General features: G+C 66.4%; 56 protein-coding genes (1 of these 56 running past the window's edge). 23 read left to right on the forward strand and 33 right to left on the reverse strand.

From position 1 onward, the window contains the following. Positions 1-213: 213 nt before the first annotated feature. The 4 genes from KW835_RS22240 to KW835_RS22255 form a co-directional block, all read right to left on the reverse strand. On the reverse strand, positions 214-1,341 hold the full coding sequence (locus tag KW835_RS22240) for a branched-chain amino acid ABC transporter substrate-binding protein (RefSeq protein WP_218386501.1): 1,128 nt from the start codon (positions 1,339-1,341) through the stop codon (positions 214-216). Positions 1,342-1,472: 131 nt separating this feature from the next. Continuing rightward, the gene (locus tag KW835_RS26970) at positions 1,473-2,219 is read right to left on the reverse strand and encodes a hypothetical protein (RefSeq protein ID WP_255593825.1); all 747 of its coding nucleotides are present in this window, start codon (positions 2,217-2,219) and stop codon (positions 1,473-1,475) included. After that, a complete protein-coding gene (locus KW835_RS22250; RefSeq protein WP_218386503.1) occupies positions 2,219-2,653 on the reverse strand; it encodes a DNA polymerase III subunit chi in 435 nt (144 codons plus the stop codon). The genes KW835_RS26970 and KW835_RS22250 overlap by 1 nt, the downstream gene beginning before the upstream one ends. A gap of 23 nt (positions 2,654-2,676) precedes the next feature. Further along, positions 2,677-4,254: a leucyl aminopeptidase gene (locus tag KW835_RS22255; RefSeq protein ID WP_218386505.1), complete on the reverse strand. Its 1,578-nt coding sequence runs from the start codon at positions 4,252-4,254 to the stop codon at positions 2,677-2,679. 45 nt (positions 4,255-4,299) lie between these two features. Here KW835_RS22255 and lptF point away from each other — a divergent pair, with 45 nt between their 5' ends. From lptF to KW835_RS22285, 6 genes are all read left to right on the forward strand, one after another. Then, positions 4,300-5,406, forward strand: a complete 1,107-nt coding sequence (gene lptF / locus KW835_RS22260) for an LPS export ABC transporter permease LptF (RefSeq protein ID WP_218386507.1) — start codon at positions 4,300-4,302, stop codon at positions 5,404-5,406. Then, positions 5,403-6,509, forward strand: coding sequence for an LPS export ABC transporter permease LptG (lptG, locus tag KW835_RS22265; RefSeq protein ID WP_218386508.1), 1,107 nt, complete (start codon positions 5,403-5,405; stop codon positions 6,507-6,509). The genes lptF and lptG overlap by 4 nt, the downstream gene beginning before the upstream one ends. Before the next feature lie 29 nt (positions 6,510-6,538). Continuing rightward, positions 6,539-6,916, forward strand: coding sequence for a sirohydrochlorin chelatase (locus KW835_RS22270; RefSeq protein WP_218386509.1), 378 nt, complete (start codon positions 6,539-6,541; stop codon positions 6,914-6,916). Between the two features lie 71 nt (positions 6,917-6,987). Beyond that, positions 6,988-7,929 (forward strand): CysB family HTH-type transcriptional regulator, encoded by a 942-nt coding sequence (locus KW835_RS22275; protein ID WP_056062356.1) that lies wholly within the window; start codon positions 6,988-6,990, stop codon positions 7,927-7,929. 153 nt (positions 7,930-8,082) lie between these two features. After that, the gene (locus tag KW835_RS22280) at positions 8,083-9,234 is read left to right on the forward strand and encodes a pyridoxal phosphate-dependent aminotransferase (protein WP_218386511.1); all 1,152 of its coding nucleotides are present in this window, start codon (positions 8,083-8,085) and stop codon (positions 9,232-9,234) included. 10 nt (positions 9,235-9,244) lie between these two features. Next, positions 9,245-9,679, forward strand: coding sequence for a hypothetical protein (locus KW835_RS22285; RefSeq protein WP_218386512.1), 435 nt, complete (start codon positions 9,245-9,247; stop codon positions 9,677-9,679). Positions 9,680-9,774: 95 nt separating this feature from the next. Here KW835_RS22285 and KW835_RS22290 read toward each other — a convergent pair whose 3' ends face one another. The 12 genes from KW835_RS22290 to KW835_RS22340 all read right to left on the reverse strand — a co-directional run bounded on the left by KW835_RS22290 (position 9,775) and on the right by KW835_RS22340 (position 23,862). Beyond that, positions 9,775-10,680 carry a DMT family transporter gene (locus tag KW835_RS22290; RefSeq protein WP_218386514.1) on the reverse strand — a complete coding sequence of 302 codons (906 nt, stop codon included), beginning with the start codon at positions 10,678-10,680 and terminating at the stop codon, positions 9,775-9,777. A gap of 483 nt (positions 10,681-11,163) precedes the next feature. Next, on the reverse strand, positions 11,164-12,699 hold the full coding sequence (locus KW835_RS22295; RefSeq protein ID WP_218386515.1) for a RimK family protein: 1,536 nt from the start codon (positions 12,697-12,699) through the stop codon (positions 11,164-11,166). A gap of 1 nt (position 12,700) precedes the next feature. Next, complete coding sequence (locus KW835_RS22300) at positions 12,701-13,819, reverse strand: peptidase C39 family protein (RefSeq protein ID WP_339385465.1); 1,119 nt, start codon at positions 13,817-13,819, stop codon at positions 12,701-12,703. Further along, positions 13,816-13,938, reverse strand: coding sequence for a hypothetical protein (locus KW835_RS26975; protein ID WP_255593830.1), 123 nt, complete (start codon positions 13,936-13,938; stop codon positions 13,816-13,818). Before KW835_RS26975 ends, KW835_RS22300 begins: the two co-directional genes overlap by 4 nt. 87 nt (positions 13,939-14,025) lie before the next feature. Beyond that, positions 14,026-14,340, reverse strand: a complete 315-nt coding sequence (locus tag KW835_RS22305) for a hypothetical protein (RefSeq protein ID WP_218386517.1) — start codon at positions 14,338-14,340, stop codon at positions 14,026-14,028. Positions 14,341-14,540: 200 nt separating this feature from the next. Next, a complete protein-coding gene (kdpE, locus tag KW835_RS22310) occupies positions 14,541-15,245 on the reverse strand; it encodes a two-component system response regulator KdpE (RefSeq protein ID WP_094291090.1) in 705 nt (234 codons plus the stop codon). Positions 15,246-15,252: 7 nt separating this feature from the next. Continuing rightward, complete coding sequence (locus KW835_RS22315) at positions 15,253-18,024, reverse strand: DUF4118 domain-containing protein (protein WP_218386518.1); 2,772 nt, start codon at positions 18,022-18,024, stop codon at positions 15,253-15,255. A gap of 36 nt (positions 18,025-18,060) precedes the next feature. Further along, positions 18,061-18,633, reverse strand: coding sequence for a potassium-transporting ATPase subunit KdpC (gene kdpC, locus KW835_RS22320; RefSeq protein WP_218386520.1), 573 nt, complete (start codon positions 18,631-18,633; stop codon positions 18,061-18,063). Positions 18,634-18,643: 10 nt separating this feature from the next. Then, positions 18,644-20,743 carry a potassium-transporting ATPase subunit KdpB gene (gene kdpB, locus KW835_RS22325; protein ID WP_218386521.1) on the reverse strand — a complete coding sequence of 700 codons (2,100 nt, stop codon included), beginning with the start codon at positions 20,741-20,743 and terminating at the stop codon, positions 18,644-18,646. 9 nt (positions 20,744-20,752) lie between these two features. After that, positions 20,753-22,558, reverse strand: a complete 1,806-nt coding sequence (gene kdpA, locus KW835_RS22330) for a potassium-transporting ATPase subunit KdpA (protein ID WP_218386523.1) — start codon at positions 22,556-22,558, stop codon at positions 20,753-20,755. A gap of 1 nt (position 22,559) precedes the next feature. Next, positions 22,560-22,658 (reverse strand): potassium-transporting ATPase subunit F, encoded by a 99-nt coding sequence (locus tag KW835_RS22335; RefSeq protein ID WP_056414695.1) that lies wholly within the window; start codon positions 22,656-22,658, stop codon positions 22,560-22,562. A gap of 229 nt (positions 22,659-22,887) precedes the next feature. Then, positions 22,888-23,862 (reverse strand): magnesium and cobalt transport protein CorA, encoded by a 975-nt coding sequence (locus KW835_RS22340; protein ID WP_218386525.1) that lies wholly within the window; start codon positions 23,860-23,862, stop codon positions 22,888-22,890. A gap of 173 nt (positions 23,863-24,035) precedes the next feature. On the opposite strand from KW835_RS22340, the gene KW835_RS22345 reads away from it, so the two are divergent. Continuing rightward, positions 24,036-24,767, forward strand: coding sequence for a TorF family putative porin (locus KW835_RS22345; protein WP_218386530.1), 732 nt, complete (start codon positions 24,036-24,038; stop codon positions 24,765-24,767). Between the two features lie 30 nt (positions 24,768-24,797). Here KW835_RS22345 and KW835_RS22350 read toward each other — a convergent pair whose 3' ends face one another. After that, a complete protein-coding gene (locus KW835_RS22350) occupies positions 24,798-25,751 on the reverse strand; it encodes a YafY family protein (protein WP_218386533.1) in 954 nt (317 codons plus the stop codon). A gap of 97 nt (positions 25,752-25,848) precedes the next feature. On the opposite strand from KW835_RS22350, the gene KW835_RS22355 reads away from it, so the two are divergent. Then, entirely contained in the window at positions 25,849-26,457 is a 609-nt protein-coding gene (locus KW835_RS22355) for a glutathione S-transferase family protein (protein ID WP_218386535.1), read from the forward strand. 171 nt (positions 26,458-26,628) lie between these two features. On the opposite strand, the gene rng is transcribed toward KW835_RS22355, so the two are convergent. The 7 genes from rng to KW835_RS22390 form a co-directional block, all read right to left on the reverse strand. Next, on the reverse strand, positions 26,629-28,116 hold the full coding sequence (gene rng / locus KW835_RS22360) for a ribonuclease G (protein WP_218386537.1): 1,488 nt from the start codon (positions 28,114-28,116) through the stop codon (positions 26,629-26,631). A gap of 144 nt (positions 28,117-28,260) precedes the next feature. Further along, complete coding sequence (locus KW835_RS22365; RefSeq protein ID WP_218386539.1) at positions 28,261-28,875, reverse strand: nucleoside triphosphate pyrophosphatase; 615 nt, start codon at positions 28,873-28,875, stop codon at positions 28,261-28,263. A 104-nt stretch (positions 28,876-28,979) separates the two neighbouring features. Then, a complete protein-coding gene (gene rlmH / locus KW835_RS22370) occupies positions 28,980-29,447 on the reverse strand; it encodes a 23S rRNA (pseudouridine(1915)-N(3))-methyltransferase RlmH (RefSeq protein ID WP_218386541.1) in 468 nt (155 codons plus the stop codon). 55 nt (positions 29,448-29,502) lie between these two features. Continuing rightward, a complete protein-coding gene (gene rsfS, locus KW835_RS22375; protein WP_218386543.1) occupies positions 29,503-30,429 on the reverse strand; it encodes a ribosome silencing factor in 927 nt (308 codons plus the stop codon). 216 nt (positions 30,430-30,645) lie between these two features. After that, entirely contained in the window at positions 30,646-31,626 is a 981-nt protein-coding gene (gene hemF / locus KW835_RS22380) for an oxygen-dependent coproporphyrinogen oxidase (RefSeq protein WP_218386545.1), read from the reverse strand. Continuing rightward, positions 31,626-32,906 carry a phosphoribosylamine--glycine ligase gene (purD, locus tag KW835_RS22385; RefSeq protein ID WP_218386547.1) on the reverse strand — a complete coding sequence of 427 codons (1,281 nt, stop codon included), beginning with the start codon at positions 32,904-32,906 and terminating at the stop codon, positions 31,626-31,628. The genes hemF and purD overlap by 1 nt, the downstream gene beginning before the upstream one ends. 227 nt (positions 32,907-33,133) lie before the next feature. After that, entirely contained in the window at positions 33,134-33,853 is a 720-nt protein-coding gene (locus KW835_RS22390; protein ID WP_218386548.1) for a YebC/PmpR family DNA-binding transcriptional regulator, read from the reverse strand. A 259-nt stretch (positions 33,854-34,112) separates the two neighbouring features. Here KW835_RS22390 and KW835_RS22395 point away from each other — a divergent pair, with 259 nt between their 5' ends. From KW835_RS22395 to KW835_RS22430, 8 genes are all read left to right on the forward strand, one after another. Then, on the forward strand, positions 34,113-35,648 hold the full coding sequence (locus KW835_RS22395) for a helicase HerA-like C-terminal domain-containing protein (RefSeq protein ID WP_218386550.1): 1,536 nt from the start codon (positions 34,113-34,115) through the stop codon (positions 35,646-35,648). A 412-nt stretch (positions 35,649-36,060) separates the two neighbouring features. After that, a complete protein-coding gene (locus tag KW835_RS22400) occupies positions 36,061-36,894 on the forward strand; it encodes a hypothetical protein (RefSeq protein WP_218386552.1) in 834 nt (277 codons plus the stop codon). A 114-nt stretch (positions 36,895-37,008) separates the two neighbouring features. Next, on the forward strand, positions 37,009-37,857 hold the full coding sequence (locus KW835_RS22405; protein ID WP_218386554.1) for an enoyl-CoA hydratase-related protein: 849 nt from the start codon (positions 37,009-37,011) through the stop codon (positions 37,855-37,857). Between the two features lie 227 nt (positions 37,858-38,084). After that, the gene (locus tag KW835_RS22410) at positions 38,085-39,077 is read left to right on the forward strand and encodes a threo-3-hydroxy-L-aspartate ammonia-lyase (protein WP_218386556.1); all 993 of its coding nucleotides are present in this window, start codon (positions 38,085-38,087) and stop codon (positions 39,075-39,077) included. Positions 39,078-39,229: 152 nt separating this feature from the next. Continuing rightward, positions 39,230-39,874: a uracil phosphoribosyltransferase gene (gene upp / locus KW835_RS22415; protein ID WP_218386558.1), complete on the forward strand. Its 645-nt coding sequence runs from the start codon at positions 39,230-39,232 to the stop codon at positions 39,872-39,874. Positions 39,875-40,121: 247 nt separating this feature from the next. Beyond that, positions 40,122-41,132 (forward strand): BMP family protein, encoded by a 1,011-nt coding sequence (locus tag KW835_RS22420; protein WP_218386560.1) that lies wholly within the window; start codon positions 40,122-40,124, stop codon positions 41,130-41,132. Between the two features lie 212 nt (positions 41,133-41,344). After that, positions 41,345-42,331 (forward strand): 5'-methylthioadenosine/S-adenosylhomocysteine nucleosidase, encoded by a 987-nt coding sequence (locus tag KW835_RS22425; RefSeq protein ID WP_218386561.1) that lies wholly within the window; start codon positions 41,345-41,347, stop codon positions 42,329-42,331. Between the two features lie 118 nt (positions 42,332-42,449). Beyond that, positions 42,450-44,036 carry an ABC transporter ATP-binding protein gene (locus KW835_RS22430; protein ID WP_218386563.1) on the forward strand — a complete coding sequence of 529 codons (1,587 nt, stop codon included), beginning with the start codon at positions 42,450-42,452 and terminating at the stop codon, positions 44,034-44,036. Positions 44,037-44,079: 43 nt separating this feature from the next. On the opposite strand, the gene KW835_RS22435 is transcribed toward KW835_RS22430, so the two are convergent. After that, positions 44,080-44,601, reverse strand: coding sequence for a hypothetical protein (locus KW835_RS22435; protein ID WP_218386565.1), 522 nt, complete (start codon positions 44,599-44,601; stop codon positions 44,080-44,082). 93 nt (positions 44,602-44,694) lie between these two features. Here KW835_RS22435 and KW835_RS22440 point away from each other — a divergent pair, with 93 nt between their 5' ends. From KW835_RS22440 to KW835_RS22460, 5 genes are all read left to right on the forward strand, one after another. Then, on the forward strand, positions 44,695-45,756 hold the full coding sequence (locus KW835_RS22440) for an ABC transporter permease (protein ID WP_218386567.1): 1,062 nt from the start codon (positions 44,695-44,697) through the stop codon (positions 45,754-45,756). Positions 45,757-45,858: 102 nt separating this feature from the next. After that, positions 45,859-46,782, forward strand: coding sequence for an ABC transporter permease (locus tag KW835_RS22445; protein WP_218386569.1), 924 nt, complete (start codon positions 45,859-45,861; stop codon positions 46,780-46,782). Continuing rightward, on the forward strand, positions 46,783-47,421 hold the full coding sequence (locus KW835_RS22450) for a LysE family translocator (protein WP_218386576.1): 639 nt from the start codon (positions 46,783-46,785) through the stop codon (positions 47,419-47,421). Between the two features lie 3 nt (positions 47,422-47,424). Continuing rightward, on the forward strand, positions 47,425-48,084 hold the full coding sequence (locus tag KW835_RS22455) for a DUF4230 domain-containing protein (protein ID WP_339385467.1): 660 nt from the start codon (positions 47,425-47,427) through the stop codon (positions 48,082-48,084). After that, a complete protein-coding gene (locus tag KW835_RS22460) occupies positions 48,081-48,578 on the forward strand; it encodes a hypothetical protein (protein WP_339385468.1) in 498 nt (165 codons plus the stop codon). The genes KW835_RS22455 and KW835_RS22460 overlap by 4 nt, the downstream gene beginning before the upstream one ends. Before the next feature lie 33 nt (positions 48,579-48,611). Here the strand turns inward: KW835_RS22460 and KW835_RS22465 are convergent, their stop codons facing one another. The 4 genes from KW835_RS22465 to KW835_RS22480 form a co-directional block, all read right to left on the reverse strand. Beyond that, positions 48,612-49,778, reverse strand: coding sequence for an ABC transporter substrate-binding protein (locus tag KW835_RS22465; RefSeq protein WP_218386577.1), 1,167 nt, complete (start codon positions 49,776-49,778; stop codon positions 48,612-48,614). 165 nt (positions 49,779-49,943) lie between these two features. Next, positions 49,944-50,669 carry an NAD-dependent deacylase gene (locus KW835_RS22470; protein ID WP_218386578.1) on the reverse strand — a complete coding sequence of 242 codons (726 nt, stop codon included), beginning with the start codon at positions 50,667-50,669 and terminating at the stop codon, positions 49,944-49,946. A 96-nt stretch (positions 50,670-50,765) separates the two neighbouring features. Further along, positions 50,766-51,512 carry a 23S rRNA (guanosine(2251)-2'-O)-methyltransferase RlmB gene (gene rlmB, locus KW835_RS22475; protein WP_218386580.1) on the reverse strand — a complete coding sequence of 249 codons (747 nt, stop codon included), beginning with the start codon at positions 51,510-51,512 and terminating at the stop codon, positions 50,766-50,768. Positions 51,513-51,602: 90 nt separating this feature from the next. After that, positions 51,603-52,319, reverse strand: a complete 717-nt coding sequence (locus KW835_RS22480; protein WP_218386581.1) for an ABC transporter ATP-binding protein — start codon at positions 52,317-52,319, stop codon at positions 51,603-51,605. 15 nt (positions 52,320-52,334) lie between these two features. Here KW835_RS22480 and KW835_RS22485 point away from each other — a divergent pair, with 15 nt between their 5' ends. Beyond that, on the forward strand, positions 52,335-53,030 hold the full coding sequence (locus tag KW835_RS22485) for an arylesterase (RefSeq protein WP_218386583.1): 696 nt from the start codon (positions 52,335-52,337) through the stop codon (positions 53,028-53,030). Between the two features lie 16 nt (positions 53,031-53,046). Here KW835_RS22485 and KW835_RS22490 read toward each other — a convergent pair whose 3' ends face one another. From KW835_RS22490 to KW835_RS22505, 4 genes are all read right to left on the reverse strand, one after another. Further along, the gene (locus KW835_RS22490; protein ID WP_218386584.1) at positions 53,047-53,232 is read right to left on the reverse strand and encodes a hypothetical protein; all 186 of its coding nucleotides are present in this window, start codon (positions 53,230-53,232) and stop codon (positions 53,047-53,049) included. Between the two features lie 50 nt (positions 53,233-53,282). Beyond that, positions 53,283-54,143 (reverse strand): DUF2189 domain-containing protein, encoded by an 861-nt coding sequence (locus tag KW835_RS22495; RefSeq protein WP_218386586.1) that lies wholly within the window; start codon positions 54,141-54,143, stop codon positions 53,283-53,285. A gap of 114 nt (positions 54,144-54,257) precedes the next feature. Next, complete coding sequence (locus KW835_RS22500) at positions 54,258-55,502, reverse strand: PLP-dependent transferase (RefSeq protein WP_218386664.1); 1,245 nt, start codon at positions 55,500-55,502, stop codon at positions 54,258-54,260. A gap of 100 nt (positions 55,503-55,602) precedes the next feature. Beyond that, positions 55,603-56,094, reverse strand: coding sequence for a BON domain-containing protein (locus tag KW835_RS22505; RefSeq protein WP_218386587.1), 492 nt, complete (start codon positions 56,092-56,094; stop codon positions 55,603-55,605). 145 nt (positions 56,095-56,239) lie between these two features. Here KW835_RS22505 and KW835_RS22510 point away from each other — a divergent pair, with 145 nt between their 5' ends. Then, positions 56,240-56,771: the beginning of a SulP family inorganic anion transporter gene (locus KW835_RS22510; RefSeq protein WP_218386589.1), read on the forward strand. 1,154 nt of this gene lie beyond the right edge of the window; 532 of the gene's 1,686 nt are visible here — the first part of the coding sequence; it begins with the start codon at positions 56,240-56,242; its stop codon lies beyond the right edge, outside the window.

Genomic DNA, 56,771 nt, shown 5'->3' on the forward strand with positions numbered 1-56,771 from the left:
CACTTGTTCAACAACGGCCAGTTTGAAGGCCATCGTGTAGTCACGCTGCGTTCTCTTGATGCCTGTATCCATGGCGTTTCTTCCTTTCGAGCATGGAAAGGTGTCAACGCTGGGCAGGACGGGTCAACGTCAAAAAAAAGGCCTCCGCGCAGGAAGCCTTTCTTTCCTGGCTCGGCACTATGTGCCGCGCCAAAAGGAAGTCGCTCTGGAGAATTACAGAGGCGTCTTCTTGCCATCCTTGTAGTTGTACAAAGTGATGGCGGGGTTCTTCATTTCGCCGTTGGGTTCGAAGGCGATCGTGGAAGTCACGCCCTTGAAGTTGGACTTGAGCAGCTCGGGGGTGTAGACCTTGGGGTCCACCGAGTTGGCGCGCTTCATGGCATCCACAATCAGGTACGTAGCGTCATAGGTGTAGGGGCTGTACACCTGGAACTGGTTGGGGTACTTGGCATCGTACTTGGCCTTCCAGGCCGTACCGCCAGGCATCTTGGCCAGCGAAGAGCCGCCTTCAGCGCAGATCACGTTGGCCAGGGTCTTGGCACCGGCAGCCAGCTTGGCGATTTCAGACGTGCAGACGCCGTCACCGCCGAAGTACTTCACATTGCCCATGCCCAGCTGTTCCAGCTGGCGCAGCATGGGGCCGGCTTGTGGGTCCATGCCGCCGAAGAAGATGGCGTCGGGGTTCTTGGCCTTGATGGCGGTCAGGATCGCCATGAAGTCGGTGGCCTTGTCGGTCGTGAACTGCTCGTCAACCACCTTCATGCCCTTGGCGGCTGCAGTCTTCTTGAACACGTCTGCCACGCCCTGGCCGTAAGCGGTACGGTCATCGATGATGGCGACGGTCTTGAGCTTCAGGGTGTCCACGGCATAGAACGCCAGGCCAGCGCCCAGGGCGTTGTCGTTGGCGATGATACGGAACGTGGTCTTGTAGCCGGGCTTGGTCAGGTTGGGGTTGGTGGCGGCGCCGGTCACGTGCGGGATACCGCAGTCGTTGTAAACCTTGGAAGCGGGGATGGTGGTACCGGAGTTGAGGTGGCCCACAACGCCTGCAACCTTGGAGTCGCACAGCTTTTGTGCGGCGGCCGTGCCCTGCTTTGGATCAGCAGCGTCGTCTTCGGCTTGCAGCTCGAACTTGATCTTCTTGCCACCGATGGTGATGCCTTGAGTGTTCAGCTCTTCAATGGCCATGCGGGCGCCATTTTCGTTGTCCTTGCCGTAGTGGGCTTGGGCGCCGGAAACCGGAGCCACGTGGCCGATCTTGACCACCTGCTCTTGTGCAGAGGCCACACCAGCTGCAGCTGCGATAGCAGCAACCACGGTCAGTTTCAACTTCAATTGCATATCAATCTCCAGTAAAGATAAACGCTGAGAATGGTTCTTGTGTCTCAACGCAGGGGAACATATCGCAATTTACGGGCCAGATCATTAGGGAACACGATTAAATGCGAGGGAAACCACAGGGGAATACCCTGTTAACCCTTTCGCATCGGCGGCGTCCCGCTCGCCAGTTCGTCGGCCACGGCTTCGTAGACCGCGTGCCGCACCACCGACTCGATCTCTTCGCGCAAACGCGGTAGCACCGATCTTGTCTGTTCCTGCACCACCGTGGCGATCGCTTCGCGCAATCGTTGATCCAGCACAACGTCCACGCGCTGCATGACGCGGTGCACCATGTATTCCTCGAATCCATCGGGGACCGACGCAGTGCGTGTTGCAGTCGGCGCAGGCGCGGGGGACACCGGTGCACTGTGCAATGCCGCAGCAGGTGCGGGTCCGGCGATGGTTGCAGCAGCAGCAGTTGGGGCGACGACGGCCGGCGCGGCGCGCAGGCTTGGATCGACACGAGCTGCCGACGGCGGAGCACTCGAAGCCGGGCTTGCGCTTGCGGCCGGCGCGAGCCCCGCACCCGCCGCCACGCTGGCTCCCGCCCTGATCTCCGCTTGACCTCCCGACGGGATGGCCGTTGTTGCAGCGGGGCGGTGCGCCATCACCGCCGGTGGCTGCGCGCTCGGCAGTGGCGGGCGCGCGGCAGACACCTGAACCGCCGACGTTGCGGTACCCGCCACCGGCCGCACGATGGGCGGCAGTTGCGACGGCGACATCACCGTGGTGCGACCTGGTGCAGCCGACGCTCCTGAAGAAGGCGCAGGGTCAGTTGTTTGCACCACTTCGGTGAGCGTAGGGACGAAGCGCGGCGGGGTGCGGGGAGGTTGCGCCATCAGCCTGCCTTCAACACCAGGTCGTGGCGGGTGATGGCATAGCCGCGCGACGCATAGTGCTTCCAGCGCGCACGCGCCTTCGCCCGATCGGACTCATCCTGCGCGCTCACCACTTCAACGAGCTTGTCGAACCGGCCAAAGCCTTCCGGCACGTCGGCATGCAGGTTCAACAGGACCTCATGTTGTGGCGCGGAACGGGAATCGGCAGCAAGCAGCACCGGAGACGCGTGAACAAGCTCTTCGTCCGCGTCATCCCGGCAATGCGCCACGAAGTCTTGCGCAGCCAGGGTCCACAGCATGCGGTCGAGCGTGACCAGCGTTTCTGCGGGCGCAGAGATCACCAGTCTGGCGCCGCTGCGCTGCACCTTGCGTGCAAAGCGGCATGCATAAGCCAGTCTGTCCGGCGCGTTGAAATGAAAGGCTATTTCGGTCATCAAATTGCAGTCGGCCAAATGCCTCAGGCTGCGCCGGACTTTGGAGCGCGCACGGCCGGTGCGGCCTTGCCAGTCCTGGCACGCAATGGAGAGAGCGAAGGCGAGCCAACGGCAGTCGCCGGTCGGTCGGCCTTGGGCAGCTTGGGGGCCTTAGGCGCTTTCGCCTGCGACTGTTTGAGCAGGTACTGCACCAACAACCCGACGGGGCGACCGGTCGAGCCTTTGGCGGCGCCACCCTTCCAGGCCGTGCCGGCAATGTCCAGGTGCGCCCAGGGCAGCTCGCCCACGTACTTCTGCAAGAACTTGGCCGCGGTGATCGAGCCGCCGGCGCGACCAGCCACGTTGCCCATGTCCGCAAAATTGCTCTTGAGGCCGTCCGCGTAGTCATCGTCCAGGGGCATGCGCCAGCAAGGGTCCTGAGCGGATTCGCCGGCTTCCTGCAGCGCCGCGGCCAGTGCATCGTTGTTGGCGAACAGGCCGCTGCGCACGCCGCCCAATGCAATAACGCAGGCCCCTGTCAGGGTGGCGATATCCACCACGGCGGCGGGCTTGAAGCGGGCGGCATATGTCAGCGCGTCGCACAGCACCAGGCGCCCTTCGGCGTCGGTATTGAGAATCTCGATGGTCTGGCCGCTCATGCTGGTGACGACGTCGCCGGGCTTGACCGCGCGGCCGTCGGGCATGTTCTCGCAGGCGGGCACCAGACCCACGACATTGATCTCGGGCTGCATCTCGCCCAGCGCGCGAAACACGCCCAGCACGCTGGCGGCACCGCACATGTCGAACTTCATCTCATCCATCTCAGGGGCCGGCTTGATGGAGATTCCGCCCGTATCGAACGTGATGCCCTTGCCCACCAGCACCACCGGAGCCTTGTCCTTGGCCGCGCCGTTGTAGCGCAATTCGATGAAGCGCAGTGGCTCTTCGGACCCGCGGGCCACCGCGAGGAAGGCACCCATCCCCATGCGGGCCACTTCGGCCGGCCCATGCACCTTGCACTGGATTCGCGGCAGCTTGGCCAAGCCCTTGGCGGCGTCTGCCAGCAAGGTGGGCGTGGCGTGGTTGGCGGGGCGATTGCCCCATTCGCGCGCGAACTCGATGCCGGCCACCAGTGCCACTGCGGTATCGAAAGCTTCGCGCACATCGGGTGCGCTGTGCACGCCCACCACGCAGCGGCTCAGGCTGCGCGCTTCCGCCTTGGACTTGGTGGTGGTGTAGACATAGCTGGCCTCCGCCACCGCCTGCACCGCGGCGCTCACAGCATCGGCCTGCGCCTTGCCTGCAAAACACACCACGACGCGCTTGGTCTGCGGCGCCTTGATCGCGCCCGCTACGGCCAGCAGCGCCTGGCGCACTGCGCGGGCCGCTCCGTCGCCAGCGCCCACCAGCGCGACCCGGCGCGCCGCGGCGCCACCAGGTTGGTACAGCTGCAAGCTCTTGCCCGCCTTGGTGGCCAGATCTCCATTCTTGAGCGCCTGCGCAGCCAGGGTGGACAGGGGGTCCTTCCCGGGCTTGAACCCCTCGGGTATCAGCGCGATCAGCAGATCGCATTTTTCCGACGCGGCCGCAGTGAGTTCAAGGGTCTTGAGATCAAAGTTCATAATCGATGTTTTCCTTTTTCAGCGTGCTGTACAGGCTCTGAGCCAATGTTATTCGATTCATCCATCCGCAAGGAGCTGGCGCGCAGCTTCGGTGCGACGCTCGTCGTGCTGGTGACCGTGGTCATGACCATGATGCTCATTCGCACCCTGGGGCAGGCATCGCGGGGCAGCGTCAGTCCGTCCGATGTGATGCTGGTCATGGGCTTCACCGTTCTGGGACAGTTGCCCACCATCCTGAGTCTGAGCCTGTTCATTGCCGTCGTCGGCACGCTCTCGCGCATGTACCGTGACAGCGAGATGGTCATCTGGTTTGCCAGCGGCCGCGGCCTCATCAGCCTGCTCAGGCCGCTGGTGCGGTTCGCCTGGCCCGTCATGGTGGTGATCGCCGTGCTGTCCCTCCTGGTCTGGCCCTGGGCCAACTCGCAGATCCAGGAATTGAAGACCCGCTACGAGCAGCGCAGCGACATCGACCGCATCGCCCCGGGTGAATTCCAGGAATCTTCCAACGGCAGCCGCGTCTTCTTCATCGACAAGGAAAGCGCGGACACCCAAACCGGCAACAACATCTTCATCGCCGCCACCGACAACCAGCGGGAGTCGGTCACCTCGGCGCGCAGCGCCCGGCTGGAGACACAGAACGGTGAGCGCATGGCGCTGCTGACCGACGGCCAGCGGCTGGAGACGACGCGCGACAAGCCGGGCATGAAGGTGAGCGAATTCTCCGAATACGGGACGCGCATCGGCTCGGCCCCACCGGGGTCCGCCGAAGAGCTGTCTGTCAAGACCCGCGCCACGCATGAACTGGTGATGAAGCCGCTGCCCGCCTACCAAGCCGAACTGGGCTGGCGCATCGGCCTGGCGCTGGCCGCCCTGAACTTCGTGGTGCTGGGCCTGGCCGTGGCCAGCGTCAACCCGCGCGCGGCGCGCAGCACCAGCCTGGTGTTCGCGCTGTTCGCCTTCATCGTTTACTACAACCTCATGACCCTGGGGCAAAGCTGGGTCGGGGCTGGCAGGCTGGGCCTGGTCAGCTTCATGGTGCTGCTGCATGGCGGCATGCTGCTGATGTCGCTGCTGGTGCTGGCCGCACGCCACAACCAGTGGACCATCCGCCGACTGTGGCAGGCCAGCCCACCGCCCGGGAGCGCTGCATGAAAACCATTCGCCGACTCATCCATCGCGAGGCCCTGCTGGCCGTCACCTTCGTGACCGCGGGCTTCCTTGCGTTGTTCTTCTTCTTTGACCTGGTGGACGAACTGCGCTGGGTGGGCCGCACGGGTGCCGAGGGCTACCAGCTCTCTCACGCGTTCCTGTTCGTGGTGCTGAGCATTCCCAGCCATCTGTACGAACTGCTGCCCATCACGGTGCTCATCGGCACCATCTTCGTGATGGCACGGCTGGCGCAAAGCTCCGAATTCACCATCATGCGCACCAGCGGCATGGGGCCCTGGCGGGCGCTGCGCACCTTGCTGACCCTGGGCGGCGTGTTCGTGCTGTTCACTTTCGCGGTGGGCGACTACATTGCACCGCTGACCGACCGTGCGGCGCAGCTGGTGAAGGTACGCTACCTCGGCCGACTGACCACGGGCGCCACGGGTGCCTGGCTCAAGGAGCGCCAGGAAGACCACTCCTTCGCGGTCAACGTGCGCGCCATCACTCCCAACGGCGGCATGCTGGACGTGCGGATCTTCGAGTTCGACGCCAAGGGGCGCCTCGCGTCGCAGACGCGCGCAGCATCGGGCCAGTTCGGCACCGACGGGGCCTGGAGACTCGAGCAAGTGCAGCGCAGCAAGTTCGAGCAGCGGGGCACCAATGAAGCGCGCGTCGAGCACCTGGACGCTCCCGCGCTCGAATGGCCCACCCGCATCAGCGCAGACATGGTGGCTGCATCGCTTCTCAAGCCCGACCGCATGGCCACCATCGACCTGTTCCAGTACATCCGCCACCTGGACGCCAATGGGCAGTCCGCCCAGCGCTACGAAATCGAGTTCTGGCGCAAGGTGTTCTACCCCCTGTCGTGCCTGGTGATGGTGGTGCTTGCGCTGCCCTTTGCCTACCTGCACTTCCGCTCGGGCGGCATTGCGGGCTATGTGTTCGGAGGCGTGATGGCGGGCATCAGCTTCTTCCTGCTCAACAACGTGTTCGGCTACGCGGGCAACCTGCAAAACTGGTCGCCGTGGTTGACGGCCGCCGCGCCCGGGCTGATCTACTCCGTGCTGTCCCTGGCCGCGTTCGGCTGGCTGGTGCTCAGGCGCTAGTGGGCCATGCTGCGACAAGCCACCCTGCCATGAGCCTCAGCGCCATCATCCTGTTCTCCCACGGATCACGCGACCCCCTGTGGCGCGCGCCCATGGAAGCGGTCGCCACCCGCATCGCGGCCGCCCACCCCGAGCGGCCCGTGGCCTGCGCCTACCTGGAGCTGTGCACACCGGGCCTCGCCGAGGCCGCTGCCCAGCTGGTGGCGCAGGGCGCCACAGAGGTCACCGTGGTACCTATGTTCCTCGGCACCGGAAAACATGCTCGGGAAGACCTTCCGGTGCTGGTGCAGGCTCTGCGCGGCGCCCACCCTGCCACGCGGTTCCATGTACAGCAGGCCATCGGCGAAGATCCGCGTATGACTGCGCTGATGGCAGACATCGCCTGCGAGAGCCGGGCCTCGCGATAAATCCCGCCCGGTTGTCTGATTTCTTTAGATGGTTGCAGCATAATGATGCAACTCTTTAGGCGATATCAGATATGAATCTGCACCAATTCCGTTTTGTGCAAGAGGCCGCGCGCCGCAACCTCAACCTCACCGAGGCGGCCAAGGCCCTGCACACATCCCAGCCCGGCGTCTCCAAGGCCATCATCGAGCTGGAAGAGGAACTGGGCGTGGACATCTTCGCGCGCCATGGCAAGCGCCTCAAGCGCATTACCGAACCCGGCCAGCATGTGCTCAAGAGCATCGAGGTCATCATGCGAGAAGTGGGCAACCTCAAGCGCATCGGCGAACAGTTCAGCGCGCAAGACAGCGGCACCCTCAGCATCGCTACCACCCACACCCAGGCCCGCTACGTGCTGCCGGTGCCGGTGGCCCGCCTGCGCGAGGCCTACCCCAAGGTCAACGTGAGCCTGCACCAGGCCACTCCGCACGAAGTGGCCCGCATGATCATCGACGAGGTGGCCGAGATCGGCATGGCCACCGAATCCCTGGCGGACTACCCCGAACTCGTCACCCTGCCCTGCTACGAATGGCAGCACGTGCTGGTGGTGCCCAACGACCACCCTCTGGCGCAAAAAGAACGCATCGGTCTGGACGACCTCGCGCACGAAGCGCTGATCACCTACCACCCCTCGTTCACCGGGCGCGGCAAGATCGACCACGCCTTTGCGGCGCGCAAGCTCACGCCCCGCATCGTGCTCGAAGCCATCGACTCGGACGTGATCAAGACCTATGTGCGCCTGGGCCTGGGCATCGGCATCGTGGCCGAGATGGCCATGCGCGACGACCCGGTGGGCGACCTGGCCGTGCGCCCCGTAGGCCACCTGTTCGGCCAGAGCGTGGCCCGCGTGGCCTTCAAGCGCGGCGCCTACCTGCGCAACTTTGTCTACAAGTTTGCCGAGCTGCTCAGCGACCGCCTGAGCCGCGAGCTGATTGCCCGCGCGATGACGGGCCATGTCAACGACTACGAACTTTGAAACACCCCCTGAGCCACTTCGCGACTTCCCCCTCCAGGGGGACGCCGCCGGTGGCCTGGCAAAGCCAGTTCCACGGCGTCCGCTGGCTTGGCCTGCTCCGCGGCCCTCGGGCCGACAAACGCCGCGCTGATTTTCCATGATTGACACCACGCGATGAGCACTCCGTCCTTCCCCAGCAAGCTGCCCAACGTCGGCACCACCATCTTCACCGTGATGTCTGCCCTGGCCACCGAACACAAGGCCGTCAACCTGGGCCAGGGCTTTCCGGACTTTGAATGCGCCCCCGAGCTGGTGAACGCCGTCACCGCTGCCATGCAGGCCGGCCACAACCAATACCCGCCCATGCCCGGCGTGCCCGCGCTGCGCGAGGCCGTGGCCCGCAAGATCGAGGCGCTGCACGGACGCGCCTACAACCCCCACACCGAAATCACCATCACCGCAGGCGCCACGCAGGCCATCATCACCGCGATTCTGGCCATCGTGCACGCAGGCGATGAGGTCATCGTGCTCGACCCCTGCTACGACAGCTATGTGCCCAACATCGAGCTGGCCGGTGGCAAGGCCGTGCGCGTGCCGCTCACACCCGGCAGCTTCCGCCCCGACTTCGCCAAGATCAGCGCCGCCATCACGCCCCGCACCCGCGCCATCCTCATCAACAGCCCGCACAACCCCAGCGCCACCATCTGGACGGACGAGGAAATGCGCCAGCTCGAAGACCTGCTCGCCCCCACCGACATCCTGCTCATCAGCGACGAGGTGTACGAGCACATGGTGTTCGACGGCGCCGAGCACCAGAGCGCCGCGCGCTTTGCAGGCCTCGCCTCACGGGCCTTCATCGTCTCGAGCTTTGGCAAGACCTTCCACGTCACCGGCTGGAAAGTCGGCACCGTGGCCGCCCCCGCAGCCCTGACGGCCGAATTCCGCAAGGTGCACCAGTTCAACGTGTTCACTGTCAACACGCCCATGCAGCACGGCCTGGCCGCCTACCTGCAAGACCCCACGCCCTACCTGCAGCTGCCCGCGTTCTACCAGGCCAAGCGCGATCTTTTCCGCGAAGGGCTGGCAGGCTCACGCTTCAAGCTGCTGCCCAGCACGGGCAGCTATTTCCAGTGCGTGGACATTTCGGCGATCAGCGATTTGAACGAGGCCGATTTCTGCCAGTGGCTCACCCGCGAGGTGGGCGTGGCGGCGATTCCGCTGTCAGCGTTCTATGGCGACGGGTTTGACCAGCGCGTGGTGCGGTTCTGCTTTGCCAAGAAGGACGAGACGCTGCGCGCTGCGCTGGAGCGTTTGCGCAAGCTGTGAGGGGCTGACCGTGGGTGCACTGAATTTTTCGGCCCCGCGCATCGTCGCGCCGACGCCGGCCAACAAGCTGTTGCCGTTTGAAAAGGCGCTGCTTGATGCCACGGCTGCCGCACTGCCCGCCGCCGATGCCCGCCTGCTGGCGCAGCAGGTGCTCTGCATCAACAACATCCGCCGCGTCTCGGACTGGAAGCAGATCGAGCTCTACAGCAAACGCTGGCTGTGGCACCGGTGGCCAGCGGGCGTGCTGTTTGTCCGCAAGGAAAAGTTTCGCTTGGCCACCGTGTCGTGCAGGTTCGGCGTCCAAGACGCGCACATCGAGGTCTGGGCGGTGGATGGCCATGTGTCTGCGCTCAGCGCCTCCACGGGCCTGAGCGGCCTGTCCATCGCCGGGCCGCTGAGCATCCTGGCGGTAGATCCGGGCGTTCAGAAAACCCGCATCTCATAAAAATGGGCTGTACCGCGCTCCCAATGGGCGCCAACAGCTACTAGATAGATAGCAAACACCTGCACAGCCCGCAGGTGCCTGCAGCGCCGGCCCCCTCACCGGGCAGTCTGCCTGGCCAGCCACACCCCCGCAGCCGCCAGCGCCATGCCCGCCAGCGCCCAGCCGCTGAGCGTCTCTCCAAACACGGCCCAGGCGATCAGCGCGGTCGTGGGCGGGGTCAGGTAGAACAGGCTGGCCACGTTCACCGCGCCGCCGCGGCGGATCAGCACATTCAGCAAACTGACGGCGCCCAGGGACAGCACCAGCACCAGCCAGCCCAGTGCGAACAGGAACTCGCCGCTCCATGTGATCGCCATGGTTTCGGTGGCATAGGCCAGCACCGCCATGGCAACCGCACACGGCAGGTACTGGATCACCGAGCCCGTGCGCAGGTCGAACGAGGGGCAGAACCGCTTTTGGTACAGCGTTCCCGCCGTGATGCCCAGCAACGCCACCAGGGCGGGCAGCAGCATGCCCGCCAAGGCACCGGCGGGCACGGTCGCCACCTTGCCCGCCACCACCAGCGCCACGCCGCTGAACCCCAACCCCAGCCCAACCCACTGCGCGGGCCCCACCTTCTCGCCCAGCAAGGCGCCCGCGACCAGCGCGGTCAACAGAGGCTGCAAGCCCACGACGAGTGCCGTGATGCCCGACGGCAACCCGTGGCCGATGGCCATGAACACCCCGCCCAGGTACAGGCCATGCACCAGCAGGCCCGACATTGCGATGTGCCCCCAGGCCCTGCCTGCCGGGGGCCAGGGCGCGCGCGCCAGGGCCACCACGGCCAGCATGAGCACGGTGACGATGGCAAAGCGCAGCCCCAGGAAGGTCAGCGGCTCGATGTAGGGCAAGCCCAGCTTGGCACCGATGAAGCCCGTGCTCCAGAGCGCGACAAACAGCAACGGGGCGATTGAATCCAGCGGATTCGAGACGGGGGACTGGTGCGGTGTTGCCTGGGTCATGGGGTGTGAAGATGAAGCGCCTGCCTGCGGCGGTCACACCGGACTTGGGAGAAGACCAAGGCAGCGGGAGTACGGCTGAGGGCCAGCCAATCATCGCACCGTCTGCCCGGTCACTGGGGCTGCGCCCGCATGCACTGGTCGCACACCCATTCACCATCCAGGCACAAGCAACTGCCAGAACGCCGTGATGAACCGGCCCAATGCCCCCGCCGGGCCCACACATGTGCAGACTGCGCGGTATAAAGGCGCAGGACCAGCGCTGTGGGTGAGCGCGGCACAGGCACAAGCCAAAAAATACAAGAAAAAACACTGCCTTGCGCGCATCCGCAAAGCGCCGAAAGCTACTTATTTGATAGCGCATCAATAGCACACTTCCGCGTCCCCAGCAGAAAGAGCGGGTGTGAACAGCCCCACCATCTGCCCACACCCTCCCTTTGCAAACGAGCCAACGGCAGGTGCCGACGCGCCAACGGACAACACGCGCTAGCCCGCAGCCACCGCCAGGCCCAGGGCGGGCTGGTGATCCAGGCCGCCCATCACGCGGCTGTTGCTGAAGCGCTGCTCCACCTGCCTGAGGAAATGGGTGAGCAGCAAGCGGTACAGGCCATCGCCCAAGGCTGCGTCCTCCACCCCCACATCGAGGTTCGGGTTGTCATTGATCTCGATCACGTACACCCCGGACGCCGTGGCCTTCAGGTCCACGCCATAGAAACCATGGCCCACCAGGCGGGCAGAGCTGACTGCCGCCGCCAACACCTGCGGGGGCACCTGGTCCAGCGGCACGGCCTGCACCCGGCCTTCGGTGTACTTGCCGTTGGCCGTGTGTTGCAGGATCTGCCAGTGGCCGTCGCACATGAAGTACTTCGCTGCAAAGATGGCCTGGCCTGCCAGCACGCCGATGCGCCAGTCGAAGTCGGTGTACATGAACTCCTGCACGAGGATGATTTCCGACTCCTTGAGCATCTCCCGGGCGATGCCATGCAGCTGTTCAAAGTTCTCCGCCTTTTTCACACTGCGGCTGAACGCGCCGTCCGGCACCTTCACCACCACCGGGTAGGCCAGCCGGTGCTGCATGTCGGCCAGCGTGCGGCGGCTGACCATGTGCGTGAGCGGGGTGGCAATGGCATGCTCGCGAAGCAGCTCCGCCAGAAAAGCCTTGTTGGTGCAGCGCAGGATGGACGCGGGATCGTCGATGACCGGCATGCCCTCCGCCATGGCTTTGCGCGCGAACTGGAAGGTGTGGTGGGTCACGGCCGTGGTCTCGCGGATGAAGAGTGCATCAAACTGGGTCAGCCGCGCCAAGTCCTTTTTTTCGATCAGCTCCACGGCAATGCCCATCTCCTGCCCCACATCGACCAGCTTGCGCAGGGTCTTGAGGTTGGACGGCGGCAAACGATCGTGCGGGTCGTGCAGCACCGCCAGGTCCATGCGCGGCTGGGGCATCGCGATCATGGGGCGCCAGCTACGCCGTGTGTACTGGAGCAGGGCTTGCACAAAGACCTCGTCGCGCGCGGCATCGACATCGCGCAGGTCCAGCGCCTGCAGGCCACCGATCTGCCAATGGGCCGAGTGCTCCTGCCTCTCCAGCGTGACCTCCATCAGCGGGCAACGGAACAGCTCGAAGCTTTTGCGAGCCAGCGCGGCCAGTGCCGGGTCGTCCATGATCCCGAAGAAGACATGCAGCGTCAGTGTGTTCACCGAGCGCGGTATCTCCTTGAGAGGGCCAATCAGCCGGTTCAGCTGCGCCAGCGCCGACGGCTCGATGCGTTTGCGCTGCAGGCTCAGGATGGTGTCCACACTCGGCGTTACGCGGTCACCACGCGCCTCGGCCAGCAGCGAGCAGTAGTAGCCCATGCTGAGGTAGCCGTAGCTCCTGCACAGGTTGGTGACCTTGCGCACGCGCCCACGGTGCAGCGGCTGTTCTGCAACGAATTGCTCTGCCGTGATGACCTTGATGTCGGGCTGGCTCCATCGAAAGTCGGCCAGCTTCTCCACCACGATGACATGTTCTGAGGACAATTTATTTCTTTCCAGAAAGGATGACGGCCGCAGTGCGCCCACGGCGCCCATACCTTGCGACTTTCTTGAATTCGCTCCAGCTGATGGACACACCGCCGTCCGGATCACCGGAACGTGCCATGGGGTCCAGCAGGCGAAACACCGCACCGTCGAAGCCTGTGATGACCACCCAGTGCGGCGTCTTTTCCCGGTGCAGGCGCCACAAGCTGATGGGCACAATGGGCAGGCGCCCCGCCCGCAACTGCTCGATCACGCTGTCGGGCGACACCGGCCGCGCATGGATAGGCACCTGGCGCGCCTCCAGCGCCGCCCTGAAGTCGTTCTCCACCAACTGGATCACGTCCTTCTTGCGGGGGTCGCGCACGCTGTCCATGAACAGCGAGGCACCGGCAGCCGCATACACCGACACCTCAAAGCCGTGGGCCAGCGCGGCATGCGCCAACCCAAAAGGCCCACACCCGCCATGGCCTGCGGCCATGAACACCGTGGTGGCCTCGCGCCACAGGCGGATCTCGGCCGCCTGGTTCACCGGCATGGCCGGGTCCATGGCGGACATCGCCATCAGCAGCGCACAGGGGCCGCAGGTGAAGTCCAGCGTCTGCGCATAGTGGCGCACCTGGAGCGACGCCGCTGCCTGGGCCAATGCGCCATCGAACAGGTCCTTCTGAAAGCACAGGGCCTGTTCGCCATCCTCGTAGTAAGCGGTTTTGCAACCGGTGTGCACAAAGCCGTGGCGCGCAAACAGACGGTGCGCCGACAGGTTGCGAGCCCTGCTCTCCAGCCGCAGCACCGCGCAGCCCGCATCACGCGCACCCTGGATTGCCGCCGCCAGCAGCCGGCTGGCCACGCCCGCGCGCCGCACGGACGGTGCCACTGCAATGGAGTACAGGCGTGCCACGGACGATCCTTCGCGGCGCAATACCACGCAGGCTCCACCCAATGTCTGCCCCGATCGGACCACCAGCACGCGGGCCGAGGGGCTCAACAACAGATGCCCCCAGCTCCTGCGCGAAATCCTGTCGCTGGAGAACGCGGCGTTTTCCAGCTGTTCCAATGCCGGCAAATCCGCAGGGCACGCCGTTGAGACGCCCCGCACATCGGTCGATGGTTGACGCTTCACGGGCAGTCCTCACGGGGCCGCTGCGCCTTGCGGTCAGACAGCTTCAATGCCACCCACCCCACCCCGATCGGAACCACGAGCACCAGCACGGCCATCAGCAATGCGATCCAATCAGCCATGGCGCACCAGCTCCGGGCCCATGCCACGCAGGGCGCTGCGCACAAAGCCAGCCTCAATGGTTTGGCACCTTTGCGCGCTGCAATCGTTCAATGACATGAAAGCGCCCCCGCGCAAGAACCGCTGGCCGCGCAGCCAATCTCGAGCTGCGGCAGGCCAGAGGCCAGGCAACGCTTGGCACTCTCCAGGTCGCGCCTCAGGATGTACAAGGTGCCCTTGGCCGTGTGGCGGGGCACGTCGAACGCCAGGCTGTATCCGCGCAGCTGTCGCCCCAGCACGGCCTGCAGCCTTGCACGCAGGCTTTGCCCATCGGCAAACGGCGTGGTGAACGCAACGAGCACCAACGCGGTGGGCTCGCCATCGCTCTCGCCCAGAGGCAACAGGGATATCCGGTGCAAGCCCATACTGGGACAACTCTTCATGAGCATGTTTTCGCCACACGGAGCCCCCGGCGGGGGCGCTTGTGGCCGGTGTTGAACATGCTTTCAGTCTAGGAAATCCGGCGTAAATCGTTCGTAAAAAATGCGGGGGCCAACATCAAATCGCTGTCAATCCAGCGGGGCTCCCCACGCATGTGCGCGGGTGCGCAGGGCTGGCGCCAGCCCTACACCGCCAGCCGGTATCCCACCCCCGACTCGGTGAGCAGATGGCGGGGCTGCGCGGGGTCGGCCTCCAGCTTTTGGCGCAGGTGCCCCATGTAGATGCGCAGGTAGTGGCTCTGGTCCGACCGCATGGGCCCCCACACCTCGCGCAGCAGCTGCTTTTGGGTGATGACCCGCCCCGCATTGGCCACCAGCACCATGAGCATGCGGTACTCGGTGGGGGTCAGGTGCACCTCCACACCCGCCTTGCGCACCAGGCGCGCACTGCGGTCCACCTCGACATCGCCGAAATGGAACAGGGGCTCCGCCGCCTCCTGCACCAGCCCGTTGCCGGTGGCGGCGCGGGGCCTGCGCAGGTTGGCCCGCACCCGCGCCAGCAACTCGCCGGTGCCAAAGGGTTTGGTGAGGTAGTCGTCAGCACCCGCGTCGAGTGCCGCGATCTTGTCGGTCTCATCGGTGCGTGCGGACAGCACGATGATGGGCACGGCGGACCAGCCCCGCACATCGCGGATGAGCTCCACCCCATCGCCATCGGGCAGCCCCAGGTCCAGCACCAGCAGGTCGGGGTGGCGGGTGCCTGCGGCAGACAGGCCCTCGCGCAGGGTTCCCGCCTCGTGCACCTGCCAGCCCTCGGCCTCCAGCGCGCTGCGCACAAAGCGCCGGATCTGCGGCTCATCCTCGATCACCAAAACGGTACGTATCTGCATTGTTTTCTCAAGGGGCAGAAACGCCCCGCTCCATCTCGCTCAAACCGGGGTCGGGCGGCGGCTCGCGCCGCGCCAGGGTCACCGTGAATTCCGCCCCGCCCCCTTCCGCACTGGCGGCAGAGATCGCACCGCCATGCGCTTGCACGACGGCCTTGCAGATCGCCAGCCCCAGGCCCACGCCCGGGGTGGCGGATTCCGCCTGGCCCCGGGTGAATTTTTCAAACAGGGTGTGCTCTTTGCCACGCACCGAGGCGGGCAGGCCCGGGCCATGGTCCCGCACCTTCAGCACCAGCATGTTGTCGGTGGTGGATGCTTTCACCACCACCGGTCCCGCGCCGTATTTGGCCGCATTCTCCAGAAGGTTGACCAGCACGCGCTCAATGAGCACGGGGTCGAACTCCACCAGCGGCAGGTCGGCGGGCACCTCGGTGCGCACAGGCATGTCGCCCAGTGCTGGTCGAGCGGCCCGGATGGCGGAGCCAACCACCTCCTCCACGGACTGCCAGTCCCGCCGCAGATGAACGCTCTGCCCCGACACATCGCTCTCCAGGCGCGCCATGTCCAGCAGGTTGCTGACCAGCGCATTGAGCTGGTGCGCCTGGCGCACGATGGCCTTGGCCACGGTGTTTGTCTCTTGCGGCGGCGCGACCTGCAACGATTCGGCGAGCGTGATCAGGGCCGTGAGGGGGGTGCGCACATCGTGCGATACCGCGCCCAGCAGGGCATTGCGCAGGCGTTCAGACTCCATGTCCACCACGGCCTGCTGCGCAATGTCCACGTAGTGCACACGCTCCAGGGCAATGGCGATCTGCCGGGCGAGGGTGTCGAGCTGCTGCGCCTGTTCCGGGATCAGCAGCCAGCGGGGCTGTGCAGGCTCCAGCGCCAGCACACCACGCACGCGCATGGGGGCCTTCAGGGGCTCATAGCGCCAGGCCTGCGCGGCCAGGGTGTTGGTGGCCAGGCCCGCGCTCTGCCCCTGGCGCAGCGTCCAGTCCGCCACGCTTTTGTCGAAGCCCGGCGGCACATCGTCGGGGTACTGAAGACGGTCCGACGCGTCCAGCGCCACCACCACGGCGCGGCCCCCAAAGTGCCCCTGCACGGCCGCCGCGCCGATCTCGATGACCTGGCTGGTCTCCAGCGCCGCTGACAGCTCGCGCGTCAGCTCAAACAGGGACTGGGCCCGCCGCTCCCGGCTGATCGACACCCCGGCGGCAAACCGCAACCCGGCCGTGAGCTGCCCCACCAGCAGCCCCACGCCCAGCATCACCGCAAAAGTGACGACGTACTGCACATCGCTCACCGCGAACGACAGGCGCGGCGAGACGAAGAAGAAGTCGAACGCCAGCACATTCAGCAAGGCCGCCATCGCTGCGGGCACGCGCCCAAAACGCATGGCCACCGCGACAACCCCCACCAGGTAGAGCATCACGATGTTGGTGAGCTCCAGCACACCATGCAGCGGTGTCGCCAGCACCGTGACGGCAACGCTGGCGCCCAGTGCCCACAAAAACCCCTGCCAGCGATAGCGCCCTGCGCCGGGCTCGCCCACATCCCCGTCATCGTCCAGGCTCATGTTGCGGTCCCACAGCGCCCGAGGCAGGCGCCGCGAGCTACCCGCATGCGCTGCCTCGACGATGTCGAGCGAAGGCGCCCGTTCGGCCAACTCGCGCGCAACACCCTTGGAAGCGAGAAGTTTGCGCCAGCCCGCCCGCGCGGCGGGGCGCCCCAGCACCAGGGTGGCGCAGTTCAGATGCAGCGCCTGGGCCGCCAGGGCCGGCGCCACGCGGTCGCCCGTGAGCACGGCCGTTTCGGCACCCAGCTCCTGCGCCAGTTGCAGCACGGCCAGAATTCTGTCGCGCTGGGCTGCGCCCAGGCGCTGCAGCCTTGGCGTCTCCACATAGGCGGCATGCCACTTCACATTGAGCTGCCCCGCCAGGCGGGCAGCTGTGCGCACCGTCTGTGCCGCGTCTTCGTGGGGCCCGACACAGGCCAGGATGCTGCCCGAGGTGTTCCAGGCACTGGCCACGCGGCTGCCGGAAGCACCCGACTGCTCCACCCGCCAGCCCAGCACATCGTCTTCCACGTGCTCCGCCGTGCGCCGCAGCGCAATCTCCCGCAGGGCGATCAGGTTCCCCTTGCGGAAAAAGCTCTGCGCCGCACGCTCGGCCTGCTGGCGCACGTAGACCTTGCCAGCGTCCAGGCGGGCGATCAGCTCGTCGGGCGTGGCATCGACCAGCACCACTTCGTCGGCGTTGTCCAGAACGGTGTCGGGCACCGTTTCGTGCACGCGCACGCCGGTGATGGCCCCCACCGTGCCGTTCAGGCTCTCCAGATGCTGAACATTGAGTGCGGTCCACACGTCGATGCCAGCGGCCAGCAGCTCCTGCACATCCTGCCAGCGCTTGGCGTGGCGGGAACCCTGCACGTTGGAGTGCGCAAGTTCATCCACCAGCAAGATGGCAGGCTTTCGGGCCAGGGCCGCATCCAGATCGAACTCGGAGAGCGTCCGGCCCCGGTACTCCACCTGCTTCAGGGGCAGCGACTCCAATCCCTCCAGCAGCGCAGCCGTTTCGGCCCGGCCATGGGTTTCCACCACGCCGATGAGGATGTCGCGCCCGGCGCGCCGCTCGCGCTGCGCGGCGCTGAGCATGGCCCAGGTCTTGCCGACCCCGGCATTGGCACCAAAGTAGATGCGCAGCTTGCCCCGCTGGGTCTGCTCTTCCTGGGCGCGCAGTTGCGCAATCAAGGCATCGGGGTCGGGGCGCTGGATGTCAGTCATGCATCAACAAGTATCGGTGCCAAAAGTCAGAGCATGTCAGCGCAAGCCGTCGAGCGCCAGGTTCAGCGCCAGCACGTTCACCCGGGGTTCGCCCAGCAGCCCCCACAAGGGTTGCTCCGCGTACTGGCCAATCACGGCATTCACGCTGGCCACCGGCAGGCTGCGGGCCCGCGCCACGCGCCCTGCCTGGTACTGCGCCGCAGCCAGGCTGATGTGCGGGTCCAGGCCACTGGCCGAGGCCGTGACCAGATCCACCGGCACGGGGGCTGTGTTGCCGGGGTCGGCCGCGCGCAGGGCTTGTACGCGCGCTTTCACGGCATCGGCCAGCGCCGGATTGAGCGGCCCCTGGTTGGAACCGCTGGACGCTGCCGCGTTGTACGGCATGGGTGCCGTGGCCGATGGGCGGCCCCAGAAATGCCCGGGGTCTGAAAAGTTCTGGCCGATCAGCGACGAACCGACGGTCTGGCCATTGCGCTGTACCAGGCTGCCCGCTGCCTGCTGAGGGAACACCGCCTGGGCGGCGCCCGTCACCGCCAGCGGATAGAGCAGCCCGGTCAGCACGCTCAACAAGGCAAACAGCACCAGCGCGGGGCGAAGAATGTTTTTCATCAGAATCTCCTCAGATCAGCCCGACGGCCACAAGTATCCAGTCAATCAGCTTGATGCCCACAAACGGCACCAGCAGCCCGCCCAGCCCATAGATGGCCAGGTTGCGCCGCAGCAGCGCAGCCGCACCCACCGGGCGGTAGCGCACGCCGCGCAAGGCCAGGGGAATCAGGAACACGATCACCAGCGCATTGAAGATCACGGCCGACAGGATGGCGGACGACGGACTTGCCAGCCGCATGACGTTGAGCGCCGACAGCTGCGGGTAGGTGGACACGAAGATGGCCGGCACGATGGCGAAGTATTTCGCTACATCGTTCGCGATGGAGAAGGTGGTGAGCGAGCCGCGCGTCATCAAGAGCGCCTTGCCGGTCTCCACCACTTCCAGCAACTTGGTGGGGTTGGAGTCCAGGTCCACCATGTTGCCCGCCTCCTTGGCGGCCTGCGTGCCGCTGCCCATGGCCACAGCCACGTCGGCCTGGGCCAGCGCAGGGGCGTCGTTGGTGCCGTCGCCGGTCATCGCCACCAGGCGGCCTTCGGCCTGGTACTTGCGGATCAGCTGCAGCTTGTCTTCGGGCGTGGCTTCGGCCAGGAAGTCGTCCACCCCCGCCTCGGCCGCGATGGCCGCTGCCGTGAGCTTGTTGTCGCCGGTGATCATCACGGTCTTGATGCCCATGCGGCGCAGCTCGATGAAGCGCTCCTTGATGCCCGCCTTGACGATGTCCTTGAGCTCGACGATGCCCAGCACATGGCTGCCCTCGGCCACCGCCAGGGGCGTGCTGCCGCGCAGGGCCACCTGGTCGGCCGCGCTCATGACGTCCTGGGGCATCTTGCCGCCCAGGGCTTCCACATGCTTGGCCAGTGCCAGCACGGCCCCCTTGCGCAGCATGGTGAGAGCAGACTCCGGCTGCCCCTCGCCTGCGGGCAGGTCCACGCCGCTCATGCGGGTCTGGGCTGTGAAGGGCACCAGCTTGACGCCCTGCGGGTTCTGGCCATCCACGCCAGCGCGGCGGGCCAGCTCCACAATGCTGCGGCCTTCCGGCGTTTCATCTGCCAGCGACGCCAGCAAGGCGGCGCGCGCAAGGCGCTCCTTGGACACACCCGGCGCAGGCAAAAATGCGCTGGCCTGGCGGTTGCCATGGGTGATGGTGCCGGTCTTGTCCAGCAACAGCACGTCCACGTCGCCTGCGGCCTCCACGGCCCGGCCCGAGGTGGCGATCACATTGGCCTGCATCATGCGGCTCATGCCAGCCACCCCCACGGCAGACAGCAGGCCGCCAATGGTGGTGGGGATCAGGCACACCAGCAGGGCCACCAGCGCGGTCAGCGAGACCACCGTGCCCGCGCCCGACGCCTGCACGCTGAAGATCGAAAACGGCAGCAGGGTCACGGTAACGACCAGGAACACGATGGTCAGCGCCACGAGCAAAATGGTCAGCGCGATCTCGTTGGGCGTCTTCTGGCGCTTGGCGGCTTCCACCATGCCGATCATCCGGTCGAGGAACGACTCGCCCGGGTTCACCGCCACGCGCACCACCAGCCAGTCGGACAACACCCGGGTGCCGCCGGTCACGGCAGAAAAATCGCCACCGGACTCACGCACCACGGAGGCCGATTCGCCGGTGATGGCGCTCTCGTCCACCGAGGCCACGCCCTCGATCACCTCGCCGTCCAGCGGGATCACATCGCCAGCCTCCACCAGCACCACATCGCCCCGGCGCAGGTTGGTGGCCAGCTCGGGCAAGAACGCAGAACCGTGCACGGGCTCCTTGAGCTTCTTGGCCCAGGTTTCCTTGCGCAACCCGCGCAGCGATGCGGCTTGCGCCTTGCTGCGCCCTTCTGCCAGCGCTTCGGCAAAATTGGCAAACAGCACGGTGAACCACAGCCAGACCGTGATGGCCAACACAAACGCTGGACGCATGCTCGCATCCTCAGGCGCATTGAGTGCATGCAGCCACAGCAGCGTGGTGAAGATGCTGCCGATATACACGATGAACATCACCGGGTTGCGCCACTGCACCAACGGACTGAGCTTGGCCAGCGCGCCCCAGAGCGCGGTCTTGATCAACGCTGCATCCAGCAGCGAAACGGAAGAAGTTTTTTTCTTGGTCATTGCCATACCTCACTGAACCCGGAGCATCAGGTGCTCCACCATCGGACCCAGGGCCAGGGAGGGCACGTAATTGAGAAGACCCACCAGAAGCACGGTGCCGATCAGCAGCGTGACAAACAAGGGACCGTGTGTGGGCATGGTGCCCGCCGTGACTGGCAAGCGCTTCTTGGCCGCCAGCGAACCCGCAATGGCCAGCACCGGCACGATCACGCCGAAACGGCCCAGCCACATCGCGAGCCCCAACAACACGTTGTAGAACGGCGTGTTGGCCGACAGGCCCGCAAAGGCGCTGCCGTTGTTGTTGGCGGCAGACGTCAGCGCATACAGAATTTCAGAGAACCCGTGCGCACCCGGGTTGGCGATGCCCGCCCTGCCCGCGTCCGTGGCCACGGCAATCGCCGTGCCCACCAGCACCAGAATGGGCGTGACCAGGATGGCCGCCGAGGTGAGCTTCATCTCACGCACCTCGATCTTCTTGCCCAGGTACTCCGGCGTGCGGCCAATCATGAGGCCCGCCATGAAGACGGCGAGGATGGCAAACACCAGCATGCCGTAGAGGCCCGTGCCAACGCCACCAAACACCACTTCGCCCAGTTGCATCAGCACCAGCGGCACCATGCCGCCCAGGGGCGTGAAGGAGTCGTGCATGGAGTTCACGGCACCACACGAGGCGGCAGTGGTCACGGCAGCGAACAGTGCCGACGCATTGATGCCGAACCGTACCTCCTTGCCTTCCATGTTGCCGCCCGCTTGCAGGGCACTGGCGGTTTGCTCCACGCCCAGTCCCACCCATTGCGGATTGCCGACTTTCTCGGCGGAAACCACAGCGATCACGGCCACCACGAACATCACCGTCATGGCCGCCAGGATCGCAAACCCCTGGCGCTGGTCGCCCACAACGCGGCCAAACGCAAAACACAGCGCGGCGGGAATCAGGAAAATCGCCAGCATCTGCACGAAGTTGGTCAGGGCCGTCGGGTTCTCATAGGGATGGGCGGAGTTGGCATTGAAAAAGCCACCGCCGTTGGTGCCCAGCATCTTGATGGCTTCCTGCGATGCCACCGGGCCCATGGCCAGGGTCTGGGTGTTGCTTGTCTTGGCTTCCATCACCGGCGCGCCATCGCTGCCCACCACCGGCTGGCCCGATGCGTCGAGCTTGGGCACTTCGTAGGCTGTAGGCTCCAGCGTCGCCACGTCCTTGTAGGCGTCAAAGTTCTGGATCACGCCCTGCCCGACCAGCACGATGGAAATCACAAACGCGATGGGCATGAGCACCCAGGCCGTGATGCGCGTGACATCGGCCCAGAAGTTGCCCACAAAACCCTGGCCATCGGTGCTGCGTGCTGCAAAGCCGCGCGCCAGCGCAAACGCCACGGCGATGCCGGTGGCCGCCGAGAAGAAGTTCTGCACCGACAGGCCCAGCATCTGCGTGAGGTAGCTCATGGTGGACTCGCCCCCATAGCCCTGCCAGTTGGTGTTGGAGACAAAGCTGATGGCGGTGTTGAACGAAGAATCGCCCGACACCCCGGCCATGCCCTGCGGATTGAGCGGCAGCAGGTGCTGCAAACGCTGCAGGCCATACACCGCAAAAGCGCCGATGGCATTGAAAGCCAGCAGCGCCAGCGCGTAGCTGCGCCAGTGCATCATCTGATCCGGCGCAACCCCGGCAAGTTGGTACAAAGGTTTTTCGATGGCATGCATCCACCTTGGCAGGCGGCCATCACAGACTGCAGCCAGCCATTTGCCAAGCGGCCACGCCAGCACGCCCAGCACGATCAGGAAGAGCCCCAGCAGGCTCCAGGCAGAGGTATCCATCTCAGAACTCCTCCGCGCAGATCAGCGCAAACACCAGGTAGGCCAGCAGCACCAGGGCCACGATGGCGCCAAAGCCGTAGAGCATTTCCATGCCGATCATGAACGCTCCCCCTTGGCCGGACCGAACTTGCCCAGCAAAACCACGGCTTCGGCCATGACCACCCACAACGCCGCCAGTGCGGCAATCCATAACACGTCCATCGACAACTCCTGCATCAAAACGTATGTTTGATTCTCAGAAGGTGGCCGTAAAAAGTGTGCACAGGTTGTGGAGGGCGCCGTAAAAATGGCGTAAAAATGCCTGCCCGGTCAGCAGATCGCACACGGGCCTACAACCAGCCTGCCTTGCGAAAGCGGTAGTACAGATAGCCACAGGTGCTGGCGATGAGCGCGAGCGCAGCCGCGTAGCCATAGCGCCATTTCAGCTCGGGCATGCTGTCAAAGTTCATGCCCCAGATGCCCGCAAACGCCGTGCACACGGCAAACAGGCTGGCCCACGCCGCCAGGCGCTTGACGACCTCCCCATCCTCGATCGTGACCATGGAGAGGTTGACGTGGATGGCGGTGCCGATCGTGTCGCGGATGGAATCTATCGAGGTGTTGATCCGGCTCAGGTGGTCCACCACGTCACGAAAGTACTCCTGCGAGCCCATGCAGATCTGCGGAACACGCCCGCCATGCAGCTTGGCCGCCCCTTCCAGCAACGGGGCGACTGCATGCTTGAGCACCGTGAGGCGCTGTTTGAGTTCGTACAACCGCCGGATGCTGGCTCGGGCAGCGCCCTGCGTAAAGATCTGCTGTTCGATGGTTTCCAGCTCCACCTCCAGCGCATCGATGACCGGGAAATAGCGGTCCACCACCGCATCCATGAGTGCGTACAGCACGAAGCCCGGCCCATTGCGCAACAGCTCGGGTTCCTGCTCGCAGCGCGCACGCACATCCACAAAGCCACGTTGACTGCGGTTGCGCACCGACACCACATAGTTCTTGCCAACAAAAACATTGAGCTCACCAGGCCGTGACACCGGATCGGCAGCACCGCTGGATTCAAGCAAGTGCAGCACCACGAAGAGAGAGGACGCGTACTCCTCGACCTTGGGCCGCTGATGGCCATGCCGGGCATCTTCTACCGCCAGTGGGTGCAGGCCGAACTCGGCCTGCAGTTCATCCAGCTCCTGTGGAGTCGCATCCTGCAGTGCCACCCACACGAAACACCCTGGCAGCGAAACGTGCTCGCTGATCTCGCTGACGGCGATGTCGGCCAGCTTGGTGCCGTCCTCGTACACAACACAATTGATCAACACCGCAGCACCCCTTGCAACACTGAAATGGAAGATACAGGCAATCTTGCCATTGCCACAGTGCCCCAGATCCACGGGCTTGCGCAACATTTACGGCGTGGGCTGCAATTTTTGCGAACTTTATACGCGGGCTTTTCTACGCTTGCGCTCTTGTCTTTTTCTCAACAATTGTTGCCATGAATCCCGCCTCTCACAAAGTACTTGCCGTCGCCGTGCTGGCCACGCTTCCCATGCTGGCCAGCGCCCAGCTCACAGGCAACGTCAGCCTGACCACCAACTACAAGTTCCGCGGCCAGGACCAGGACGCCTCCAAGTCCAAGGCCGTCAAGCCTGCGCTGCAGGGCGGCTTTGACTACACGTTCGGCGAGACCGGCTGGTACGTGGGCAACTGGAACTCCAGCGTGGACTGGCTGGCCAACAACTCGCTCGAATCCGACCTGTACGGCGGCTACAAGTTCAAGGCCGCCGGCGCCGACTTCGATGTGGGCGCACTGACCTACATCTACCCCGGCAACAGCAACGGCAACACCACCGAGCTGTATGGCGCGGCCACCATGGGACCCTTCACCGCCAAGTACTCGCACACCATCTCCAAGGACTACTTCGGTTTCGCAGGCGCCAAGGCGGGCTCGGGCCTGAAGGGCACCAACACCGGCTACCTGAACCTGGCGTTCGCGCAGGAAGTGGCCCCCAGCATCACGCTGAAGGCATCGGTGGGCTTCACCCGCTTTGCCAGCGACATCAAGGACACGGGCGTGCCCAACTACATGGACTACAGCGTGGGCGGCGCGTATGACTTCGGCAGCGGCCTGTCGCTCGGCGCTGCCGTGGTGGGCGCCAACAAGAAGGCCTTCTTTGGCCACGTGAACAAGTCGCGCGTGATCGTCACGCTCACCAAGACCCTGTGAGCCCGTCCTCCAAGGACGAGCAACGGGCCTTCAGAGCGCGCACCGCGTCGCCCGCGCGCCCGCTACCCGCAGCCGCTCTTTCAGCGCGGCGGGTGCCAGCACCTCGAATTCCACATTGAGCGCCATCAGCCAGTACACCAGCGAATCGCTGGCCGCGCATTCCAGCTGGCTGCGCTGGCCACCGTCGACGCTGGACACCACGCCCGCGAACTGGGGGATACGGCGCGACATCACCGCATAGGGCGCGTGCAGCACAACGCGCGCCTGCTCAGCGTGAGACGGTGCAGAGATCGAGCGGGATACATAGCCCTTCAGGTCGCCACCGTCGGGCGATGCCCGCGGCGCGAAATGCGCGCCCACCTGCGGGCTGCCCACGATGCGGTCGATGCGGAAGGTGCGCCAGTCGCCCCGCACGCAGTCCCAGGCCACCAGGTACCAGCGCTCGCCGGTATGTACCACGCCTTGCGGCTCCACGCTGCGCTGCGCGCTGCGGCCCTGCGCGTCTTCATAGCTGAACTCGGCGCGCAACTGGTCGCGGCATGCTGTGGCGAGCGTGGCCAGCACCGAGGCCTCGACCACGGGGCCGATGCGGTCGAGCGGCAGGATGGCCGAGCGCAGCGCGTCCACCCGCTTGCGCAGGCGCGCGGGCATCGCCTGCTCCAGCTTGACCAGGGCGCGCAGCGCGGGCTCTTCGATGCCGCCCACCGCACCGGCCGTGGCGGTGCGCAGCGCAATCGACACAGCCAGGGCCTCGTCGTCGTCCAGCAGCAGGGGCGGCAGCGCCTGCCCGGCCCGGAACGCGTAGCCGCCCGCCACGCCGCTGCTGGCATGCACCGGGTAGCCCAGTTGGCGCAAGCGGTCCACGTCGCGCCGCACGGTGCGCGGGTGCACCTCCAGCCGCTCGGCCAGCTCGGGGCCCATCCAGTGGGTGCGGGTCTGCAGCAGGGAAAGCAGCCGCAAAAGACGCGTCGATGAACTCAACATGGCGCCACTGTACTTTTTATTGAGGACCAAAACTGTCCGCAATGGTTTCTACAGTGGAGACACCTTTTCTTTCACCCCCAACCCAAAGGAGTTCTCCATGTCCATCGTCCTCTACTGGCACCCCATGTCCAGCGCCAGCCCCATCGCCTGCGCACTGGCCGAACTGGGCGTGCCCCACGAACGCGTGAAGGTAGACATCCGCACTGGCGAGCAGCACCGCCCGGAATACCTGGCACTCAACCCCAACGGCAAGGTCCCCACCCTGACGGTGGACGGCGCCCCGATGTTCGAGACCCTGGCCATCCATATGTGGCTGGGCCACCGCTTTGGCATCGAGCGCGGTCTGTGGCCCGCGGCGGGCACGCCCGAGGCGCTGCAGGCGCTGTCGTGGTGTGCATGGTCGTATGTGACCTACGGCGCCTTGATGGTGCGCCTGAATGTGGCCACGCGGGGCGACGAGGCCTTGCACAGCGACATCCATGCGCAGGCCGCCAAGGCGGGCCTGAATGACCTGCTGGCGGTGCTGGACGCGCGCCTGGCCGCGCAGCCCTGGATGCTGGGCGCCGACTACTCGCTGGTGGACCTGGTCGTCGGCTCGGTGCTCGGCTACAGCGTGTTTCTGGGCGCACCGGTGAATGAGCACCCGCACGTGCAGGCCTGGTTGGCGCGGGTGCAGGCGCGGCCGGCGATGCAGATCGAGTCCTGAGACGGATTGGCGGTCGCCCCGCCGATCCGCTGGGACGGGCCGTTCAACAGACTTGCCGAAGCGTCGCGCGGCGCTTCGACAAGCTCAGCGTGAACGGACTCTTTTTTCTCCGAAGCGCTGCGACAGCGCCGACCGTCAGCGTGTGCGCAGGGCCGTGGCGATGCTGCGGCGCTACAGCAGCACGATGTCGTACTGCTCCTGCCCCACCGCGCTCTCGGCCTGCAGGGAGATGGGCTTGCCGATGAAGTCCGACAGCCCGGCCAGGTGCTGGCTTTCTTCGTCCAGGAACAGCTCCACCACCCGCGCCGATGCAACCACGCGGAATTCGCGGGGGTTGAACTGGCGGGCCTCGCGCAGGATCTCCCGCAGGATGTCGTAGCAGACACTGCGCGCGGTCTTGACGCTGCCCTTGCCCTGGCAGGCCTCGCACGGTTCGCACAGCATGTGGGCGAGCGACTCGCGGGTGCGCTTGCGCGTCATCTCGACCAGGCCCAGCTGCGAGAATCCTCCCGCCATGGTCTTCACGCGGTCGCGCGAGAGCTGCTTCCTGAATTCGGTGAGCACCGCGTCCTGGTGGCCCGCCTGCACCATGTCGATGAAGTCCACGATGATGATGCCGCCCAGGTTGCGCAGCCGCAGCTGGCGCGCGATGGCCTGCGCTGCCTCCAGGTTGGTCTTGAAGATGGTGTCGTCGAAGTTGCGCGCACCCACGTATCCGCCGGTGTTCACGTCGATGGTGGTGAGCGCCTCGGTCTGGTCCACGATGAGATAGCCGCCGGACTTCAGGTCCACCCGACGGCCCAGGGCCTTGGCGACCTCTTCGTCGATGGAATACAGGTCGAAGATGGGGCGCTCACCTTTGTAGTGCTGCAGCTTGGGGGAGGCTGCGGGCATGAACTCCTGCCCGAAGGCGCGCAACCGCTGGAACTGCTCCAGCGAGTCGATCCGGATGGTCTGGGTATGGTCACCCACCAGGTCGCGCAGCACGCGCTGCAGCAGGTCCAGGTCCTGGTGCAGCAGCGACGTGGCGGGCAACTTGAGCGATGCCTCCTTGATGCGCGCCCAGGTCTTGCGCAGGTAGGCGATGTCTTCGGCCAGTTCTTCGTCGGTGGAGTCTTCGCCATTGGTGCGCAGAATGAACCCGCCGCCACCGCCCGTGGACTTGTCGCCCACCAGCGCCTGCAGGCGCGCGCGCAGGGCGTCGCGCTCTGCGCCGGGAATCTTCTGCGACACCCCCACGTGGTCGTCCTGCGGCAAGAACACCAGCAGCCGGCCCGCAACGCTGATCTGGGTGGACAGGCGCGCACCCTTGGTGCCGATGGGGTCCTTGATGACCTGCACCATGAGGGACTGCCCCTCGAACACCTGCTTTTCGATGGGGATCTGCGGCTCGGTCTTGCGGGCGAATGCGGGCGGCTCGCCATCGGGCTGGCGATGCCACACATCGGCCACGTGCAGAAAGGCCGCGCGCTCCAGGCCAATGTCGATGAAGGCGGACTGCATGCCGGGCAGCACGCGCGATACCTTGCCCAGGTAGACATTGCCAACCAGGCCGCGCTCCAGCGTGCGCTCGATGTGCAGTTCCTGCACCGCGCCGTGCTCCACGATGGCCACGCGCGTCTCCTGCGGGGACCAGTTGATCAGGATGTCTTGTTGCATGGCTTCTTCTTTTCCGGATTGGGTCGCGTTCTTGCTGCCGTTGGAATCACCGAGGCACCAGGCCAGGGCCCCCGGGGAACTGGCGTTGCCAGGCCCCTGGCAGCGCCCCCTTCAGGGAAAGGCACCGCAGGCGACTCAGGAGGGTCATATCTGAAACCCAGCTGCGCGCAGCAACTGCGCCGTCTCGTACATGGGCAACCCCATGATGCCCGAATAACTGCCCGCAAGGTGCTCCACATATGCAGCTGCACGCCCCTGGATGCCGTAGGCGCCGGCCTTGCCCAGCGGCTCGCCGGTGGCCACGTAGGCATCGATCTGCGCCGCCGTCATGGGCGCGAACGTGACCCGCGATACCGACAGCGCCGCCAGCCGCTTGGTGCCCACCTGCAGCGCCACGGCGGTGAGCACGCGGTGCTCGTGCCCTGCCAGCTCGCCCAGCATGCGCGCGGCGTGCGCGGCGTCGTCGGGCTTGCCGTAGATGGTGCGGCCCAGGGCCACGGTGGTGTCGGAGCATAGGATGGGCGCATCGGGCAGCTGCCGCCGTGCGCGCCGCGCCACGGCAGCGTCGAGCTTGAGGCCGGTCACGCGCTCGACATAGGCCGTGGGCGCCTCGCCGGGCAGCACGGCCTCGATGGCTTCGGCGTCCTCGGGCTCGTCGCCATCGACATTGGGCAGCAGCAGTTCATGGCGCACGCCCAACTGTTCGAGCAGTTGGCGGCGGCGCGGGCTCTGGGAGGCGAGGTAGAGGAAGTCAGGCATGAACGGATTCGATCAAAAATCGGCCCCAGCGCTGATCCATCAAGCGCTGGCAGCTATCACATCAATAGCAAAGGACAGGTAGGCCATGGTGCGCTCTGGCCTGCTCATTCGCGGTGGTAGGGGTGGCCGGCGTTCACCGACCAGGCACGGTAGAGCTGCTCGATGAGCAGCACGCGCACCATGGCGTGGGGCAAGGTCAGGTCCGACAGGCGGATGCGTTCGTGCGCAGCCTGGCGGAAGGCCGGGTCCAGCCCGTCGGGGCCTCCGATGACCAGCGCGACGTCGTCGCCGCCCAGCTGCCAGCCCTTGAGCCGCTCGGCCAGGGCCTTGGTGGTGAGGCTGGTGCCGCGCTCGTCCAGCGCCACCACGCGGGTGCCTCGGGGAATGGCGGCCTCGATGCGCTCACGCTCGGCGGCGTACAGCGTCTCCAGCGTCTTGGAGCCCCGCGGCTCGGTCTTGACGGCCTTGAGCTCGACCTTGAGCTCCGGCGGAAATCGCTTGGCGTAGTCGTCGTAGGCGGTCTGTGCCCACTCGGGCACGCGCTGGCCCACCGCCACGATCAGCAGTCTCATGGAAATGCGTTACCGAAAAGGGTTGCGCCCGTCCGTTCAGCCGTGCCGCCTGGCGTCAGGCCCGACCGCTGCCGCGCGATGGCGACTTCTTGGCGGCGGGCTTGGCGCCTGCCTTGGCCGGGGCGCTGGCCGCAGGCTTGGCAGCAGACCGGGCACCCGCACCGCGTGCAGGTGCTGCAGCACCCTTGGCGCCGGTCGACTTGGCGGCTGCGGGCTTCTTGGCGCCACCCGGCTTCACCACCACGGTCTTGATCGGGGTCTTGGGGGCCGATGGTTTCTTGGCGGCTGCGGTGCTGCCGGTGGTCTTGGCTGCCGGCTTGCTGCCGGCGCGGGCCGCAGGCTTGGTCGCGCTGGTCTTGGCGGCCGGCCTTGCCGATGGCTTGGCGGTTGCCGACTTGGCGGGCGCTCCTGCCGCTGCGGTCTTGGCCGCAGTCTTGGCCACAGCCTTCACGGTGGCCTTGCCGGAGCGGGCAGCCACGGACGGAGCTGCAGCAGCCTTCTTGGCCGGAGCCTTCGCAGCGGCTTTGGCACCCGACTTGGCCGCCTTCTGGGCCGACTTCTTTTCGGCCAGATCGGCGGCGGCGCTCGACGCCGGCTTGGCGGCACCCAGCTTCAGGCGCACGGGGGTTTCGCCCCACAGTTCTTCCAGGCGGTAGTACTGGCGGATGGCGGGCTGCATGATGTGCGCCACGGCCGGGCCGCAGTCCACGATGATCCATTCGCCGTTGTCTTCACCTTCGATGCGGGGCTTGGAGAAGCCTGCCTCCTTCACCGCGTCACGCACGCTGGCGGCCAGCGCCTTGGTCTGCCGGTTGGAGGTGCCCGATGCCACGATCACCCGTTCAAACAACGGCGAGAGATTCTCGGTGTTGAAGACCTGGATGTCTTGCGCCTTGACGTCCTCCAGCCCATCGACGATGGCGCGCTGCAGCTTGGTAACGTCTTTCTTGGCGGCGGATTCCGATTTGGTGGAGGTGGTCATCAGGTGGTGAATAGAAAGGGAATGGAATCAATATAGCGTGCAACGCAGCGCGCAGCCAGTGGGGCCGCGCCTTGGGTGTTGCGCCGGTGTCGCGCTGGGGCGCTGCGGCAGTTCGAGATGTTTTGGGCCTCTGGCGCTTTTGTGAAAAGCGCACACAGCTATTGAAATTATAGCTTTGGTGCCTTTCGAGCCATCTGTAGCAGCATCTTCGCGGCGTCAGGCGCCTGCCTGCGCCCCGCTGCCCAGCCAGTCGCGCCGCACCAGGAACCGCTGCGCCAGCTGCGCTTCGGCAGAGTCGGCGGCGTCCGATCGCTGGTACGACCACGCCACCAGCGGCGGCATGGACAGCAGAATGGACTCGGTGCGCCCGCCGGACTGCAGCCCGAAATGCGTGCCCCGGTCCCAGACCAGGTTGAACTCGACATACCGGCCCCGGCGGTAGAGCTGAAACTCCCGCTCGCGCTCGCCAAAGGCCATGTGCTGGCGCTTTTCCACGATGGGCAGGTAGGCCGCCAGGAAGGCGTCGCCCACCGACTGCGTCATCGCCAGGCTCTGCGCGAAGCCCAGCTCCGAGAAGTCGTCGTAGAACACGCCGCCCACGCCGCGCTGCTCGCTGCGGTGTTTCAGATAGAAATACTCGTCGCACCACGCTTTGAAGCGGGGGTACTTGTCGTCGCCAAAGGGCGCCAGCGCATCGCGGCAGGTGCGGTGAAAGTGCACCGCGTCCTCCTCGAAGCCGTAGTACGGCGTGAGGTCCATACCCCCGCCGAACCAGCAGGTGGGCGCCTGGCCCGGGTGGCCGGCTGCGATCATGCGCACGTTCATGTGGACCGTGGGCACATACGGGTTGCGAGGGTGGAACACCAGCGACACGCCCATGGCCTCGAACGGCGCCCCGGCGAGTTCGGGCCGGTGCTGCGTGGCCGACGGCGGCAGCTGCGGGCCGCGCACGTGGCTGAAGCCGCATCCAGCGCGCTCGAACACGCGGCCGTTCTCCAGGATCTTGGTGATGCCGTCACCCTGCAGCGCCTCGCCGGGTGCCTTGCGCCAGGCGTCGGCCAGGAAGCGCGCGCCGCCCTGCTCCTGCGCCCCTTCCACAGCCTCCAGCGCACCGGTGATGCGCGCCTGCAGGCCTTGCAGATAGGCCCTCACGCGTTCCACCGTATCGACCGTGTTCAGGCTTTGCGCGCTTGCCATCAGCTCTTCAGCGCCCGAAAGCCGATATCGCGGCGGTACTGGGCGCCATCGAAGTGGATGCCGCGCGCCACGTCGTAGGCACGCTGCTGCGCCTGCTTGACGCTGTCGGCCAGCACGGTCACGCACAGCACGCGACCGCCGGTCACGCTGACCACGCCGTCCTTGAGCTGCGTGCCGGCGTGGAACACCACGGCATCGTCCGCGTCCTGGGGCAGGCCGGTGATGGCGTCGCCCTTGCGGGGGCTTTCAGGGTAGCCGTGGGCGGCCATGACCACCCCCAGGGCCGTGCGGCGGTCCCACTGCAGTTCGATCTGGTCGAGCTTGCCGTCCACGGCGGCAGTCATGACGTCCACCATGTCGCTCTTGAGGCGCATCAGGATGGGCTGCGTCTCCGGGTCGCCCATGCGGCAATTGAACTCGAGCGTCTTGGGGTGGCCCTTGGCGTCGATCATGAGGCCCGCGTACAGGAAGCCTGTGTAGGGAATGCCGTCTTTTTCCATGCCGCGGATGGTGGGCAAGATGATCTCGCGCATGGCGCGGGCGTGCACGTCGGCCGTGACCACGGGCGCGGGCGAGTACGCGCCCATGCCGCCGGTGTTGGGGCCTTCGTCGCCGTCTTTCAGACGCTTGTGGTCCTGGCTCGTGGCCAGGGCCAGCACGTTCTTGCCGTCGCACAGCACGATGAACGAGGCTTCCTCGCCCTCAAGGAACGCCTCGATCACCACACGCGCCCCGCCTTCGTTGTGCGTCACGCCGTACTTGTTGTCCACCAGCATGAAGTCGACCGCGTCATGGGCTTCCTGCAGCGTCATGGCCACGACCACGCCCTTGCCCGCCGCCAGGCCATCGGCCTTGATGACGATGGGCGCCCCCAGGCGGTCCACGAAGGCGTGGGCCGCGGCCGGGTCGGTGAAGGTGTCGTAGTCCGCCGTGGGGATACCGTGGCGGCGCATGAAGGCCTTGCTGAAGGCCTTGGAGCTTTCAAGCTGGGCGGCAGCCTGCGTGGGACCGAAGATCTTGAGACCATGCGCGCGGAATTCATCCACCACGCCAGCAGCCAGGGGCGCCTCGGGGCCGACCACCGTGAGGGCGATCTTCTGCTCCTGTGCCCAGACGCGCAGGGCCTGCACGTCGGTGATCGCCACGTTCTCCAGCTTGGCGTTGAGCGCCGTGCCGCCATTGCCAGGCGCGACAAACACCTTGTTGACCTTGGGGGACTGGGCCAGCTTCCAGGCCATCGCGTGTTCACGGCCGCCGCCACCAATCACAAGTACTTTCATAGGGACCTTTGTGAACCCCTGGCGCAGCGCTGGGCCACGTGCAGGGGTTCGGGGAAAACATCTCGATCGCAGTTATTCAACATTCTTTGCGCCGGGCCATGAGCGCCAGCAACCGGCGCGGCCCATCGCCAGTGCACCCGTGGATCTGGCTTTGCCAGGCCACCGGGTGCGTCCCCCTCCCGCGCAGCGAGAGAGGGGGAAGGCGCGCAGCGCCTCAGGGGGTGATCTCAAAGTGCCGCGTTGTGATACACCTCTTGAGCGTCATCCAGATCTTCCAGCACGTCCAGCAGTTTTTGCATGCGCACGGCATCGTCGCCAGTCAGCTCGATGGTGTTTTCGGCCCGCATCGTGACCTCGGCCAATTCAGGCGTGAGGCCCGCGGCCTGCAGGGCGTCCTTGACGGCTTCGAAGTCCGTGGGGCTGGTCAGCACCTCGATGGCGCCGTCCTCGCCGGTCACGACGTCGTCCGCCCCCGCCTCCAGCGCCACTTCCATGACCTGGTCCTCGCTCGTGCCGGGCGCAAAGATCAACTGGCCGCAGTGCTTGAACTGGAACACCACCGAACCTTCGGTGCCCATGCTGCCGCCGTGCTTGCTGAATGCGTGGCGCACTTCTGCCACAGTGCGCACGCGGTTGTCGGTCATGGTGTCGATCATGATGGCCACACCGCCGATGCCGTAGCCTTCGTAGCGGATTTCCTCGTACGTCAAGCCTTCGGCGTTGCCCGTGGCCTTGTCGATGTTGTACTTGATGCGGTCGGCCGGCATGTTGGCCGCCTTGGCCTTGTCCACCGCCAGGCGCAGGCGGGGGTTGGCAGACAGGTCGCCGCCGCCGGAGCGGGCAGCCACGGTGATTTCGCGAATGATGCGGGTCCAGATCTTGCCGCGCTTTTCATCCTGCCGCCCCTTGCGGTGCTGGATATTCGCCCATTTGCTGTGTCCTGCCACGAGAAGTCCTTTTGTATTGATTTAATCTAGCCATGCTTGTTGGGGCCCGGCGCGGCGGCAAACCGTGTCTTTCGCGCCACGGCGCCAGCGCAAACCGGTGCCAACGCCCGAAAAATCGCGTGCCGCGGCAGGAGTTTCGGCCCCGCAGTGGCACAAAATCCGGCCGTTTCGCCCTTGCCGCACCTTTGCCGAGCACCGTGCCGAACAAGTCATCTGCCGATTTTACTTTTTGCCGACCCCGCCCCCGAGGAAACCCGAAATGGCCGAACCCCTTCTGATCGCCAAGCACGACACCACCGAATGCCACCTGCTGCCCGGCCTGGCCAACCGCCACGGGCTGATCACCGGGGCAACCGGCACGGGCAAGACCGTCACGCTGCAGACCCTGGCCGAAAACTTCTCGCGCATCGGCGTTCCGGTGTTCATGGCCGACGTGAAGGGCGACCTCACCGGGGCCAGCCAGCCCGGCAAGATCGGCGACAAGCTGGCCGGCGTACTGAAAGAGCGGGGTCTGGACCTGCCCACCCCCCTGGCCTGCCCCACCACGCTGTGGGACGTGTTCGGCCAGCAGGGCCACCCGGTGCGCGCCACGGTGTCCGACATGGGTCCGCTGCTGCTGGGCCGCATGCTCAACCTGAACGAGACGCAGCTGGGCGTGCTGAACATGGTGTTCAAGATCGCCGACGACAGCGGCATGCTCCTGCTGGACCTCAAGGACCTGCGCGCCATGCTCACTTTCGTGGGCGACAACGCCAAGGAGTTCACCACCGAGTACGGCAACGTGAGCGCCGCCAGCGTGGGCGCCATCCAGCGCGGGCTGCTGCAGATCGAGCAGCAGGGCGGCAGCGAGTTCTTCGGCGAGCCCATGCTCAATATCCAGGACTTCATGCAGACGGTGGACGGCCACGGCGTGGTCAATATCCTGGCGGCCGACAAGCTCATGAACTCGCCGCGCCTGTACGCCACGTTCCTCTTGTGGATGCTGTCCGAGCTGTTCGAGCAACTGCCCGAGATCGGCGACCCCGACCAGCCCAAGCTGGTGTTCTTCTTCGACGAGGCCCACCTGTTGTTCAACGAGGCGCCCAAGGTGCTCATCGAGCGCATCGAGCTGGTGGTGCGCCTGGTGCGGTCCAAGGGCGTGGGCGTGTACTTCGTCACGCAGAACCCGCTGGACATCCCCGACAGCGTACTGGCCCAGCTGGGCAACCGCGTGCAGCACGCGCTGCGCGCCTTCACCCCCCGCGACCAGAAGGCCGTGAAGGCCACGGCCACCACCATGCGGCAAAAGCCGGGCCTCGATATCGAAACCGCCATCACCGAGCTGGCCGTGGGCGAGGCGCTGGTGAGTTTTCTGGACGCCAAGGGCCGCCCCAGCGTGACCGAGCGCGTGTTCGTGCTGCCCCCGGGCAGCCAGCTCGGGCCCATCACCCCGCAGCAGCGCCAGGCGCTCATGGCGAATTCGCTGGTGGCCGGCGTGTACGAGACCACCGTGGACCGCGAGTCCGCCTACGAAAAGCTCAAGGGCCGCGCCGAAAGCGCCCCTGCCGCACCGGCCGGTACGCCCGCTGCACGCAGTGGTGGTGGCACGCCCGTGGGCACGGCGGGCGGCGCCCAGCCGCAGGAAAGCAGCTTCCTCAACGACCTGCTCTTCGGCACCACCGGCCCGCGCGGCGGACGCAAGGACGGCCTGGTGCAGACCATGGCGAAGTCGGCGGTGCGCACCGTGGGTACCAACGTGGGCAAGGAGATTCTGCGCGGGGTGCTCGGTGGCATCTTCGGTAACAAAAAGAGGTAGCTCGCCCTGAGGTGCTGCCTGCCCTCTTCCTGGCATCGTTGTCGAAGCGGCAGGCCACGGCGAGCAAGAACAGCCGTGTCCGCTGATGCCGGTGCTGAGCAGCGCCTCTCCAATTCAGCCGTTCGGGCTGAGCTTGTCGAAGCCTCACGCGGCGCTTCGACAAGCTCAGCGTGAACGGTTGTTTTGTTTTTGACTGGCGGTGGACACACGGCGCCAGGCTTTCTTTGCGGCCTGAAGCAAAGAACATCATCGCCGACATTGAAAATAGCCTCTACCGCTTACCCACCAAGCGCCAGGCGCTATCAATTGGTGAGCAAATTGCATCCTCGCCACAGCCTTCAAATTCTTCTCCCGCTGTGCGTGCAGGCATGGCACCATGCGCGCACAAAACAACACACAACAGGAGGATGGGATGGGTCGCATCGACAACCTTCTCGTGCGCTGGGGGCCGCGCACGGTGATGCTGGCCACGGGCATCTGGATGCTGGTCTTCGTGGGCATGCTCGCGGGGCTGTGGCGCATGCACTGGACCTGGGCTGTGTACGTGGTCGCCACCGTGGTGCTGGCCGCCGTCGTGATCCAGTGGACCAACGCGGTACGCGAGCGCTATGTGCGCGAGGCCGCGCTGCCCCAATTCTTGAAGCGCAAACTGCGCGAGGCGTACCCCCACCTGAACCAGAAGGACTGCGAACTGGTCGAGCGCGGGCTGCGCCAGTTCTTCATGGCCTGCATGCGCAGCCGCAAGCAATTCGTGGCCATGCCATCCAAGGCGGTGGATGCCATGTGGCACGAATTCATCCTGCACACCCAGGCCTACAAGACCTGGTGCGAACGTGCGCTGGGTTTCTTCTTGCACCACACGCCTGCCGAGGCCCTGGGCGCCCGGGCCAGGAACAACGACGGCCTGCGCCGCGCGTGGTACTGGGCGTGCAAGGATGAGGGCATCAACCCCAAATCGCCCTCGCGGCTGCCCCTGCTGTTCGCGCTGGATGCCAAGCTCGCGATTGCCGGTGGCTTCAACTATGTACCCAACTGCGGCGACATCGCCCGCAAGAACGAAGCCGGCGGCGACGCCAGCGGCACCTACTGCGGCACCCACTTTGCCGACAGCGGCTACAGCGGCAGCGCGGGCGACTTCGGCGGTGCAGAAAGCTCCAGCTCCAGCAGCGATGGAAGCAGCAGCAGCGACAGCGGCGGTGACGGGGGCAGCTGCGGTAGCGGATGTGGTGGCGGGGGCGGCGACTGAGCGAGCGCGCCACGCGCCTCAACCCGCAGCCCGGCGCCCATCGACGCCGCACCGGATGGCCAAGTCGCCCACGCGACGACATGGCGCCCCCTGCCGGGTCTACAGTGACTGCCCATGAACACCCCCTCCCTGACCTGCTTCTCGCTCAGCATCACCGACCATGTGGCCCACCTGGTGCTGAACCGGCCCGAGGCCATGAACACCATGCACCCCACTTTCTGGCGCGAGCTGGACGAGGTGCTGGCCCAGCTGAACAAGGCGGGCGATGCGCGGGTGCTGGTGGTCAGCAGCACCGGCAAGCACTTCAGCGCGGGCATGGCGCTTGAAACCTTCGGAGGCGCCATCACCCTGGACGACCGGAGCCCCGAGGGGCGTGCCGCCGTCTTCGACCTGCTCACCGACATGCAGGCCACCTTCAGCCGCATCGAGAGCCTGCGCATTCCCGTCATCATGGCCATTCAGGGCGGCTGCATCGGCGGCGCGGTGGATTTGGTCACCACCGCCTGCGTGCGCTACGCCACGGCCGACGCGTTCTTCTGCATCCAGGAGATCAACATCGGCATGGTGGCCGACGTGGGCACGCTGCAGCGCCTGCCCAAGCTCATCCCGCTGGGCGTGGTCAAGGAGCTGGCCTACACCGGCCGTCGCCTGGGGGCGGACAAGGCCCTGGGCTATGGCCTGGTCAATGAGGTCTTCGACACGCCGCAGACCATGCTGGCCGCCGCGCTGCAATGCGCCCGCGAGATCGCTGCCAAGCCCCCTGTGGCCATCTGGGGTACCAAGCAGGCCGTGAACTATGCCCGCGACCACAGTGTGGAAGACAGCCTGCGCCAGATGGGCTGGCTGCAGGGCGCGATCTGGAGCAACCGGCACGTGCGCGAGTCCGTCACCGCGATGAAGGAAAAGCGCACCGGCGAGTTCCCGCCGCTCGCGCCACTGATCCGGTTCAGCGAACAGGGCTGACCACCGGCTGCGCGGCCGACCCCTTGCGCCCGCAACCCGTTCGGGGCTGAGCCTGTGGAAGCCAGGTCGCTGGGCCGCCGCATCCACCACGTCTATTCGCTACTTATTTGATAGCTGCTGGCGCTTTCCCAACAAGCGCCAGCAGCCCATTTCACCCCAAAATCAGGGCCGACGGGCTATCATGTGGCAACCAGGGGCAGGCCGCGCCCCGCAGCGAGGACGCCACCATGACAGTGACCAGCCTGCCTCTCCCCACCTACCACGACGTGGCCGCCGCAGCCGAGCGGCTCGCAGGCGTCGCGCACCACACGCCCGTGATGCGCTGCACCACCATCGACGAGCAGTTGGGCGCAAAGCTGTTCTTCAAGTGCGAGAACCTGCAGCGCACCGGCGCCTTCAAGTTCCGCGGGGCCTACAACGCACTGGCCCAGTTCACCGATGCGCAGCGTGAAGGCGGCGTGCTCACCTTCTCCGCCGGCAACCATGCCCAGGCCGTCGCCCTGTCGGCACGCCTGCTCGACATGCCGGCGCTGGTAGTGATGCCAGAGGATGCAGCGGTCTCCAAGATGACGGCCACGCGCGACTTCGGCGCCCAGGTCGTCACCTACAACCGCCACACCGAAGACCGCGAAGCCATCAGCCGCCAGCTTGCACGCGAGCGCGGCATGACGCTGGTGCCGCCGTTCGACCACCCCCATGTCATTGCCGGCCAGGGCACCGCCGCGCTGGAGTTGCTGCAGGAGGTGCCCGACCTCGACTACCTCTTCATCAGCCTGGGCGGTGGCGGCCTGCTGTCGGGCGCGCTGCTCGCGGCGCAAGTGCTGGCACCGCGGTGCAAGGTCATCGGCGTGGAGCCAGAGACCGCCAACGATGCCCAGCAGTCCCTGCGCGCAGGGCACATCGTGCGCATTCCCCACCCGCAAACCATCGCCGACGGCGCCCAGACACAGTCGCTGGGCGAGCTCACGTTTCCCATCATCCGCGACCATGCCGAGGACATCATCACCGTGAGCGACGAACAGCTGATCGATGCGCTGCGCTTCTTTGCGGGGCGCATGAAGATCACCGTCGAGCCCACCGGAGCGCTGGGCCTGGCGGGGGTGCAGGCCTTTTCTGGAGAAGACAGCGGCGCCAAGCTGCTGCACGGCGAACGCGTGGGCGTCATCGTGAGCGGAGGCAACGTGGACCTGGCCCGCTACGCGCGCTTTCTGGCGGACTAGACCCCCGCTCCACCCGATGCGGCGGACCGGACCGCCGGTTTCACGGCGGCGTGGCACGTGTGCACGGCAGTTTCCGCGCACCATTGCGAAGGGAGGCGAAAATACAGCCACCGCCATTCATTCACCCTTGTAGAACCAACACAGGCCGCGCCATGAGCACCGCTACCAACAACAACGTCACCGTCATCACCCACCCCCTGGTCCAGCACAAGCTCACGCTGATGCGCCGCAAGGACGCCAGCACCAACAGCTTTCGTCGCCTGCTCGGTGAGCTGTCCACATTGATGGCCTACGAGGTCACGCGCGACATGCCGCTGCAGGACTTCGAGATCGAAACCCCGCTGGAAACCATGACCGGCAAGGTCATCGACGGCAAGAAGCTGGTGCTGGTGTCCATCCTGCGTGCCGGCAACGGCTTCCTGGACGGGATGCTCAACGTGGTGCCCGGCGCCCGCGTCGGCCACATCGGCCTGTACCGCGACCCCGCCACGCTGCAACCCGTGGAGTACTACTTCAAGATGCCCTCCGAAATGGAAGAGCGCGACATCATCGTGGTCGACCCCATGCTGGCCACCGGCAACTCCGCCGCCGCCTGCGTGGACCGCCTGAAAAAGCTCAACCCCCGCTCCATCAAGTTCGTCTGCCTGCTGGCCGCCCCCGAAGGCGTGGCAACACTGCAAAAAGCCCACCCCGACGTTCCGATCTTCACAGCCGCCATCGACCGCGAACTGAACGACCACGGCTACATCCTGCCGGGGCTGGGAGATGCGGGGGACCGGATCTTTGGCACAAAGTAAGGGAGCTGCCTGGCGCAGACACGCAGCCCGCGCCACCCTGCCCACGCAGCCAGCCACCCTTAGGGTGGCTTTTTTCATGGGCGCCACGCGCGCCGCACTGATTTTTACCACCTGGTGGCTTTCCTCTGGCAGACTGGCGCGCAGTCTGCCGCCGTGCTGGCACCGACTGGCGCGCTCCTTGCTTGGGAGCCAAGCATCCAAGCACCCTCTTGCTGGCCATTCTTTTCTGAACTGAAGGAACCCCACCATGACCACCCGCCGCATCTTCACCGGACGCCTGCTCTGCACCTCCATCGCCCTCTCAGCCGCATTGGCTATTGCGCCGTCGATGGCGGGGGCGCAAACCAAGCTCAAGGTGGCAGCGATCTACACGGTGCCTTACGAGCAGCAGTGGGTAAGCCGCATCCACAAGGCCCTGAAGGCCGCGGAGGCGCGGGGCGAGATCGAATACAAGTCGAGCGAGAACGTCTCCAACGCCGACTACGAGCGCGTGATGCGCGAGTACGCGACGGGGGGCAACCAGTTGATCGTGGGCGAAGCTTTCGCAGTGGAGGCCGCCGCGCGCAAGGTGGCCAAGGACTTCCCCAAGACGTCCTTCCTGCTGGGCTCGTCGGGCAAGCCCCAGGCGCCCAACTTCAGCGTGTTCGACAACTACATCCAGGAGCCCGCCTATCTGTCGGGCATGGTGGCGGGGGGCATGACCAAGACGAACAAGATCGGCATGGTGGGTGGCTTTCCCATCCCCGAGGTGAACCGCCTCATGCACGCTTTCATGGCGGGCGCCAAGGAAACCAACCCGAAGGTCGAGTTCACCGTGAGCTTCATCAACAGCTGGTTCGACCCACCGAAAGCCAAGGAAGCGACGTTTGCCATGATCGACAAGGGCGCCGACGTGCTCTATGCCGAGCGTTTCGGCGTGTCCGATGCGGCCAAGGAAAAGGGCAAGCTTGCCATCGGCAATGTGATCAACACCCAGGACAAGTACCCCGACACCGTCGTGGCGTCGGCCCTGTGGCACATGGAGCCCAGCATCGACCGCGCGCTCAAGCTGGTGAAGGAAGGCAAGTTCACTCCGGAGGACTACGGCCCGTATTCGATGATGAAGCACAAGGGCTCCGAACTGGCGCCGCTGGGCACGTTCGAGAAGAAGGTGCCTGCCGACATCGTGGCCAAGGTCAAGGCCCGGGAGGCCGACATCCTGGCCGGCAAGTTCACGGTGAAGGTGGACGACAGCCAGCCCAAGTCCACGGCAAAGTGAGCCGGCGCCGCGTGACGGTGGTGGACCACCCGCCACCGTCACGCACCGGGGGGGTGCACAGGCCCTTGCAGCCGCCCGCGCCTCATCAATAAAAAAGCCGACGGCGCCCTGCCCCGCAAGTGCTTGCTTGCCAGGGGCCTGCGTGCCTCTGCCACGAACTTCGCACTTGCGCTAGGCTGCAGCATTTGCGCCATCTTCACCAGGACTTGACCATGCCCTCTTCCCGCCGCACTGCGATCCGCACCACCACCCTCGCCCGGCATGGGCTGCGCGTGGTGGCGACGTTCGCACTGGCCGCTGCACTGGCAGCGTGCAGCACCGCGCCCAACCGGCCATCGGGGGCGTCGGTGGTGCAGCTCGATGCCACACCGCGCATCGCCGTCATCTCCGCCTTCGAGCCCGAGCTGACGGTGCTGCTGCCACAGGTGCAGCAGCCAGTGAAGCACCGCCTCAATGGCGTGGAGTTCACCACCGGCACCTTGTCGGGCCAACCGGTCGTGGTGTTCCTGTCAGGCATCAGCATGACCAATGCGGCCATGAACACCCAGCTGGCGCTGGATCGATTCAACGTGAGCCACATCGTCTTTTCGGGCATCGCGGGCGGCGTGAACCCGCGCCTGCACATCGGCGACGTGACGGTGCCCGCGCAGTGGGGCCAGTACATGGAGTGGCTGATGGCCCGCGAGGACAAACCCGGCCAGTACAGTGCCCCGGCGTGGATGAAGAGCGAGCTGACCCTGCCCTCCTTCGGCATGATGCACCCGCGCCCGGTAGAGGTGCGCAGCGCCGCGAACCCCGCCCTCACCAAGCAGTTCTGGTTCGCGGCCGACGCCCGCATGCTGGCCGTGGCGCGCAGCCTGGGCACCAGCGTCGCGCTGGACCATTGCCATGCTGACAAGTGCCTGAAGGAGCGCCCCCGCATGGTGGTGGGCGGCAATGGCGTCTCGGGCCAGGCCTTCGTGGACAACAAGGCCTTCCGCGAATACGCGTTCAAGACCTTCGACGCCAACGTGCTCGACATGGAGACCGCCGCCACGGCCATGGTGGCGCACAGCAATGGCGTGCCCTACATCGCATTCCGCTCGCTGAGCGATCTGGCCGGTGGAGGCGATGGCGAGAACGAGATGGATACCTTCATGCACCTGGCCGCAGCCAATTCGGCCAAGGTGCTGCAGGCGTTTCTGGCCAGCTGGAAGTGATGCCATGAACCTGGGGCGTGCACTGGGTGCCTGGAGCCCCTCTCCTCTCGCGCGAGAGGAGAGGGAGTGGCGTGCATTGAACAGGCATTGCGAATAACGCACACCATCGCACCCCACCATGCCCGACGCCGTCCTCCACCTGAAGAACATCACCAAGCGTTTTGGCAAGCTGGTCGCCAACGACGGCATCAGCCTGACCCTGCAGCCCGGTGAGGTGCTGGCGCTGCTGGGCGAAAACGGCGCGGGCAAGTCCACGCTGATGTCCATCCTGTTCGGGCACTACGTGGCGGACGCAGGGCACATCGAGGCCTTCGGCCAGTCGCTGCCGCCAGGGCAGCCGCGCGCAGCGCTGGCGGCAGGCATCGGCATGGTGCACCAGCATTTCGCGCTGGCCGACAACCTCTCTGTGCTCGACAACGTGCTGCTGGGCACCGAGCCTCTGTGGCAGCCCTTCTCGCGGCGCCGCGAGGCGCGGTCCCGGCTGCTGGCGGTGGCGGGGCAATTCGGTCTGCCTGTCAACCCGGATGCGCGGGTGGGCAGCCTCTCGGTGGGCGAGCGCCAGCGGGTCGAGATTCTGAAGGCGCTGTACCGGGGCGCGCGCATCCTCATCCTGGACGAACCCACCGCCGTGCTCACCCCGCAGGAGAGCGAGGCGCTGTTCGCCACGCTGGCACACATGGTGGCACAGGGCCTGTCCATCATCTTCATCAGCCACAAGCTGGCCGAGGTGCTGCGCGTATCGCACCGTGTGGCCGTGTTGCGCCAGGGCAAGCTGGTGGCCGAAGCCGCGACGCGGGACACGACACAAGGGCAGCTTGCGCAATGGATGGTGGGCCATGCGGTCCAAGCCGCAGAGCGCAGGCCGGCGCGCAATGTGGGCGGAGCGGTGTGCGAGCTGCAAAGTGTCAGCACCGCCGCAGAGGGGCAAGACCGGCTGCGTGATGTCTCGCTGACCCTGCGCGCGGGCGAGATCGTGGCCATTGCGGGTGTGTCGGGCAACGGGCAGGTCGCGCTGGCCGATGTGTTGTGCGGCATGCGCCGGGCCACGGCAGGCCAGGTCACGCTGCGCGGTGCACCGCTGCCAGCGCGGCCTGCGTGGCTGGTCAGCCAGGGCGTTGCCCGCATCCCCGAAGACCGGCACGCCGTGGGCGTGGTGGGCGATCTGCCCGTGTGGGAGAACGCTGTGTCCGAGCGCCTGCGCAGCCACTGGTTTGCGCAACCCTGGTTCAAAGGCTTGTGGATCAAGCGCCGCGCTGCCCGCGCACACGCGCAACGCCTGGCCGAGATGTTCGATGTGCGGGGCGGAGGGTCTGACACGCCGGCGCGTGCGCTGTCCGGCGGCAACATGCAAAAGCTCATCCTCGGGCGGGCGCTGATGCCTCCGCAGGACGCATCGCTGGCAGCACCGCATCCCCAGCTGATCGTGGCCCATCAGCCCACCTGGGGCCTGGATATCGGCGCGGTGAGCTTTGTGCAGCAGCAGCTCATCAATGCTCGCGATGGCGGTGCGGCCGTGCTGCTGATTTCGGACGACCTGGACGAGGTGCTGTCACTGGGCGACCGCGTGGCGGTGATGCACGCGGGCCATCTGAGCGAGGCACGGCCTGCCGAGAACTGGTCGCGCGAAGCCATCGGGCTCGCGATGGCGGGTGCGGGTGCGGGTGCGGGTGCGGGTGCACAAAGCCCAGCCGGAGACGCGCCATGAACCACGCGGAGCACAGCGCGCGCCACCCAGCCCCATCCGTGCGCTACTTGCCCGCGCCCTGGTTCGCCAGCCCCGCCAAAACGGAGAACACGGTCCACAGCCCCCCGGCAGCGCACACGTACAACGCGGAGGCGGTGCACAGTTCCCGCCAAGACAGCGCCCTCGTCCACCACACCCACAACAGCGCGGGCGCCAGCGCAATGGCCGCCAGCAGCGATGGCGGAAACCACCAGGCACTCGCCAGCAGGAAACACGGCGCCCACAGCACCACGCGGCTGCGCTTGAACACCGGCGGCCGCTCGCTGCGCCAGGTTCGCCACACCAAGGTGACGAATCCCGCCGCCAGTGCCAGAAACACCGCTGCCGAGACCCATCTGTCCCGCACCCTCGATGCCTCCTGCGCCGCGCGTTTTGCATCCAGCCATGCGTTGATCTCGGCGGTGCGCGCCAGCTCATCGGCCGTCGGGGGCGGCATCAAAACCGGCTCCGGGCTGTTGGCTGCCATGGCCGTCTGCCACGCCAGCAGCGTGGCGACCAAGGCAAGAATGGCGGCGAAGTGTTTCATGCAAGACGGGCGGCAAATACGGGCTGCGCGCATTCTCTGCCGCCCGCCTCTGGCGCACAACCACCGGCACCCTGCCAATCTGTCCACCGCACCATGCGCCTAGAAAAACGCAATCACACCTCCACCATCGCCTACTTGCTGGCGCCCGTGGGCGCGGTGCTCTTCACACTGCTCATCAGTGGCCTGCTGGTGCTGTGGGCCGGCGCGCCGGTGGCGCAGACCTATGCGCTGCTGCTGCAGGGCGCGTTCGGCTCGGTGTTTGCGCTGACCGAAACGCTCACGCGGGCTACGCCGCTGATCCTGACCGGGCTGGCGGCGGCGGTGGCGTTTCGGGCGCGGCTGTTCAACATCGGGGCGGAAGGCCAGCTCTATGCCGGCGCGCTGGCCGCCGTGGCCGTGGGTGGCATGCATGGGGGCACGGGGCTGGAATGGTCACCCTATGTGCTTTTCCCACTGATGATGCTGGCGGCTGCGCTGGCGGGCGCCGCGTTGTTGCTGGGCCCAGCGCTGATGAAGGCGCGGCTGGGGGTGGACGAGGTGGTGACCACGCTGCTGCTCAACTTCATCATGCTGCTGCTGGTGTCGGCCCTGCTCGACGGACTGATGAAAGACCCCCTCTCCATGGGCTGGCCGCAGAGCGTGGCGCTGCAGGGCGAGCTGGAGCTGTCACGGCTGGTACCGCAGACGCGGTTGCACACGGGGCTGCTGTGGGCCGTGTCGCTGGCGGTGATGCTGTGGGCGCTGCTGGCGCGCACGGTGCCGGGCTTCGACATCCGCGCGGCGGGGGCCAATGCGCGGGCTGCGGCGTTCGCGGGGGTCCCCGTCACGCGCACCGTGGTGCTGGTGGCCCTGCTCTCTGGCGGACTGGCGGGCCTGGCGGGGGCCATCGAGGTGGCTGGCCGAACCGGCTATGTCACGCTGGACATGTCGCCGGGCTACGGCTACAGCGGCATCGTGATCGCCATGCTGGCCGGGCTGAACCCGCTGGGCGTGGTGGCGGCGGGGGTTTTTGTGGCCGGCGTGCTGGTGGGGGCCGACAGCATGAGCCGTGCGGTGGGCGTACCCACCTACATGGCGGACGTGATCGTGGCCACCTCGCTGATCGCAGTGCTGGTGGCGGGGCTCCTCACGCAGTACCGGGTTCGGTGGAAATGAACCCGTCATGAACTCAAAATTTGAACAAAAAGTGCCTCCACCGCTTGCCTATACAGCGCAGACAGCTACTTATTTCATAGCAACCACCCGGAGAGCAGCCCCATGACCGAACTGCTCGACATCCTCGCCAACCCCGCGTTCTGGATCGCGACCCTGCGCGTGGCCACGCCGCTCATCCTGGGCACGCTGGGCGTGCTGCTGTGCGAACGTGCGGGCGTGCTCAACCTGGGAATCGAAGGGATCATGGTGGCGGGTGCGTTCACCGGCTGGCTCACGGTGTATGCCGGGAACGGTCTGTGGACGGGTGTACTGGTGGCGGCGCTCACGGGCGCTGTGTTCGGACTGCTGCATGCCTGGCTGACGGTGGGCCTGGCGCTCTCGCAGCACGTGTCGGGCCTGGGGATCACGCTGCTGGCCACCGCGCTCAGCTACTTCGGCTACCGCGTGAGCTTCCCGAAGGTGACCACGCCGCCCACCATCGAGCCGTTTGCGCCCATGCAGTGGCTGGGCCTGCCCATCCTGTCGGCGCAGACGCCGCTCACTCTGCTGGCGCTGCTGCTGGTGCCGCTTCTGGCCTGGGCGCTGATGCGCACCCCGCTGGGCCTGGCCGTGCGCATGGTGGGCGAGAACCCGCAGGCGGCCGAGGGCCAGGGCATTCCGGTGGCGGCGACACGCACCGGCGCCATCGTGGCGGGCTCGGCGCTGATGGGGGTGGCGGGCGCGTTTCTCACGCTGTCGGCGTTCAACGCGTTCTTCTTCAACATGGTGAACGGGCGCGGCTGGATCTGCGTGGCGCTGGTGGTGTTTGCCTCGTGGCGGCCAGGCAAGGCGCTGCTGGGCGCGCTGCTGTTCGCCTTCTTCGACGCGCTGCAGTTGCGGTTGCAGCAGGCGGGCGATGCGTGGCTGCCTTACCAGGTCTACCTGATGCTGCCGTACGTGCTGTCCATCGTGGCGCTGGTGCTGGTGGCGCGCAAGGCGGCGTATCCTCAGGCACTGATGAAGCCCTACCGCAAAGGAGAACGCTGAATGCCGACCCTGCAGACACTGCTGATGTTCGCCGCCGCCTCGCTGGCGCTGGCCGTGATCCCCGGCCCCACGATGCTGCTGGCGCTGTCCAACGGCATGGCCGGCGGCATGCGCCGCGCGGCCTGGGGCATGGCGGGCGCGGGGCTGGGGGCGGGCATCCTGATCGCCGTGGTGGCCGTGGGCCTGGGCTCGCTGCTCAATGCATCGGCCACGCTGTTCAACGTGGTGCGCATTGCCGGCGTGCTCTACCTGCTGTGGCTGGCCGTGCAACTGTGGCGCAGCCCGCCGGTGGACATGCAAACGGCCCTCGCCCAGGTGCCGGGCCGGCAGGCCGTGGGGCGCGCGGCCTTTGTGCGCAGCCTGGGCGTGGCGCTGTCCAACCCCAAGACGCTGTTGTTCTTTGCGGCCTTTCTGCCGCAGTTCGTTAACCCAGCGCAACCGCAGGCGCTGCAGTACGCCGTGCTGGGCTCTCTCTTCGTGGGGCTCGACACCCTCGTCATGGTGGCCTATGCCGCCGCAGGGTGGCAGGCCGTGCGGTGGCTGTCGCAGCGCGGGCTGCGCTGGCTCAACCGCAGCTGTGCGGTGGGCATGGGCGTGCTGGCCGCATTGCTGGCGGGCTACCGGCGCCACGGCGCCTGAACCGTGGCGGAGCCTGTCATCTCCACGCAGCCCCGCACACCGATGGCCGCGGCCATCGCCGGTGCGGCCCTGGGCGCCGTACTGGGAGGCCTGGGCCTGTGGCTGGTGCTGTACAACAAGCCTGCGGCGCCCCTGCCCCCGCCGGCCCTGCTGGCGCTGGAGGACATGGGCCACCTGGTCTCGGTCAAGGTGCGGTATGCCAACGTCATCGAGTTCACGCAGAAGATCACGCAGGGCATTCCCTGGACGCAGTGGGAGCTGCGGCTGGGCGGCACGCAGGTGCTGCTGGTGGCACGCGGCGACTGCCTGGTAGGCGCCGACATGCGGCAGGCGCGGTATGACGCGGTGGACCCCGCGGCCCGCACCGCAGTGCTGTTGCTGCCCGCGCCCACCACGCTGTCGGCCCGGGTGGACCATGCCCCGCGCGAGCAGGGCGGCTCCTACTTCTACGCCGTGCAGGGCACGGGCATCGAACCGCTGATTCCGGGCTCGGCCAATCGCACGCAGGCCATCGACGCGGCCCTGCAGCGCGCGCAGCAGGATGTGGAGCGTACCTGCGAGGCCGCCAGCACCGTGGCCACGGCCAAGGAGAACGCCGAGGCAGTGCTCAAGCCCCTGTTCTCTGCCACCGGGTGGACGGTACAGGTCCGCTGGCAATCGTGAGCAAGCCCGTGCCGAGCCCTGCGCTGCCCCGATGTCTGGCCGTCGTTTGCGGCAGCGTGGCGTGGGTTCTTGCCGTGGCAGGCAATGCGCATGCGCTGGGCACCGACATGCCCTACAGCGCGTTCGCCACGGCGCCGGATGTGGACTGGCTGCAGGTATGCGGCGAATGGCCGGCGCCGCCCGCGCGGGACGGGAGCCAACGGGGCACGTACCGCATCGTCCATGCCAGCCGGTACGCGCAGTCGTTCCTGTTCGTGCAATGGCTGCGGCATGACGACACCGACAGCGCGCAAGAAGTCAAGACGCTAGGCGTGCCCGCGCTCAACAACGACCACGCCGCCATCTCACTGAGCCAGATGCGCTGCCAGGCCACGCCCCGGGGCATCCGCCTGACGGCCCGGGCCGCCTCGGGGCACGACGGCTCCGTCTTTCGCATCACCATCGACGCAGGGCACAAGCCCGGCGACCTGCGCTATCGCAGCACGGGCAGGTAGCACGGCCGCCTGCCCGGACACGCAAGGCAAAGGTCAGCTGATCCGCCGCCCGTTCTCCGCGTACACCGCCAGGTAGATCGCGTCCGACCCGATGTAAGGGGCCTTGTTGCCAAAGCCCACGTTGAAGTCGCCGAACGACAGCGAGCGGATGCCTGCCAGGCCAGCGCGCAGGCGCTCGCGCGTGAGGTCCTTGCCCGCGTTCTTCAGGCCTTCGATCATGATCTGGCCGTTGAACCAGCCTTCGAGCGCGCTGCCGCTGTTCAGGTAGGCCGCTTCGGCGCCCACGGCCTTCATGGTGGTCTGGAACTTGCGCACCGCCACCGATTTCTGCGAATTGGCGTCCGGGAACACCTGCACCAGCGCCAGGCCGCGCGTGGAGGCCGCGAGCTTGGGCATCTCGGAGGCGATCACCGTGACCGATAGGCCCGCCAGCGGCACGCCCTGCGCCTTGGCGCGGAAGGCCTGCACAAAGGCGGTATTGGCCGTGCCGGTGGTGGCCAGCAGCACCGCACCTGGACGCTCGGCAGCCACCTTGTCGGCCAGCTCGGCACCGTTCTTGCCGTCCACCGCCAGCGCGAACTCGCCCCCGCGCTCGACCTTGATCTCATCGAGCGCTGTGGACATGTCCTTGAGCACTTCCTTGCCGAAAGGGTTGTCAAGGTACACCACGGCAATGCGCTTGAGGCCCATGTCCACGATCTGCTTGACCAGGCGCTGCGTCTCTTCGCGGTAGCTCGGGCGCAGGAAGAACACATGGCGGTTGCCGGCCGCGCGCAGCGATGTGGCCCCCGTGACGGGCCCCACGGTGGGGATACCCTTGGACTCCACCAGCGGAAGGATGGACGCGGTGTTGGCCGTGCCCAGGGGCGAGATCAGCGCGAACACCGATTGCGCGTCCACCATCTCCGTCACGTTCTTGAGCGTGCGGGCGGCCACGTAACCGTCGTCCTTGACCTCCATGCGCACTTCGCGGCCATGCACGCCGCCGGCGGCATTCACCTCGGCAAACGCGGCCTTCATGCCCGCCAGCTGCTCGATGCCCGCCTGGCCCAGAGGGCCCGTCAGGGCAATGGAGCACCCCAGCGTCACCGACCGGGCCGTGAGCGCCTCTTCGGCCGCCATCGCGGTATGGGCCCATGCAGGAAGCCCGGTGGCAGCGACGGCCTGGGTGGCGCGCAGGAGGAATTGACGACGGCTCATGGTGTGAAAGACCCCAAGGTAGGCAGAAACAAAATGTGAAAAGGTGGCGCAGGCTACAGGCAAGGCCAGGCGCACCGTGTCAGCTTTGCGACAGAAAGCGGCGTTGCCGCCACGAAATGGCTAGGGGTTGCTCTCTAGCAAGGAGGGGGCGCCGTCCGCCCGATGTCAGCCCGCCAGCAGGTGCGGCAGCAAGGTGCCCGCAGCACCGCGCAGCACGGCGTGGGCGGCGTCGTCCAGCTCGCTGGGCGCCGGGTTGAGCACCACCACCCGCGCACCCGCCGCCCGGGCCTGCCGCGCCAGGCCCGCTGCGGGGTAGACCGCGCCTGCCGTGCCGACGACCAGCATCAGCGCGCACTGGTGGGCGGCTTGTTCGGCGGCCTCGAAGGTGGCAGAGGGCAAGGCCTCGCCAAACCACACCACGCCAGGGCGCACCAGGTTGCCGCAGCGGTCGCAGTACGGCGGGTGGCCCGGGGCGGCATGCTCGATGCGGCAGCACGCCCGGGGGGCATCGAGCCAGCGGTTCTCGAAGATGCCGCCATGCAGGCACAGCACGCCGGTGCTGCCGGCACGCTGGTGCAGCCCATCGACGTTCTGCGTGATCAGGGTCAGCCGGCCAGGGTGGCGCTGCTGGAACTCGGCGAGCGCCTGGTGGGCGGCATTGGGGTGCACGCCGGCGAGCAGGTCGCGCCGGTACTGGTACCAGTCCCACACGCGCTCAGGGTGCGCGCGAAACCCCTCTTCCGTGGCCATGTCCTCGGCGCGGAACTGCGCCCAGTAGCCGGTCTGCGCGTCACGGAAAGTGGGCACACCCGACTCGGCACTGACACCGGCCCCCGTCAGCACCGCAATGCGCTGCGACTGCTGCACCCAGGACCTGGCGATATCGAGCATGTCATTCCTTTGCGACACGAAGCACTGGCTGGCCCATTGACAATCCCCTGCGCCTCAGGCCCTCAGCGGAAGGTGCCGCAGGCGGGCCAGCAGGGGTCACGTCCTTTGCCGCAGCGCCTCGTACAGGCACACGCCGCTGGCCACCGAGACATTGAGGCTTTCGACCGCGCCCTTCATGGGGATGCTGACCAGCTCGTCGCAGGTCTTGCGGGTGAGCTGCCGCATGCCGTCGCCTTCGGCGCCCAGGACCAGCGCCACAGGGCCTTTCAGGTCCACCTGGTAGATGGTCTTGGGCGCATCGTCGCTCGTGCCTATGCACCAGATGTTGCGCTCCTTGAGTTCGTTCAGCGTGCGCGACAGGTTGGTCACCATGAAGTACGGCATGGTCTCGGCAGCACCGCTGGCCACCTTGGCCACGGTGGCGTTGATGCCCACGGCATGGTCCTTGGGGGCTATCACGGCGTGCGCGCCCGCGCCATCGGCCACGCGCAGGCAGGCGCCCAGGTTGTGCGGGTCGGTCACGCCGTCGAGCACCAGCAGCAGGGGGTTTTCGACGCCGGCGGCTTCCAGGTTCTCGAGCAACTCATCGAGCGATGTGATCTGCGCCACGGGCTCGACGCGTGCGGCCACGCCCTGGTGGCCGTGGCTGCCCGCCAGCTTGGCAATGCGCTCGCTGTCGGCTTCGATCAAACGGGCACCGGCCTCGCGGGCGCGGTCGAGAAACTGGCGCATGCGGGCGTCGCGCCGCGTGACTTCGTAGTAAATCTCGATGACGGATTTCGGCGCGGTCTTCAGACGCACGCCCACGGCGTGAAAGCCGAAGAGAACTTTGGGGCTGGACATGCAGCGATTATCCGCCGCGACTGGATGCTATTTTTTCGATAGCTTGCAGCGCTTATGGATCAAGCGGTGCGGGCCAAAAACATCCGCAAATCAGGCAACCCGCCCGGCTTCGATGGTGATGCGCCGCTCGCACTGCGCCGCGATGGCGCGGTCGTGCGTGACCAGCACGAGGGTCGTGCCCTGCTCGCGGTTCAGGTCGAACATCAGCTGCATGATGGTCTCGCCGGTGGCGAAATCCAGGCTGCCCGTGGGCTCGTCGGCCAGCAGCACGGCCGGGTGGACCACGAAGGCCCGCGCCAGTGCCACGCGCTGCTGCTCGCCGCCCGATAGCACCTTGGGGTAGTGCGACAGGCGCTGGCCCAGCCCCACGCGCTCGAGCATGTCGGCGGCGGCCTTGCGCGCGTCGCGGCGGTTGGCCAGCTCCAGCGGCAGCATCACGTTTTCCAGTGCAGTCAGGTTGCCCATGAGCTGGAAGCTCTGAAAGACAAAGCCCACCTTCTGCGCCCGCAGCGCGGCGCGTGCGTCCTCGTCCATGGCGAAAAGGTCGTGCCCGTCCAGCCGCACGGTGCCGCGCGTCGGGGTGTCGAGCCCCGCGATGATGGACAGCAGCGTGCTCTTGCCCGAGCCCGATGCGCCCACGATGGCCGCCGTTTCCCTGGGTGCCAGGCGGAAATCGATATCCCGCAGAATGTCGAGCGTGCCCGTGGAATCCGTCACCGACTTGAACACGTGCTCGACGGCAATAATCGGTGTCGCAGATGGAGCCGCAGTGGCCGAGGCCACGGAAGATGAGAGGGGTTCGGACATGAAAGGCTTTTTACTTTGATCGTATTGACGCACCGGCGCCACTTTATCCTGAGCGCCACTCTCGGCCTTGCGGTGGGGATTTGCGCCCCTGCGGCATTTGCCCAGTCCTCCGCCAAGTCGCCTGTCGCCCCGGCGGTCGCCAAACCGCGCACGCAGCCACTGATTCTCGTGCTGGGGGACTCGCTGAGTGCCGAGTATGGCCTGGCCCGAGGCACCGGCTGGGTCGCGCTGCTGGAAAAGCAACTGGCTCAGGACAAGCTGCCTGCCACCGTGGTGAATGCCAGCGTGAGCGGCGAGACCACATCGGGGGGCCGCTCGCGCCTGATGTCGCTGCTGGGGCAGCACCAGCCCACCCATGTGGTGATCGAGCTCGGTGGCAACGACGCACTGCGGGGCTTGCCACTCAAGAACACCGAAGAGAATCTGATGTGGATGACGGAGGCCGCCCAGAAAGCGGGCGCCAAGGTCCTGCTGGTGGGCATGCAGGTGCCGCCCAACTACGGCACCGACTACGCCAACAAGTTCGCGGGACTGTTCGCCACGGTGGCGCAGGCCCGCAAGGCGGCGGTGGTGCCGTTCTTCCTGAAAGGCGTGGCGGATGGGCCGGACCCCACCCGCCTTTTTCAGCCCGACCGCATCCACCCGCGCGCCGAGGCACACCCGCAGATGCTGGCCAACGTCTGGCCAGAGTTGAAGAAGCTGCTGAAATGAAGCTTGGCGCCTGAACTCAAACGGCCGGGCCCTGCTGCTGCGCGTCCGGTGCCTGCTCGCCAGGCTCCTGGCCATCTTCTTGCTGGGATGCGCCTGGGTCGTCATGCTGGCGCTGCGCTTTGGCGCGGGCCTTCTCTTCCTTCTTCTGTTTCTTGGCCAGTTCGCGCTGACGCTTTTCGTATCCGTAGTTAGGTGTTGCCAAGATCGCTGCTTTCTAAAGTTGAAACCACTGTAACAGCATAGACAGCCGCCTCAGGCGGCCGCGAGGATTTCGCGCGGCGGTGCCACACAGGCCCGATAGGCATGCCAGCTTGCATGGCCGAGCAGCGGCCCGGCCAGCAACAGGGGCAAGCCCCACAGCCACAGCGACAGCCCGACGATGGCCGTGATGAGAGCGCCCCACACGAGCATCGCTGCCGGGTTCTCCAGCACCACGCGCACACTGGTGATGCCGGCGGTCAGTGCATCGGTGTCACGGTCGAGGATCATCGGGATGGACACGACCGAGGTGGAAAAAACCAGCGCGGCAAACACGCCTCCCACCACAGCGTACACCGCCACGAAGCTCCAGTTCTGCGGGTTGAACACCGCCTGCAGCACGCCGGTGGTCGAAGGCATTCCGGTGTTGAAGAACACCGCAAACACCACGAGCGATGCCCGGCCCCACAGCAACTCCAGCACCACAAGGACCAGCACGAGCATGCCCATGCTGCCCATGTGGCTGTCCCAGCAGGTGAGGGACTCGCTCAACTGCGGCGCGAGTCCCTCCTCCCGGCGGCGGCTGGTGTCGTACAGCCCCATGGCAAGGAACGGCCCCACCAGCAGACACCCGCTGGCCAGCGACATCGTGTACTCGGGCCGCGCGCGGAATACCCACCCGAGCACCATCGCCATGCCCCAGAAGCACGCCCCATAGAACACCGCGATGCCCGGGGCCGCACGCACGTCCTGCAGTCCCCGCAGCAGCCAGCGGAAAGGATCGCCCGGATGCAGCCGCTGCAGCGTGACCGGCCGGGCCGTCTCGCGCAACACGCGACCTGCGATCGCTTCTGCGTTCTGGGCTTCCGATGGCTCGGCCCCTTCGGTCACGGGCTTGGGAGATGTGGCGGTCATGCCACCACACTAAGCCTGCCGACGCAAAGATGCCACTGAGGAAACTACCACCCCGCCGCCCTGCGTTGCCGCGATGGGGCGCGGCGCGGCCAAGCGGTACGCAGAATGCACATCTCAGGCCGCGAATGCCCGGTCCATAGCCTGCAGAAGGTCCTGGCGCAGGTCCTGCACTGCCTCCAGCCCCACCGAAAAACGCACCAGCGTGCCTGGCTGCAGGTGCGTAGCGGCCTTGCTGCGCATGCTGGGCAACTCGTACGGCACCACCAGGCTCATGGGTCCGCCCCAGCTGTAGCCCAGCTTGAACAGGCGAAGCCCGTCGCAGAACGCATCAACCTGCTGCTGCGTGTAGCGCGCATCAAACACCACGCTGAAAAGTCCTGCCGCAGCGCCCTGCCCGCCCTGCGCTGCGCCGCACAGCGCTTTCCAGTGCGCGTGTCCGGGAGACTCTTCCAGCGCCGGGTGCAGCACCTGCGCCACCGCAGGTTGCTGTTGCATCCAGCGCGCCAGCTGGCGCGCGGCTTCATCGTGCGCCCTGTAGCGCAGGCCGATGCTGGGCAGCGCACGCAGCACGGCTTCGGCATCGTTGCCGGCCACACCGAGGCCCAGGCGCATGTGGGTGAGCTTGAGCTTCATGTGCAGCCCCGCATCGCGCGTGATCACGCTGCCCATGAGCACGTCGCCCCCGCCGCTGGGGTATTTGGTGAGCGCATGCGCCGAGATGTCCACACCCAGCGTGCCCTCGCCCTGCGTTCCGTCACCCAGCAGGTCGAAGGGCGAGAACGCCAGCCCGGCGCCCCAGGTGTTGTCGAGCGCCGTGGTCACGCCACGGGCGCGGCAGATGCGGACCTGCTCGCACAGGTCCGGGAACTCCAGGGTGACCGAGCCCGCAGCCTCCAGCCACACCAGCTTCGTGGCGGGCGTGATGCGCGCCGCCAGGTCCGCAGGGTCAAGCGCGTCGTAGAAAGCATGCGTGATGCCAAAGCGGCGCAGCTCGCCATTGGCCAGGTCCTTGTTGGGCCCGTAGGCGTTGTCGGGGATCAGCACCTCGTCGCCAGGCTTGAGCAGTGCCAACGCGACGTTGGCGATGGCCGCCAGGCCGCTGGGCACCAGAAGACACTGCAGCCCACCTTCAAGCGTGCACAGGCGTTCTTCGAGGATGAAGGTGGTCGGCGTGCCGTGCAAGCCGTAGGTATAGCCGCTCTTGTCCTTCCACTCGCGCGAGCGCATGGCCGCGACGGTGGGAAAGATGACGGTAGAGGCCTTGAAGACTCCAGGCTGTGGGGCAACGAAGTCGGCGGGCGGAAGGTAGTCGTGGTGGACGATGCGGGTCGCCAGTTGCGAAGGTTGTGCTTCTTTCATCCACCCATGGTAGCGCGCCGCGCGGGGCAGAAACCCCGGGCGGCGCGTGGTGCCTGGCATGCCAGCGGTCGCTGGCATTGCGCGAGTGCCTGGCGGTCGTTTAACTGGCGCTGACCACCAGCTGGTTGTTCACGGCGGTCACGCCGTCCACCGCCTTGGCGATGGTCTCGGCACGGTCCCGGGCCACGGTGGTCGGTGCTGGGCCGTTCAAGGTCACCTTGCCGTTGACCGTGTCCACGTTGATCTTCAGGGCGCTCAGGTCAGGGTCCTTGGCCAGGCTGGCGTTGACCTTGGCGGTGATGGCGGCATCGTCGATGGCGCCCTTGGCGTCGGTGGCGGCCTGCTTGGCAGAAGCTTCCGCATTCGCAGCGCTTTGCTCCATCTTGTTTTCGGCGTTCTGCATGGTGCCTTCAGCCTTCACGCGGGCCTCTGCGGCCGCCTGTTCGGTCTTTTCGACAGCGGAATCCAGGCGCTGGCCCACGGTGGGCTCTTCGTTCTTGCCGCAGGCCGACAGGCCCAGTGCCAGGGCGCTCACGGCCAGGATGCTGGCGATGCGGTGTGCGGGACGCAGGGTAATCGCGGTAGTGTTCATGGTCAGACTCCTTGGGTTGGGATATGGAACGAACTGTAGGCAGCTGTCCGCGCCGCCCGGGTCGGACGGAGCCGAACTGCATGTAGGACGCACCCGCCCGGGCCCGCAGGCCAAAACAGCCACCGCCAGGGGTGACAATCGCAGGATGTTGTCCACGTCCCTGGCCCGCTGGCTCCCGTTTCTCTCCTGGCCCCGCCCCGACCGCCACTTGATCAAGGGGGAGTTCTGGGCCGGCATGACGGTCGGCCTGATGCTGGTGCCGCAGGGCGTGGCCTATGCCGCGCTGGCCGGCATGCCCCTGATCACGGGTATCTACGCCTCGCTCATCCCGGCGCTGGTGGCGGTGCTGTTCAGTTCCTCGACCCGGCTGGGCGTGGGGCCCACCGCCCTGACCAGCCTGCTGATCGGCGCTTCGCTGACCGGCCTGGCTGAGCCCGGCAGCGCCCAGTGGGTAGCGATGGCGGCCTGGATGGCGCTGCTGTCCGGCCTGCTCCAACTGGTGATGGGCCTGGCGCGCTTCGGCTGGCTGCTCAACCTGGTCACCTCGCCCGTCCTCAGCGGGTTCACGCAGGCTGCCGCGCTGCTGATCCTGGGCTCGCAACTGGCATCGCTCACCGGCTTACGGGCCGATTGGGGGGCCCTGCTGTCCACGCCGTCCCCGGGGTTGTTCGATCTGA

This window comes from Acidovorax sp. sic0104, from assembly GCF_019219095.1.
Classification (GTDB): Bacteria; Pseudomonadota; Gammaproteobacteria; order Burkholderiales; family Burkholderiaceae_C; genus Acidovorax.

Bases quoted from the DNA above. Each gene is read 5' to 3' on its own strand.
- KW835_RS22240 (WP_218386501.1), bottom strand. From the start codon at position 1,341: ATGCAATTGAAGTTGAAACTGACCGTGGTTGCTGCTATCGCAGCTGCA.
- KW835_RS26970 (WP_255593825.1), bottom strand. From the start codon at position 2,219: ATGGCGCAACCTCCCCGCACCCCGCCGCGCTTCGTCCCTACGCTCACC.
- KW835_RS22250 (WP_218386503.1), bottom strand. From the start codon at position 2,653: ATGACCGAAATAGCCTTTCATTTCAACGCGCCGGACAGACTGGCTTAT.
- KW835_RS22255 (WP_218386505.1), bottom strand. From the start codon at position 4,254: ATGAACTTTGATCTCAAGACCCTTGAACTCACTGCGGCCGCGTCGGAA.
- lptF (WP_218386507.1), top strand. From the start codon at position 4,300: ATGTTATTCGATTCATCCATCCGCAAGGAGCTGGCGCGCAGCTTCGGT.
- lptG (WP_218386508.1), top strand. From the start codon at position 5,403: ATGAAAACCATTCGCCGACTCATCCATCGCGAGGCCCTGCTGGCCGTC.
- KW835_RS22270 (WP_218386509.1), top strand. From the start codon at position 6,539: ATGAGCCTCAGCGCCATCATCCTGTTCTCCCACGGATCACGCGACCCC.
- KW835_RS22275 (WP_056062356.1), top strand. From the start codon at position 6,988: ATGAATCTGCACCAATTCCGTTTTGTGCAAGAGGCCGCGCGCCGCAAC.
- KW835_RS22280 (WP_218386511.1), top strand. From the start codon at position 8,083: ATGAGCACTCCGTCCTTCCCCAGCAAGCTGCCCAACGTCGGCACCACC.
- KW835_RS22290 (WP_218386514.1), bottom strand. From the start codon at position 10,680: ATGACCCAGGCAACACCGCACCAGTCCCCCGTCTCGAATCCGCTGGAT.
- KW835_RS26975 (WP_255593830.1), bottom strand. From the start codon at position 13,938: ATGGCTGATTGGATCGCATTGCTGATGGCCGTGCTGGTGCTCGTGGTT.
- KW835_RS22305 (WP_218386517.1), bottom strand. From the start codon at position 14,340: ATGGGCTTGCACCGGATATCCCTGTTGCCTCTGGGCGAGAGCGATGGC.
- kdpE (WP_094291090.1), bottom strand. From the start codon at position 15,245: ATGCAGATACGTACCGTTTTGGTGATCGAGGATGAGCCGCAGATCCGG.
- KW835_RS22315 (WP_218386518.1), bottom strand. From the start codon at position 18,024: ATGACTGACATCCAGCGCCCCGACCCCGATGCCTTGATTGCGCAACTG.
- kdpC (WP_218386520.1), bottom strand. From the start codon at position 18,633: ATGAAAAACATTCTTCGCCCCGCGCTGGTGCTGTTTGCCTTGTTGAGC.
- kdpB (WP_218386521.1), bottom strand. From the start codon at position 20,743: ATGACCAAGAAAAAAACTTCTTCCGTTTCGCTGCTGGATGCAGCGTTG.
- kdpA (WP_218386523.1), bottom strand. From the start codon at position 22,558: ATGGATACCTCTGCCTGGAGCCTGCTGGGGCTCTTCCTGATCGTGCTG.
- KW835_RS22335 (WP_056414695.1), bottom strand. From the start codon at position 22,658: ATGATCGGCATGGAAATGCTCTACGGCTTTGGCGCCATCGTGGCCCTG.
- KW835_RS22345 (WP_218386530.1), top strand. From the start codon at position 24,036: ATGAATCCCGCCTCTCACAAAGTACTTGCCGTCGCCGTGCTGGCCACG.
- KW835_RS22350 (WP_218386533.1), bottom strand. From the start codon at position 25,751: ATGTTGAGTTCATCGACGCGTCTTTTGCGGCTGCTTTCCCTGCTGCAG.
- KW835_RS22355 (WP_218386535.1), top strand. From the start codon at position 25,849: ATGTCCATCGTCCTCTACTGGCACCCCATGTCCAGCGCCAGCCCCATC.
- rng (WP_218386537.1), bottom strand. From the start codon at position 28,116: ATGCAACAAGACATCCTGATCAACTGGTCCCCGCAGGAGACGCGCGTG.
- KW835_RS22365 (WP_218386539.1), bottom strand. From the start codon at position 28,875: ATGCCTGACTTCCTCTACCTCGCCTCCCAGAGCCCGCGCCGCCGCCAA.
- rlmH (WP_218386541.1), bottom strand. From the start codon at position 29,447: ATGAGACTGCTGATCGTGGCGGTGGGCCAGCGCGTGCCCGAGTGGGCA.
- rsfS (WP_218386543.1), bottom strand. From the start codon at position 30,429: ATGACCACCTCCACCAAATCGGAATCCGCCGCCAAGAAAGACGTTACC.
- hemF (WP_218386545.1), bottom strand. From the start codon at position 31,626: ATGGCAAGCGCGCAAAGCCTGAACACGGTCGATACGGTGGAACGCGTG.
- purD (WP_218386547.1), bottom strand. From the start codon at position 32,906: ATGAAAGTACTTGTGATTGGTGGCGGCGGCCGTGAACACGCGATGGCC.
- KW835_RS22395 (WP_218386550.1), top strand. From the start codon at position 34,113: ATGGCCGAACCCCTTCTGATCGCCAAGCACGACACCACCGAATGCCAC.
- KW835_RS22400 (WP_218386552.1), top strand. From the start codon at position 36,061: ATGGGTCGCATCGACAACCTTCTCGTGCGCTGGGGGCCGCGCACGGTG.
- KW835_RS22405 (WP_218386554.1), top strand. From the start codon at position 37,009: ATGAACACCCCCTCCCTGACCTGCTTCTCGCTCAGCATCACCGACCAT.
- KW835_RS22410 (WP_218386556.1), top strand. From the start codon at position 38,085: ATGACAGTGACCAGCCTGCCTCTCCCCACCTACCACGACGTGGCCGCC.
- upp (WP_218386558.1), top strand. From the start codon at position 39,230: ATGAGCACCGCTACCAACAACAACGTCACCGTCATCACCCACCCCCTG.
- KW835_RS22420 (WP_218386560.1), top strand. From the start codon at position 40,122: ATGACCACCCGCCGCATCTTCACCGGACGCCTGCTCTGCACCTCCATC.
- KW835_RS22425 (WP_218386561.1), top strand. From the start codon at position 41,345: ATGCCCTCTTCCCGCCGCACTGCGATCCGCACCACCACCCTCGCCCGG.
- KW835_RS22430 (WP_218386563.1), top strand. From the start codon at position 42,450: ATGCCCGACGCCGTCCTCCACCTGAAGAACATCACCAAGCGTTTTGGC.
- KW835_RS22435 (WP_218386565.1), bottom strand. From the start codon at position 44,601: ATGAAACACTTCGCCGCCATTCTTGCCTTGGTCGCCACGCTGCTGGCG.
- KW835_RS22440 (WP_218386567.1), top strand. From the start codon at position 44,695: ATGCGCCTAGAAAAACGCAATCACACCTCCACCATCGCCTACTTGCTG.
- KW835_RS22445 (WP_218386569.1), top strand. From the start codon at position 45,859: ATGACCGAACTGCTCGACATCCTCGCCAACCCCGCGTTCTGGATCGCG.
- KW835_RS22450 (WP_218386576.1), top strand. From the start codon at position 46,783: ATGCCGACCCTGCAGACACTGCTGATGTTCGCCGCCGCCTCGCTGGCG.
- KW835_RS22465 (WP_218386577.1), bottom strand. From the start codon at position 49,778: ATGAGCCGTCGTCAATTCCTCCTGCGCGCCACCCAGGCCGTCGCTGCC.
- KW835_RS22470 (WP_218386578.1), bottom strand. From the start codon at position 50,669: ATGCTCGATATCGCCAGGTCCTGGGTGCAGCAGTCGCAGCGCATTGCG.
- rlmB (WP_218386580.1), bottom strand. From the start codon at position 51,512: ATGTCCAGCCCCAAAGTTCTCTTCGGCTTTCACGCCGTGGGCGTGCGT.
- KW835_RS22480 (WP_218386581.1), bottom strand. From the start codon at position 52,319: ATGTCCGAACCCCTCTCATCTTCCGTGGCCTCGGCCACTGCGGCTCCA.
- KW835_RS22495 (WP_218386586.1), bottom strand. From the start codon at position 54,143: ATGACCGCCACATCTCCCAAGCCCGTGACCGAAGGGGCCGAGCCATCG.
- KW835_RS22500 (WP_218386664.1), bottom strand. From the start codon at position 55,502: ATGAAAGAAGCACAACCTTCGCAACTGGCGACCCGCATCGTCCACCAC.
- KW835_RS22505 (WP_218386587.1), bottom strand. From the start codon at position 56,094: ATGAACACTACCGCGATTACCCTGCGTCCCGCACACCGCATCGCCAGC.